At 44.9% G+C, this 57,671-nt stretch carries 38 protein-coding genes (1 of these 38 running past the window's edge); 20 read left to right on the forward strand and 18 right to left on the reverse strand.

Annotation, left to right across the window (positions count from 1 at the left end):
• Positions 1-171: 171 nt before the first annotated feature.
• Positions 172-2,286, reverse strand: coding sequence for a sugar phosphate nucleotidyltransferase (locus JGK14_RS13000; RefSeq protein WP_325315152.1), 2,115 nt, complete (start codon positions 2,284-2,286; stop codon positions 172-174).
• Positions 2,287-2,435: 149 nt separating this feature from the next.
• Between JGK14_RS13000 and JGK14_RS13005 the strand changes: the two genes are divergently transcribed.
• Positions 2,436-2,975 (forward strand): Dps family protein, encoded by a 540-nt coding sequence (locus JGK14_RS13005; RefSeq protein ID WP_293190838.1) that lies wholly within the window; start codon positions 2,436-2,438, stop codon positions 2,973-2,975.
• 302 nt (positions 2,976-3,277) lie between these two features.
• On the opposite strand, the gene JGK14_RS13010 is transcribed toward JGK14_RS13005, so the two are convergent.
• Positions 3,278-4,375 carry a glycosyltransferase family 2 protein gene (locus JGK14_RS13010; RefSeq protein ID WP_293324260.1) on the reverse strand — a complete coding sequence of 366 codons (1,098 nt, stop codon included), beginning with the start codon at positions 4,373-4,375 and terminating at the stop codon, positions 3,278-3,280.
• A gap of 606 nt (positions 4,376-4,981) precedes the next feature.
• Between JGK14_RS13010 and JGK14_RS13015 the strand changes: the two genes are divergently transcribed.
• The 7 genes from JGK14_RS13015 to JGK14_RS13045 all read left to right on the forward strand — a co-directional run bounded on the left by JGK14_RS13015 (position 4,982) and on the right by JGK14_RS13045 (position 11,315).
• Complete coding sequence (locus JGK14_RS13015) at positions 4,982-6,013, forward strand: glycosyltransferase family 2 protein (protein WP_293218812.1); 1,032 nt, start codon at positions 4,982-4,984, stop codon at positions 6,011-6,013.
• 127 nt (positions 6,014-6,140) lie between these two features.
• Entirely contained in the window at positions 6,141-7,592 is a 1,452-nt protein-coding gene (locus JGK14_RS13020; RefSeq protein ID WP_293224116.1) for an NAD(P)/FAD-dependent oxidoreductase, read from the forward strand.
• A 250-nt stretch (positions 7,593-7,842) separates the two neighbouring features.
• Positions 7,843-8,976 carry an AAA family ATPase gene (locus tag JGK14_RS13025; RefSeq protein ID WP_293181679.1) on the forward strand — a complete coding sequence of 378 codons (1,134 nt, stop codon included), beginning with the start codon at positions 7,843-7,845 and terminating at the stop codon, positions 8,974-8,976.
• Entirely contained in the window at positions 8,973-9,206 is a 234-nt protein-coding gene (locus JGK14_RS13030) for a hypothetical protein (protein ID WP_293181681.1), read from the forward strand. The genes JGK14_RS13025 and JGK14_RS13030 overlap by 4 nt, the downstream gene beginning before the upstream one ends.
• Complete coding sequence (locus tag JGK14_RS13035; protein ID WP_293181683.1) at positions 9,187-9,477, forward strand: hypothetical protein; 291 nt, start codon at positions 9,187-9,189, stop codon at positions 9,475-9,477. The genes JGK14_RS13030 and JGK14_RS13035 overlap by 20 nt, the downstream gene beginning before the upstream one ends.
• 102 nt (positions 9,478-9,579) lie before the next feature.
• A complete protein-coding gene (locus tag JGK14_RS13040) occupies positions 9,580-9,834 on the forward strand; it encodes a hypothetical protein (protein ID WP_293181685.1) in 255 nt (84 codons plus the stop codon).
• Positions 9,835-9,953: 119 nt separating this feature from the next.
• A complete protein-coding gene (locus tag JGK14_RS13045; protein WP_293181687.1) occupies positions 9,954-11,315 on the forward strand; it encodes a branched-chain amino acid ABC transporter substrate-binding protein in 1,362 nt (453 codons plus the stop codon).
• 4 nt (positions 11,316-11,319) lie between these two features.
• Here the strand turns inward: JGK14_RS13045 and JGK14_RS13050 are convergent, their stop codons facing one another.
• On the reverse strand, positions 11,320-11,571 hold the full coding sequence (locus JGK14_RS13050; protein WP_293181689.1) for a hypothetical protein: 252 nt from the start codon (positions 11,569-11,571) through the stop codon (positions 11,320-11,322).
• 18 nt (positions 11,572-11,589) lie between these two features.
• On the opposite strand from JGK14_RS13050, the gene JGK14_RS13055 reads away from it, so the two are divergent.
• From JGK14_RS13055 to JGK14_RS13065, 3 genes are read left to right on the forward strand one after another with little or no spacing between them, the layout of a single operon-like run.
• Complete coding sequence (locus tag JGK14_RS13055) at positions 11,590-12,666, forward strand: branched-chain amino acid ABC transporter permease (RefSeq protein WP_293181691.1); 1,077 nt, start codon at positions 11,590-11,592, stop codon at positions 12,664-12,666.
• A gap of 18 nt (positions 12,667-12,684) precedes the next feature.
• Entirely contained in the window at positions 12,685-13,098 is a 414-nt protein-coding gene (locus JGK14_RS13060) for an element excision factor XisH family protein (RefSeq protein WP_293181692.1), read from the forward strand.
• Positions 13,086-13,421 (forward strand): XisI protein, encoded by a 336-nt coding sequence (locus JGK14_RS13065; protein WP_293181693.1) that lies wholly within the window; start codon positions 13,086-13,088, stop codon positions 13,419-13,421. The genes JGK14_RS13060 and JGK14_RS13065 overlap by 13 nt, the downstream gene beginning before the upstream one ends.
• Positions 13,422-13,596: 175 nt before the next feature.
• Here JGK14_RS13065 and JGK14_RS13070 read toward each other — a convergent pair whose 3' ends face one another.
• Positions 13,597-18,219 (reverse strand): nitric oxide synthase oxygenase, encoded by a 4,623-nt coding sequence (locus JGK14_RS13070; RefSeq protein ID WP_293181694.1) that lies wholly within the window; start codon positions 18,217-18,219, stop codon positions 13,597-13,599.
• Between the two features lie 384 nt (positions 18,220-18,603).
• Here JGK14_RS13070 and JGK14_RS13075 point away from each other — a divergent pair, with 384 nt between their 5' ends.
• Both JGK14_RS13075 and JGK14_RS13080 read left to right on the forward strand, forming a co-directional pair.
• Positions 18,604-20,109, forward strand: a complete 1,506-nt coding sequence (locus JGK14_RS13075) for a branched-chain amino acid ABC transporter permease (protein WP_293204311.1) — start codon at positions 18,604-18,606, stop codon at positions 20,107-20,109.
• A 91-nt stretch (positions 20,110-20,200) separates the two neighbouring features.
• A complete protein-coding gene (locus tag JGK14_RS13080) occupies positions 20,201-21,019 on the forward strand; it encodes a class I SAM-dependent methyltransferase (protein ID WP_293218807.1) in 819 nt (272 codons plus the stop codon).
• Positions 21,020-21,038: 19 nt separating this feature from the next.
• On the opposite strand, the gene JGK14_RS13085 is transcribed toward JGK14_RS13080, so the two are convergent.
• From JGK14_RS13085 to dpdF, 4 genes are read right to left on the reverse strand one after another with little or no spacing between them, the layout of a single operon-like run.
• Positions 21,039-21,746 (reverse strand): hypothetical protein, encoded by a 708-nt coding sequence (locus JGK14_RS13085; protein ID WP_293224120.1) that lies wholly within the window; start codon positions 21,744-21,746, stop codon positions 21,039-21,041.
• Positions 21,747-21,751: 5 nt separating this feature from the next.
• The gene (dpdH, locus tag JGK14_RS13090) at positions 21,752-24,835 is read right to left on the reverse strand and encodes a protein DpdH (RefSeq protein WP_293224122.1); all 3,084 of its coding nucleotides are present in this window, start codon (positions 24,833-24,835) and stop codon (positions 21,752-21,754) included.
• Positions 24,832-25,716, reverse strand: a complete 885-nt coding sequence (gene dpdG, locus JGK14_RS13095; protein WP_293224124.1) for a protein DpdG — start codon at positions 25,714-25,716, stop codon at positions 24,832-24,834. Before dpdG ends, dpdH begins: the two co-directional genes overlap by 4 nt.
• Positions 25,713-28,079 (reverse strand): protein DpdF, encoded by a 2,367-nt coding sequence (gene dpdF / locus JGK14_RS13100; RefSeq protein ID WP_293224126.1) that lies wholly within the window; start codon positions 28,077-28,079, stop codon positions 25,713-25,715. Before dpdF ends, dpdG begins: the two co-directional genes overlap by 4 nt.
• 426 nt (positions 28,080-28,505) lie before the next feature.
• On the opposite strand from dpdF, the gene JGK14_RS13105 reads away from it, so the two are divergent.
• Positions 28,506-29,285: an ABC transporter ATP-binding protein gene (locus JGK14_RS13105; protein ID WP_293181701.1), complete on the forward strand. Its 780-nt coding sequence runs from the start codon at positions 28,506-28,508 to the stop codon at positions 29,283-29,285.
• A gap of 60 nt (positions 29,286-29,345) precedes the next feature.
• Entirely contained in the window at positions 29,346-30,053 is a 708-nt protein-coding gene (locus JGK14_RS13110; protein WP_293181702.1) for an ABC transporter ATP-binding protein, read from the forward strand.
• Between the two features lie 620 nt (positions 30,054-30,673).
• On the opposite strand, the gene JGK14_RS13115 is transcribed toward JGK14_RS13110, so the two are convergent.
• The 4 genes from JGK14_RS13115 to JGK14_RS13130 form a co-directional block, all read right to left on the reverse strand.
• Positions 30,674-36,178 (reverse strand): response regulator, encoded by a 5,505-nt coding sequence (locus tag JGK14_RS13115; RefSeq protein WP_325315153.1) that lies wholly within the window; start codon positions 36,176-36,178, stop codon positions 30,674-30,676.
• A gap of 524 nt (positions 36,179-36,702) precedes the next feature.
• Positions 36,703-38,166 carry a hypothetical protein gene (locus JGK14_RS13120; RefSeq protein WP_293230821.1) on the reverse strand — a complete coding sequence of 488 codons (1,464 nt, stop codon included), beginning with the start codon at positions 38,164-38,166 and terminating at the stop codon, positions 36,703-36,705.
• A gap of 33 nt (positions 38,167-38,199) precedes the next feature.
• A complete protein-coding gene (locus JGK14_RS13125) occupies positions 38,200-39,492 on the reverse strand; it encodes an ArnT family glycosyltransferase (RefSeq protein ID WP_293230824.1) in 1,293 nt (430 codons plus the stop codon).
• A 474-nt stretch (positions 39,493-39,966) separates the two neighbouring features.
• Positions 39,967-40,839, reverse strand: a complete 873-nt coding sequence (locus JGK14_RS13130) for an alpha/beta fold hydrolase (RefSeq protein ID WP_293181706.1) — start codon at positions 40,837-40,839, stop codon at positions 39,967-39,969.
• 105 nt (positions 40,840-40,944) lie between these two features.
• On the opposite strand from JGK14_RS13130, the gene JGK14_RS13135 reads away from it, so the two are divergent.
• Together JGK14_RS13135 and JGK14_RS13140 are read left to right on the forward strand one after the other, a co-directional pair.
• On the forward strand, positions 40,945-41,439 hold the full coding sequence (locus tag JGK14_RS13135) for a GAF domain-containing protein (protein ID WP_293181707.1): 495 nt from the start codon (positions 40,945-40,947) through the stop codon (positions 41,437-41,439).
• A gap of 73 nt (positions 41,440-41,512) precedes the next feature.
• The gene (locus tag JGK14_RS13140) at positions 41,513-42,055 is read left to right on the forward strand and encodes a hypothetical protein (RefSeq protein ID WP_293181708.1); all 543 of its coding nucleotides are present in this window, start codon (positions 41,513-41,515) and stop codon (positions 42,053-42,055) included.
• A gap of 558 nt (positions 42,056-42,613) precedes the next feature.
• Here the strand turns inward: JGK14_RS13140 and JGK14_RS13145 are convergent.
• Both JGK14_RS13145 and uvrA read right to left on the reverse strand, forming a co-directional pair.
• Positions 42,614-42,967 (reverse strand): hypothetical protein, encoded by a 354-nt coding sequence (locus tag JGK14_RS13145; RefSeq protein WP_293181709.1) that lies wholly within the window; start codon positions 42,965-42,967, stop codon positions 42,614-42,616.
• Positions 42,968-43,352: 385 nt separating this feature from the next.
• Positions 43,353-46,319 carry an excinuclease ABC subunit UvrA gene (gene uvrA / locus JGK14_RS13150; protein ID WP_293181710.1) on the reverse strand — a complete coding sequence of 989 codons (2,967 nt, stop codon included), beginning with the start codon at positions 46,317-46,319 and terminating at the stop codon, positions 43,353-43,355.
• 347 nt (positions 46,320-46,666) lie between these two features.
• Here uvrA and JGK14_RS13155 point away from each other — a divergent pair, with 347 nt between their 5' ends.
• Positions 46,667-48,448, forward strand: a complete 1,782-nt coding sequence (locus JGK14_RS13155; protein ID WP_325315154.1) for an SWIM zinc finger family protein — start codon at positions 46,667-46,669, stop codon at positions 48,446-48,448.
• Between the two features lie 244 nt (positions 48,449-48,692).
• On the opposite strand, the gene JGK14_RS13160 is transcribed toward JGK14_RS13155, so the two are convergent.
• The gene (locus JGK14_RS13160; protein WP_293230831.1) at positions 48,693-50,498 is read right to left on the reverse strand and encodes a serine hydrolase; all 1,806 of its coding nucleotides are present in this window, start codon (positions 50,496-50,498) and stop codon (positions 48,693-48,695) included.
• 197 nt (positions 50,499-50,695) lie between these two features.
• On the reverse strand, positions 50,696-51,430 hold the full coding sequence (locus tag JGK14_RS13165) for a calcium-binding protein (RefSeq protein WP_325315155.1): 735 nt from the start codon (positions 51,428-51,430) through the stop codon (positions 50,696-50,698).
• A gap of 283 nt (positions 51,431-51,713) precedes the next feature.
• Between JGK14_RS13165 and JGK14_RS13170 the strand changes: the two genes are divergently transcribed.
• On the forward strand, positions 51,714-53,069 hold the full coding sequence (locus JGK14_RS13170) for an AAA-like domain-containing protein (protein WP_293324287.1): 1,356 nt from the start codon (positions 51,714-51,716) through the stop codon (positions 53,067-53,069).
• Positions 53,070-53,119: 50 nt separating this feature from the next.
• Here JGK14_RS13170 and JGK14_RS13175 read toward each other — a convergent pair whose 3' ends face one another.
• Positions 53,120-53,620 (reverse strand): hypothetical protein, encoded by a 501-nt coding sequence (locus JGK14_RS13175; protein WP_325315156.1) that lies wholly within the window; start codon positions 53,618-53,620, stop codon positions 53,120-53,122.
• A 251-nt stretch (positions 53,621-53,871) separates the two neighbouring features.
• A complete protein-coding gene (locus tag JGK14_RS13180; protein WP_325315157.1) occupies positions 53,872-54,690 on the reverse strand; it encodes a calcium-binding protein in 819 nt (272 codons plus the stop codon).
• Between the two features lie 291 nt (positions 54,691-54,981).
• On the opposite strand from JGK14_RS13180, the gene JGK14_RS13185 reads away from it, so the two are divergent.
• A protein-coding gene (locus JGK14_RS13185; RefSeq protein WP_325315158.1) for an AAA-like domain-containing protein crosses the window boundary here: on the forward strand, positions 54,982-57,671 show its 5' portion. It continues 967 nt past the right edge of the window; only the first 2,690 of its 3,657 coding nucleotides appear in the window; the start codon lies at positions 54,982-54,984; its stop codon lies off the right edge, out of view.

Here is a 57,671-nt window from a genome sequence, read left to right on the forward strand (position 1 = left end):
TGATCTATATTACCTGTTTATCTTGCACTTTTTTCTCCCTCGCGCCATCTAAACCTATGCCACGCAATATGTGATTGATTTTTCAGCAAGCCCTATATATATATAAGAGCGCTGAAGCGCAACTACGTACCTAAAGGCGAATGCTGGGAAAAACTCTAATTTGAAAGCTGATTAGCCGATCGCCCCCCGAGATATGGGAAAATCAATCAGAGTCTGCCGGTAAACATCCGGCAATCCCGTGTCAAAACACCGCCCTCGCACCACATAACCAGCCATTCCCTCGAACTCCCGCAACTTATCCAAACACGACGTTAACTGAAATTCGCCTCTTTCTCGAAAATTGCTATTAATATGTTCTGCCAAACAATCAAAGATTTTAGGATCGAGGACATACATCCCAAACATTGATAAGAATAAATCCTCTGCCAAGCCTTCTACGCTTAAATGCTGCCGCGCATACTCGATATCCGGCTTTTCGTAAACTTGCGTCACCGACAAAATAGCATCTTGTTCCTGCCAAACTCCCGCCGCACAGCCGTAGTGATGAATTACATCAGATGGTGTTACCCTCAAACCAATGACGATGTGCTGCACTTGCGAGTAAATATCCAATAGTTGGCGCGCACAAGAAATTTCAGTTTGCGACGAGTAAATGTGATCGCCCAAAAGCAGGAGAAATGGCTCGTTGTTCACCCATTCCTTAGCACAAAATACCGCGTGGCCGAATCCTTCCTGGACATCCTGAGTGAGAATTGTAACGCGCTGTCCCAACTCTTGTAAATATTGGCTATAATCCTGATTTTGCTGAGACAGTTTTTGGAAAAGTTCGGGAGACGGCCCAGTTTTAAAGAAATCTTCAAAAAAAGTGCGATCGCCCTTTTGGACAACTATACCAACTTCCTCGATTCCCGCACTCAAAGCTTCTTCCACAATTGCCAAAATTATCGGTTTAGCGCGGCCAGTGCGATCGATAATTGGTAAGAATTCCTTCTTCACTGCCTTAGTAGCCGGAAACATCCGAGTGCCGAAACCAGCGGCTGGAATCACGGCTTTTCTGACTTGCAGTCGGGAAGCTTTTCCTGCATCTTTTCTTTCTTCTATCTGCGTGGAACAGGCGTCCCGCCTGTATATTTCTGGGGTTTCTGCATCTTTTCTTTCTTCTATCTGCGTGGAACAGGCGTCCCGCCTGTATATTTCTGGGGTTGTTGCTGCATTAAATTCTGTTTCAGGCTGCAAATGGGTCTGAGAACTAATAGTAAGTTTCACACATTCCATCTGAGGAAAATTCCGTGAAATAATCTCGATAACTTGCTGTTGACTTTCATAATCTTTCACGATAAATTGCGCCGTGCCGTCTCCCTGAGAACCAACTCCCTTACCGCCCAAAATATAAGGCTGAATCGGTTGACAATTCAGGAGTTCGTGCAAAACTGGAGCCGTCAATTCCCCTGGACAAGCGGGGATTAAATACCTATCAAATTCCCTCTGAGCAACTTTCATCAACTCGCCGAGTTTAACCGCATCTCCCTGCTGTAAAGCTGCGGCCGCATCTTGCGTAATTTTAGAACTAATCGCGCCGAGATGTTTCTGCACGTTTGCTTGAACTTCAGTCACAGCAAAGGGATAAGCCTGATTCAGACTTGCCAGAATTTGTTGAGTGTTTTTGCTAGCGCCCAAATCTACGATGACAAAAAACAAATCTTTGGCAACTTTTAGCTCAACAACATCCATTTGATCGCCGTCAAAAAACATCAAAATTGGTCGATTTCCATAGGCACAACCCTGATCCATGCGGCCGCAGCGCGAAGGTGTGGCAATTTCGCCTAAATAAGCCATTTCCATTTCGTCGCGGACGTTCATTTTTAAATCGTATAAGCGATTGAAAGCGCGGGCTACTAACACGCAAATTGCGGCACTTGAAGACAAGCCTTTCTGAATTGGCAAATCAGTTAAATAATTGTCAATTTCTACTCCTCCCGCGTAGCCGTGCGAGAGAAATTGAGCGGCAACACCGGCTGCATAACTGAAAAAAGTTCCTGTTTGGGCCTCAGCAAGCAGAGCATTTTTTGCCATCGGGAGTGCAGTTTCAATTTTTGTGCCATCATTTAAAGCTGCCCGCAAAATCAAGTGTGTCGGATGTTTTTTGACTTCGGCATAAATTCCTTGATTTGTACTGGCTATCAGAGTACAGCCTTTTTCTATAGCGGGATTGTGCGGGCGATAACTGGCGGCCCAATCGCTGTGTTCGCCAAACAAACAAAGGCGACCCGGAACAAAAAGTTTCATTGCATCTATCTAAGGGTATCTATATTGTGATTACTCTAACCTGAGATGGAGATATTTTACTAAAGTGCGATCGTCCTTTGGGTTGATGTACTTGACGGAGGAAATTTGTTGTAATAGATGAAAACTAAGAGTTGAAGGAAGCAGTTGCAATGCGTAAGTTAAACATAGGTCTATCTGAGGAGCAACGTGCAGGCGTTATCGAACTGTTGAATCACGACCTGTCAGATGCTTATCTGCTGTTAATCAAAACCAAAAAGTATCACTGGGATGTAGTGGGCCCGCAGTTTCGATCGCTCCACCAGTTGTGGGAAGAACACTACCAGGCGTTAACAGTAAATATCGATGCTATGGCCGAACGGGTGAGAACTTTAGGTGGCTACCCAATTGGTACTGCTGAGGGTTTTCTGAAGTATGGTTCGATTAAAGAACATATCGGCGACTTGCCTTTGGCTACGGAAATGGTATCACGTTTAGTTGATGACCATGAACTGATTATTCGCAATCTCCGCCAACACGTCGAACAGTGCGGTGAAGAGTTTAAGGATGATGGAACCGCAGATTTTTTGACTGGTTTGATGGAACAGCACGAGCAAATGGCTTGGATGTTGCGATCGTTTATTGAAGGTGAATCTATTTCGCCGGATGGTAAGCAGCCGAAAGCTAAAACTCCTACAGCTTCTCACGCTTAGATTATAGCTCGATCGAACAGATTTAACTGTTGTGAGTCAGAGAATTTCACCGCGATTCTCGCAGTACGACAGGGGTTTTCAACCCCTGTCTCATAGCGAAAGTCCTCTTTTAGAGGACTGGAGTTAACCTGATTTCGATCTGGTTTTTGAGTCGTTTTTTAACCGACTTTCGCCTTGAGGCAGGGGTTTAAACCCCGGCCGGACTCCGAGGAGAGCGTGCTTTTTGACAGATTTTGAGTAAGACATGATTACGGACAAATTTGATGTACAGTCTCTACGTATCTGTTCACAGAGTGATATTATTATACTGCTCGATTTCCCAAACTCTTCAACCGCATTCTTTCATACACCTGCGACGGCAACATTCTGTGAATATTCATTCGCTTTTCGATCGCAGCAATTGTCGTCCCGGCACTTGAATCCGATGTTTGCTTCAACTCCAATCCCGATTCACTTCTCGATCCTAATATCATTTTTACCAAACTTTCTATTGACAACAAATACAAATTATGACGCAGCAAAGTCATCACAAAATCTTCTTTTAAAGCTCGATATAGCCAAAACAATGTACTCCGGTAATTGCCGTTGCGGTTGCTTTTGACAGCTAGATAAATGTAAAAATTACTGCTAGACCAGCAGTAAACTTTCTCGGGAACTTTCGAGTGATACCGCCGGACATCTGCCAAAATCAAAGTATGGCCTTTTGCCATTGCGGCATAGTTGCAAGACATACTGCTGGCAATCTGTCGGTAGCCGACTAAATACTCAGGTACTACTTTAAATTGATAGTATTGGGCGATGCGGAGGTGCAATTCCCAGTCTTCGCAACCTTGAGCGTTTTCTAGTTTGAATTTGCAGTTGTAGCCTCCGACTTTTTCAAAGCAAGCGCGACGGATTAGAGATGAACTGGCATTGCCGATAAAATATTTATAAACTAAGGCATCGTGAACCGATCCTTCGATCGTTGAGTTGTAAAATCCACCTGTCAGCAAACCTTCTTCGTTAATATCCAATGACCAGGAATAAATAACTCCAACAAAAGATTCCGATTTTGTCAGGCATTCAACTTGTTTTTCCAGGTTTTGCGGGTACCAAATATCGTCAGCGTCGATCGGAGCAATATGTTCGCCTTTTGAGTGTAAATAGGCTAGGTTGCGAGCGGTGGCGACTCCGGCATTTGATTGCTGCAATAAGATGATTCGGCTATCTTTTTGAGCAAAAGATTTGATGATTTCAGCGGTTGTGTCTGTAGAGCCGTCGTCCACAACTAAAATCTCTATATTCTGATAAGTTTGAGATAGCACAGACTCGATTGTTTGGGCAATAAATTCCTCAGCATTGTAAGCCGGTATAATTACTGAAATTAATGGCTGATTTAAATTGTGTTTGGTGTTGTTCATGCGATATAAAAACTTTTTTATGTAAAATTTTTGACTCTCAGGCACCGATTTAATGGTATCTTAACAAAGTGGTAAGGTCGATCGCACACCGTCGAAAATTTGCAGGCGTATATTTGAAATATATTGCCAAAACTCATCAAATGTGCATTGACATAGCAGTCTGGATACAGACTTGGTGCAGGAGTGACTCGCCGATCGCATATATAAAATCAACTGTACTGGGCAACTCGCGATCGCCGGAGAGTCTCAGTATATCATATGTTGCTTTTTATACTTGTTACGGTCAAAAAAAATCAAATTCTTGTGCGGTGGAATACTCTGAAACACAATGGCTGGTGGGGCTTTTTAGAAGGTTTACAAAAACAATGATATATATAAAGATTTCGTAAAGCTGTTGTCTTCATCAGGTGAGTCTCAGCCAGATGTGGCTTAGAATACAGGCATGAATGGGGATCAATGCAGCCTACATTGCCAGCAAAAAAATTAGTTGAAGATAAACAGAAATCGGGTTATAAACAAAAATGTAGAGCTGATTTTACTTTTCGTAAAGTAGGAGCATTGAAATTCAATCATTGGTTTTCCATGCAATTCAAAACAAACTCGGTAATGATTTATACTAACGAACCGACTGTATCCGTAATTATCCCAGTCCACAATGGGGGAGCTTACTTCCGCACCTGTTTGTCAAAGCTGGCTCAAGCTAGACCGAAGCCGATCGAGATTATTGTAGTAGCAGATGGGGAAAGCGACGGTTCTTGGCGTCTGGCCAAGGAATTCGGCGCCAAAGTCATCAGAATTCCCGAATGCGGCGGCCCCGCCCGAGCGAGAAATTTGGGAGCGCAAGCTGCGAAGGGAGATATTCTGTTTTTTGTGGATGCTGATGTCGCTGTTTGTCCTGAGGCTGTGGGTTATGTCAAATCGGTGTTCAAAAATAATCCCTACTTAGCTGCTTTGATCGGTTCCTATGACGATGCTCCTGGAGATCCCGATTTTTTATCGCAGTACAGGAACTTGCTCCACCACTACGTGCACCAAACAGGTAATGAAGAAGCTTCGACTTTTTGGGGCGCTTGCGGAGTGATTCGCCGGGAAATTTTTTTGCAGATGGGTGGCTTTAATGAGAGTTACCGCCAAGCTTCGATCGAGGATATTGAGCTGGGCTACCGTTTGAAACAAGCCGGTTATAAAATTCGATTGTGCAAAACATTGCAAGTCAAGCATTTAAAGCGCTGGGAAGCGGTGGGGATGGTGAAGGCTGACTTTTTTTACCGAGCGCTGCCTTGGACTGAACTGATTTGGCGCGATCGCAAATTGAATAATGACCTCAACTTGCAAGTATCGAACCGAATTAGTGTAGTTTTAACTTATGCCATGCTGCTGGCAGTGGTGGGGACGTGCTGGTCGCTGAACTTTCTGCTATTGGCTGGGTTGCTGGCAATACCCTTAGTAGCAATTAATTCAGAGCTTTATCGATTTTTTCAGCAAAAACACGGTATCTTATTTGCGCTGAAAACCATTCCTTGGCACTGGCTTTTCTATTTTTACAGCGGACTGGCATTTGCGATCGGCACGGGTCGTCACTTATCCCAAAAAAAGCTGTTGACTGGCAAAGTTAGGTTGCCAGTATCCGCTCAATAAATCAAGGCAAATTGTCCTTCAACTTCCAGCCGATCGATATTTTATCAGGGTATTCACTGGTGCATATATTAATTTTAGAAGTTATAAATAATTGTATAGTGCAATAAAAAGGCTGGAGGTAGGCTGAGTGAAACATTATCCTGTGGCGATCGTCGGTGCTGGGCCTGCGGGTTTGACGGCTGCTTACGAGCTAGTCAAGCAAGGGATCGTCCCTGTTGTACTCGAAAAAGGGGATAAAGTTGGCGGGTTGGCCCGCACCGAAAGCTACAAAGGCTATCGTTTCGACATTGGCGGCCACCGATTTTATACTAAAGTTGCAGCGGTGCAGCAGTTGTGGCAAGAGGTACTGGGAAATGAGTTTATTAAAGTGCCGCGCTTGTCGCGAATTTTTTATAGAGGTAAATTTTTTAACTATCCGATCGGGGCCTTCAATACTCTGTTTAATTTGGGGATAATTGAGAGTGCGCTAATTATTTTGAGCTATCTGAGAGTTAGACTCTGGCCGCTTCCCAAAGAAGAAACTTTTGAACAGTGGGTAATCAATCGTTTTGGCGATCGCTTGTACAAAACATTTTTTAAGACTTATACAGAAAAAGTTTGGGGAATTCCCTGTTCGGAAATTCAAGCGGATTGGGCGGCGCAACGGATTAAAGGATTGTCGCTGACAACAGCGATAATTAATGCTTTGTTTGGCAGTAACGATACTAAAACTTTAATCAAAGAGTTTGACTATCCGGCTTTGGGGCCGGGGATGATGTGGGAAAAGTTCGCCGAAGCTGTGGAAGATAAAGACGGCAAAGTTTATCTCGATACTAAGGTGATTAGCTTTGAGCGTGAAGGTAATAAAATTAAAACTATTACTGCTGAACATAACGGAGAAATAGTTGAATATTCGGCGGATAATTTCATTACAAGTATGCCGATATCGGCGCTGGTAGCACGGATGAAACCGCAGCCGCCTGAGCCAGTGTTGCACGCGGCGCGATCGCTAAAATATCGAGATTTTTTGATTGTATCGCTGATTGTCGATCGCCCAAGTTTGTTTCCTGACAACTGGATTTACATTCATTCTCCCGAAGTGAAAGTCGGACGGATTCAGAATTTTAAGAATTGGAGTGCTGCATTGGTTCCCGATGCGAGCAAAACTTGTTTGGGAATGGAGTATTTTTGCAATGAAGGCGAGGAACTTTGGGTAATGTCGGATGCTGAACTTGTGGAGTTAGCAACTCGCGAGTTGGTTGAGTTGGGTTTGGCAAAAGCTGCGGATGTTGAGGATGGGGTGGTGCTGAGGCAGCCGAAGGCTTATCCTGTTTACGATGCCGAATATCGCGGACATTTGCGGGTTTTGGAAGGTTTTTTGACTGGGATTGAGAATTTGCAGACGATCGGGCGAAATGGTATGCACCGATACAACAACCAAGACCATTCTATGCTGACGGGGATGCTGGCGGTGAGAAATCTGCTTGGGGAAAAGCACGATTTGTGGGATGTGAATACTGAGCGATCGTACTATGAAGACTTTAGTGTCGATCGGTCTAAGGAAAAAAAGGATTCGGATTTGATGGCGCAGTCTAGTTGATATTTGGGGATTGTAGTTGTGACAATGTGAGTTAAATCACACCTGAAATGGCGATCGCCCGTTCATATTTTCCGCATAATCTTGTAGGGGCAATCCCCCGATCAGTTGCGTCGCTTCATCCGGCGTAGGTACGGGGTGACTCGCCTACATTTACCACAACCTATTTAGGTGTTGTGAAGTGGAAATATTGTATATTGGTTAAGTAAGCTGACCATTTTTTTAACTTTTCACTCCTCGGAGTCGTTTTTCTATGCTCCAAAGACTATACGTACATAACTTCAGATGCCTGGAGAACTTTGAACTGATTCTCAAAGAGATGCCATCCTCCCTTTTAATTGGGAAAAATGGTGCAGGTAAATCAACCATCCGCGTTGTATTGGAAATCCTTCAACACATCGGTCGAGGCATTAACAGAATGCGTGATTTTGATAAAAATCATCTTGGTCTTATCGACCCGAAAGATTTCAATCGAGGCAGGTCTGATGTTCCAATTCGATTTGAGATAGAAGTATTACTTGACAATAAATTATACAAATATATTCTGGCATTGGAATTACCAGAAAACTTTAGAGAGCTTCGAGTTTTTGAAGAGCAACTGTTAATTTCAGGAAATCCAATTTACTCTCGCAAGGAAGCCCAAGTCACTATTCATTACACCAGCCCGCGAAATCCTGAAGCTAAGTTTCTGGTGGATTGGCATCTCGTTGCTCTTCCAGTGATTCAAGAACAATCAGAAACCGATCCGCTTCGTATTTTCAAGACTTGGCTGGCGCGCACGATTATTTTAGCCCCGATCCCAAGCCTGATGACTGGAGACTCTAACGGGGAAACGTTGGAGCCAAAACGAGACGGTTCAAATTTTGGGGAGTGGTTCTCTGGGTTACTCAGTCGCTACCCTGCTGCCTACACACAGGCTTACAGATACCTCCAAGAAGTTATGCCTGACTTTCAGGATTTTCTGAATGAACAAATCGGGAAAGACTCTAAAAGTATGATTGTTCGGTTTGAAGAAAAGAATGCCAATCTGAGTGTTGACTTTAAAGACTTATCTGATGGGGAGAAATGCTTTTTTCTTTGTGCTGTTGTCTTAGCTGCTAACAAGTATTACGGCCCACTTTTTTGCTTTTGGGACGAACCTGATAACTATCTTTCTCTGTCAGAGGTTGGACATTTTCTTACATCACTACGACGCTCATTTAAGGATAGCGGTCAGATTATAGCGACCTCACATAATGAAGAAGCAATCAGAAAGTTTTCAAATGAAAATACCTTTGTACTCGATCGAAAAAGTCACTTAGAGCCAACCTTAGTTAGGTTGCTCAGTGATATACCTGTCAGTGGCGATCTTGTAGATACCTTGATTCGCGGCGACATAGAATTATGAAAGAGAAGCAAAATCCATACAAGTCTCATGTTGTTGTGTTGCCAGAAGACCGTGCTAATGAAGAGATCGTAAATGGATTTAATAATTTTCTAGACCTTTACTCCAGAGCTATTCAGATTGAGCGGCCTGCTGGTGGTTGGGAAAAAGTTGTGGAGAAATTCCTAAAAAATCATGCCTCTGAAATGAAGAAAAAATTTCCAGAAAGAAAGAATGATGGTCTTGCTGATTGATTTTGATGAAAATTATGAAGATAGGTTTAGTTATGTAAAGGAGCGGATTCCCGAGGATTTAGAAAATAGAGTATTTGTTCTTGGAGTATTATCTGAACCAGAGAAGTTAAGGAGCGATATTAGAAAGAATTTTGAAAATATCGGAGAAGCCCTTGCAAATGACTGTTCCAATAATAACACGAATGGATTATGGGGACACGATCTTCTCAAACACAACAAAACAGAGTTAGATCGTATGATTCTATCTGTTAAACCATTTCTGTTTAATTAAGTCAACGAGGAATGAATGCGTTTTGTCGATATCTGAGCATCTTGTGCTAACTCTTGACCACATACTGATAAAATAAGAAGAGCTAGATTGAGATATCATCTTATGTCGCTGATTAAACAACGCCTTCTAGAAGCGATCGAACGAACTCCTGAATCGCTTTTAGAGCAAACCCTGACATTCCTAGAATTTTTGACCAGTCGGACACAAACCGCGATCGCCCCAGACTTCGACTCAGATTTTGATTCAGACACCGACTCCAACGACCAAATCCTCGCTGATCTGAAAACCTCCCTCCACCAAGCCAAAACGGGACAAACATTCCCCATTGAGGAACTCTGGGATGGCATCAATGTCTGATACGCCAGTCCAACTAAAATTCACAGTTGAGACAAATTTTTTTAACTTGTGCTAAGTCTTGACTTACAGACTTAGAGAGTGAAAATATGCTAAGACGCAAGCAACAAACAAACCAACCTATGAACTTTTCAGAAAAATCAGGGGGCAAAAGTCCCACATCCACAAAAACCAACCCAACACAAAATCTCAACACCGGCGGGCTGCGGACATTACTCCTCGCCGCCGGCATAGCCTCTCTCTGCGCCAGTTGTCAGAGTCCCCAAACACCAAGCGCCACAACCCCCGGCAGCAGTCCTGGAAGCTCTCCCGCAGCCTCTCCCATCGTCGTTAGCACCCCCGGAGACCCAAATACCGTCAAAATAGTCTCCATGCTCCCCATGACAGGCAGCGCCTTGGGTCAAGCTCAAACAATGGTCAACGGTGTCAAACAAGCCCTTGCCGAAACCGACTCTAAAGCCTGCGATGGCAAAATCAAAATCGAATACGAGATTCTCGATGACGCGACTGCTGCGGCTGGCAAATGGGATCCCAGCCAAGTCACATCGAATGCTAACAAAGTAGCAGCGGATGGTTCGGTAGTTGGTGCGATCGGTCATTACAACTCCGGTGCCGCCAAACTTTCAATTCCCGTGCTCAACCAAGCCAATATAGCGATGGTGAGTCCCGCTACCACCTATCCGGGCTTGACAAAACCAGGAAAAGGTGAGCCGAAAGAACCCAACGTTTATTACCCTACAGGCACTCGCAATTTCGGTCGCGTTGTCCCCGCAGACGACCTCCAAGGCTCTGTAGCTGGCAACTGGGCGAAATCTTTAGGAGTTAAAAAAGTCTACATCCTCGACGACCAAGAACTGTATGGCAAAGGTATTGCTGACGTTTTTGAAGCAACTGCTAAAAAGTTGGAAATTCAAGTCCTCGGCCGGGAGGGAATTGATATCAAAGCCAGTGATTACAAAGCTTTAATGAATAAGATCAAAGCTTTAAATCCCGACATGATTTACTTTGGTGGCACTACTCAAAGTAATGCTGGACAAATCATTAAAGACATGAGAAATGTCGGGATGACTGCTGATGCAGTTAAATTCATGGGCCCGGATGGCATTAAAGAACAAGCTTTAATTGATGCCGGAGGCAAAGATGCTGAAGGAGTTTATGCTACTTTTGGTGGTTTGCCTCCTAAAGAATTGACTGGCGTTGGTGCGAAGTGGTATGAAAGCTACAAGGCAAAATATAATGCTGAACCAGAAGCTTATGCAGCTTATGCTTATGAATCTGCTAAGGTGATTATCGGCGCAATTAATAAGGTTTGCAAAAATGACCGCGCGGCTATCCGCGATGCTGTTTTGGCAACTAAAGATTTTAACGGCGTACTTGGCAATTGGAGTTTTGATGCTAATGGTGATACTAGCTTGACTACAATGTCAGGAAATGTTGTTAAAGCTGGTAAGTGGGAATTTGTGAGTGCACTTAAGACTGAATAATTAGTCAGTTGACTGTTGTCAGTTGACTGGTTAACTGGTTCCCCGGCTCTGCCTGGGAACCGATGTCTAGAGGCTCTGCCTCGCTCTTATACCAGGAAAATTGCCTCGCTTTTCTAGTAGGAAGATTGTCTCGCTTTTCTAGTATAAAAATTGGAGGCAGAGCCTCCGGATCTGCGTTACCAGGCAGAGCCTGGGAACGAGTAGAACTTCCCCATGCCCAATTCCCAATTCCCAATTCCCAATTCCCAATTCCCAATTCCCAATTCCAATAATTATGAAAAACTGGAAAAGTATTCTCTTATATATAGGTGTAGCGTATATAGTTTTGTTGTTAGGCCCGATCGCAGGATTTGACTTACCGAAAATTATTGGCGAAATAGTCCGCAGCCCAGAAGTGTTGATTCAACAGTTGTTAGTGGGTTTGGTCAACGGGGCGCTGATTGCAATTATTGCTTTGGGTTACACGATGGTTTACGGCATTATTGAGCTGATCAATTTTGCTCACGGCGATTTGTATATGTTGGGTGCTTTTGCTTCGCTGACTGTTTTCGGGGCTTTTGGGATTCAAGACGGCGCACCTTTAAGTGTTGCGATACCGGTGATGTTAGTCGCTTTGGTTGTATGTTCGGTGTTTTGTGCTGGACTAAATATTGTGGTCGAAAAGTATGCTTATCGTCCTTTGCGAAATGCTCCTCGTTTGGCTCCGTTAATTTCGGCGATCGGGGTTTCTTTTATTTTCCAAAATCTGGGATTATTTTGGGGAGGATTGAAAGCTTTTATTCCGGTGATGGGTTCTAATTCGGCGGCTCCGAAAAGCTTCCCCGATTTGTTGCCGCGAGTTGATATTCTCAAAGCTATGGGAATTCAAACAAGTATTGTATTTACTACAAAAGATTTAATTGTGTTGGTGGTGGCTCTGGTATTAATGGTTTTGCTTCATGTGTTTGTGCAGTACACTCGTCTGGGAAAGGCGATGCGGGCAACTGCTCAAAGCCGCGATGCTGCTAAAATTATGGGAATTAATGTCGATCAGATTATTGCTCTGACTTTTTTGATTGGTGGGGCTTTGGCTGGTTCGGCTGGGATTTTGGTCGGTTTGTACAATAATACGATCGTGTTTACGATGGGTTTTACGGCGGGGTTGAGGGCTTTTACGGCGGCTGTTTTGGGGGGGATTGGCAATATTGTCGGGGCGATGTTAGGAGGGGTTTTGATTGGGGTGTTGTCGTCTTTGAGCGATCAGTATTTGTCGAGTCGCTGGACTAATGCTTGGGTGTTTGGAGTTTTGGTGGTGATTTTGGCTTTCCGGCCGGGCGGTTTGTTGGGTGAGAATGTTCAGGAGAAGGTTTAAAGGTGCAGGGTTGAAAAAATGGCAAAAGACATTTATCATTATCAAATAAGGACTGCTTTAGAAAAGGATGGGTGGATAATTACAGACGATCCTCTGACTCTGCAATTTGGTTCGCGCAGTGTGTTTGTGGATTTGGGAGCTAAAAAGTTACTAGCAGCCGAACGCGAGGGACAAAAAATTGCAGTTGAAATCAAAAGTTTTGTCGGCAAGTCTCTAGTCAAAGATTGGGAAAATGCGATCGGACAATACAGTTTGTACTTAAAAATACTCTCTAAAAGAGAGCCATATCGCGCCCTATACCTAGCCATTACTGAAGAGATTTATACCAGCTTCTTTCAGGAGGATATCGTGCAAGTCGTACTTGAGGATAGAGCAATGAAAATTATCGTTATCGATCCTATTCAGGAGGTTGTTACCAGATGGATAAACTAGATGAATACCGTGAGTTGATTTATAAAATCCTGTCGTACTATGCCAGCCTACCCTACAATTACGCCGAGATTAATAACAAAGTCATTGTCAGCGAAGACCGAAATGATTTTTTATTGATGACTGAAGGCTGGGAGGGGCACAAGCGACTCCACTATTGCCTCATTCACGTTGAAATTCGCAACGGTAAACTCTGGATTCATTATGATGGTATGGAAGACGGCATTACTGATGAATTACTGGAGGGTGGTGTTCCTGAAAACTGCATTGTTTTGGCGTTTCATTCGCCTGAAGTACGCAAGCATACCGGATTTGCGATCGCCTGAAATATACGCTTGCAAATCCAGAAGCGATCGCAGCAGTCAACAGTCAACAGTCAACAGTCAACAATCATTCCGGTGCAACCGGAATTGATATCAATCAATTCAAACAAAATTAACAAAAGGAGCTGGAAGTCTTCTCGCTTCCAGCTCCTTTTGTTAATGCTAACAGTCCCAAATGTTAGACAGTTAGCGGTTGCGCCAATTCCTTGACTGGTGCTTCACTGTCACTTGACTGCTGCACCCGAATTAGCCACCCTTCGGCTTTAGAGTAGTTATCTTTTTGCACCTGTTTGATAGCTTGTTTGAAGTTCAACTGCACGCCCCAAACATCGCTCGTGAAACGCTTTTCTTGCTTCATATTGTCGAAGAACACGGCGGCTTCGATGTGAGATAAACCGCCTTCGGTTTTGGCAATAGAGAGCATCACTTCAAACACATCATCCGCCATCTTCGCATCCCCACAAACGTAGTAGTGACACTTAGGATGACTCAGCAGCTTCCAGACATCCTGGGAGTTTTGCTGCATGAGGTTCTGCACGTACAGCTTTTGGTCGCCAAGACGGGAAAATGCTACTTCCAGGCCCGAAAGTACACCTTGATTCTGCCACGTCTGCATCTGCTCCTGATAGAGGAAGTCACTGTGATTGCGACAGCCAAAGTATAAGGTAGCATCGCCCAAGGGTTGTCCTTGCTGCAACAAGGCATCTCGGTACTGAAGGAAAGCAATCAGCGGAGAGACTCCCGTACCAGGTCCCACCATTAGCATCGGTGCATCGAGTTCGCTAGGCGGACGGAAGCTAGAAGTACGGACACCAATGCGAACCTTCGCTCCGGGTTCCAGTCCAGCTAGGTAGTTGGAACAGAGTCCTTGACGGACTTTGCCTGCGTCGGTTTTGATTTGCAGCACGCCAACGGTGATTTGTAGGTGCTGGGGATGGAGCAAGGGAGAGGAGGAAATCGAGTATAGGCGTGGCTTTTGCTTCGGCAGCAACTCTAGTAGGGTGGCGAGGGTAATCTCTGCTGAGGGAAACTCATCAAATAGATCGAGAACACTCATGAAGTTGTCTGCGATCGTTTTCTTGAGCAAAACGCTGTCGGCATTGTCGTCTACCTGCCGGAGAATCTCCAGCCAGGTTTCTAGGCGATGTTTCTCCTGGGGATTTTGGGCTACGGAGTACAGGTAGGTAAGCAGTTCGTTGAAGGGTTCCCGCAAAGCTAGATCGAGTTCTTCGGAGAAAACCTGACCTACGGTTGTTGGGACGGCAATGGGGGGTTGGTCTTCTATTTGAGTGCCATCTGGTGTTACGTAACTAGCTGTGAAATAGGTATTAGGGGTGACTGAAAGGCGATCGCACAACCGCTGTACTAATTCTGGTGGATTGCAAGGATAAATAGCAACGTGATCGCCGGTTTCGTATTGCAAATTGCTATCGGAAATATCGAACATGATATAACGAGTAGAACGACTACCAGGAATCACCTCTTGGAGCAGTTCTTGATTTGCGACGACAGGAACTTCGATGGCTTTATCTCCACTCACGGCTAGAGGGGCAACGGTTGCCGCTTCTGCCTCATTTAAGAAGGTAACGTTGAGTTTTGGGGCGGATGCGGTTGTGGCATCTGCGGAGGTGACATCCTCACCTAAAACGCGGGAGATGAGTCCCAGCCACTGTTTGAAGGTGTCTGCCTGTCCCTTAATTTCATCCCCTTTATGCAACGGCACAATGCAGTTAGCCCCTGCCTTTGCGAGTGTTTTATCTACCGAAATTGCCGCAGCACAGAAGTGTTCGTAAACGGTGCTGCCAATGCCGAGGATGGAATAGCTCAACCCACTGAGGGAACCCGCAGGCTGTTTCTTCAACCACTGAAGGAATTTTTGGCCGTTTCCGGGTATTTCGCCATTACCGAAGGTGGAGGTGACGATCAGGAGGAGCTTTTCAGAGGCAAGGGTATCGGTATTGTATTCATCGAGGGCCATCACTTTCGCTTTGTAACGCTGGAGTTGACGGGAGGCTTTCCGCGCAAAGCCTTCGGCTGTACCTGTTTCAGAGGCGTAGAGAATCAGGATGCGGTCTTGCTTGTTGTCGTCCTCGTCGGTAGTAGTGATGAATTTTTCCAGGTCAATGCCGTCTTCCACTGTCCATCGATCGGCTCCATAGTGATAGGCAGGGTCTAGGTAAAAGTCGCGCATCTGGTGATGCCAGACTGGGCAGGTACTCCCTCCAGAGGGTGGTACGACCCAACCCCAATCTGCCGGACACTCGCGCCCTGCTTTCTTTTCGCGCAAGTCGTGGGCGATGAATTGTTTGGAGGCAGTCTGGTGATCCACCATCGAAACTTTAGCTTTTTGGAATGAGTATAGGATAGCGATGTTGAGTTCTAATGCTACGCGATCGCGCCACAACGTTTGCTCAGAACTGGTATCCAGCTTGAGAACTTTGGCGATGTCCTCCGTTTTGTCGTAGCGCCAATCTTCCAAGAAATCCCGCATAATCTCGGTACCCATGTACCAGCCATTGAAAGGAAGGCAGGCGTAGGTAATGCCGCCGATGTCCATGCGGAAGTTGCTGATGGCTGGGATGGCATACCACCGAAAGCCGAGGGACTTGAACTCTGGAATTGTGGGATGCTCAATTTCCACTTCCAGTACATCGTCTTGATGAAACTCATAGAATTTCGGTTCCATTCCTGGGACTTCAATCACTAGGGGGAGGATGTCGTAGGGTGTGCGTGGTTCCGGTGGTTGCCAGCCGAGTTTTAAGATTGCTGCGGTGAGCTCAAAGTTGGCGCCATCGCCCATAATACTCCCGTTCGGTTGCTCGTAAGCGGCATAGCGAATCAATTGGGAATTCCAGACGCGTGGGCCCCAGCGTTCCTTCGGCTGTTTGGGACGGAAGACGGTCATCGTAATTTGAATATTGCCCCCATTCGTGGCGTATCGCAGGTGTTCTTCTAACTCGCGAAACATCTCGTCGGGGTTGGTGACATAGCGGCGATCGCGCACCACCATATTATTCCACTGAATTCGAGCAATACACTTGGAAGCATTGCGCCACGACAACTGTGCCCCATAGGCTAATTCTTCGTAGGTGTGGGTGTAAGTGCCTGTGGCTTTCACTTCCTCTTGGATTTCTACCCAACGCCGCGCTTGATCCTCCGGTTCCCATTCTTGCTCGGTAGCAATCTGCTTCAAATACTGCTTGGCTTTTTTGAGAAATCGCTCCTCATTCAGCTTGGGCAACTTCATCACGTTAATAACGCGATCGAACAACGTCTGCCATGCGTGCCCTAACTCAGGGGTGAAGTCTGGCACATACTTCTCAAGTATGAGCACCAATACCTGTACCATACCAGCATAGGCGCAGGAGGGTATATCATCAATACTCACCTGGGTTCCTAACTGCTGGACTATCAACTCTTCAAATTCATCAAAGTCAATCTCGCCACTACCATCGACATCTACGCGAGCAAACAGATCGTTCAACTCGCTGATGGGGATGGATAGCCCGGACTTGCGCGAGTAATCGATGAGTTCCTCAATAGAGATTGTTCCAGTCCCGTCTGTGTCAATCTCATTAAAGATATACACGCGGAGATCTTGAATTAGTTCGTCTCTACTGCCGCCGTGGAAGCAGTTAACCAAAAATTCCAATACCTCAAACAGGTTCAAGGACAGATAATCCATGTTTGTCCGTCCAAAAATAGGCAGCATGAACGGGTATTTTTCAAATAGAGTTTGAAAAAATGCCTCTCCAATCTGCTGCGTATTCTGTCTGAGGATGGTTAAAGAATCCGCCATGCGTTGCTTGACATCTGGAAGCATTGCCTCTTCGTAGCGACGCATCGCCTCTACCATTGGGACAATCACATCGGTGTTGAAAAATCGGTAAACAGCGGAGTGGGTTCCTTTTGCTAGATTTTCGCGATCGTACTCTTCTAGGTACGGAATCGACGGCAACATCCACATCCACACCTGCCGGGCTTTCAACCAGTGATGAGGACGCATCCCCATATCGGCAAACAGCGCTCCGTAATCCTGAACATTATCGAAGCTATCACCTTTTTCTGCCGGCACCCCCATCAGAGGTTCCGAAATCACGTTCTGGGTATAAGGCTGAAGCTGATGTACGCAACAGTCAAGCAACTCAAAAAAGTAGTCGCTTACGGTGTCGAGGGCATCCCCAAAGATGTACTCTAGTTCTGGAGCCTCCAGCAAGAGGCGCTTCAAGAACTTTTCCATTTGCAATTCTTTCCACGCCCGCAGCTTGTTCCAAACGTCTTTGACAATTACTTCCTCTTGCGGTGTGAGGGGAACCGCTTCGGGCATCTCGAATTCATTTTGGCCGTTGCTCTGACTTGCTGGCGCGTGGAGGCGACGATTTCCCGAATGTCCCAACAGCGTCAGCGTGCTGCTACTTACGTCACTGGTACTTTGGGTAAGGCGAGTTTTCAACTTCAACTGAGGTGCTAGATTCCAGTTGGCGATCGGAAATTCTAACTCGGCGCTGGTTTCACCATTGAGGTAATCCTGCGTCGCCAATGTGACCGTTGCGGCATCCTGCCAGGGCAGAGTAATATCTCCTTCCCGGTAGCATAGGGTAATGGCGATCGTGCAGTCTCCGTTGTTTTTCAGATCCAATAACCAGCTTGGTTGCTTGCGGCTAAAGGAATCCTTTTGCAACAAAGGTTGTCCCTCATCGGAGAGCATCTGCACGCGGCACTTGTACCTGTAGTTGTCGGAAGTGGGGAAATCGGTCGCCGAAACCTCGGTTAAGTGGATAATTCGTGGATTATTGTGCATACTAGGCAGGAAAATTATGTAAGAAGAGCAAGCAGGCTAGGTGTCGTGCACCTGTGTAGCAAAAGCTTAAAGTATATTATCTTATATTCAAGATAAAAAATAGTCCGCGATCATGCTAAGTTATATTACTGAAAAAATACTTAATGTTGTGTCGATAGATACAATTAAAATTTATGTTTATTTGTACAGTAGCACTTCTCAATTGATTGCAATACAGTAGCCCCATTAAATATTCCCTGGTTTCAAACCGAGGGATAGCCGCTCCCAATTTGATATCACTCCCTCTTCCCTCTTCCTTCTTCCCTCTTCCTTCTTCCTTCTTCTATGTCAAACAAAATAATCCAAGCAATTAAATCTAGTGGTATTCTAGGAGCGATCGCCTCTTTGACAGTCATCCTATTCGGCGGTTGGAGCGGCACCGTCATCGGCTGGCTGATGGGCACAGCCGCAGGCTTTATGGCTGGTCAGGAACAGAAAGTTTACAACCCGAAAATGGGTGCGACAATTGGCAGTTTAGCCGGATTGGGATTGGGAGTTTGGCTGTTAGTTGCTAGCGTCCTCGAAGGAGTTGTGATTCGACCTTTTTCTGGTCAATCTGCGGTGGATTTGCCGACTACTTTACTGCACGGAATTTGCAGTTTGACGATCGCAATTTTGACAGCTACGTTAATGGGCGCTTTGCAGGGTTTGCAGGGAGAACGCCAGCGACAGGCTACTCTGGTAACATTAGCTTTTATCTTAATTCTGTTTCCGTTTATCGATCTTGAGGCTAAGACCGGCTGGATTGCTACGGTAGTACAGATTCAAATCTTTATTATGTTGGCGCTGGGTTTGAATATTACTGTGGGTTTTGCGGGCTTGTTGGATTTGGGATATGCGGCGTTTTTTGCGATCGGCGCTTACACCACGGCTTTGCTATCTTCGGGACAGGTAAATATTGCTTGGAATTTTTGGGTGGTTTTGCCGATCGCCGCTGGTGTAGCTGGCCTATCGGGCGTTATCCTCGGTATTCCGACACTGCGACTCAAGGGCGATTATTTGGCGATCGTCACCCTCGGCTTTGGTGAAATTATTCCGGTGGTATTTAGAAATTTAACCGCGATTCGCATCGACGAACCAATCTCGAAGATAGTCGCTGCTGTTTTGGGTAAGCCGGAATTGGTGCTTTGTCTCGTTGGGTGCGATCGACCTTTTAACCTCACCGGCGGCGAAGCAGGCATAAACCCGATCGGGCGTCCATCTCTCCCGATCGTCGGCACATTCAGCACCGGTAACTACTTTCCCTGGTACTACCTAATTTTGCTGCTAGTTGTCTTCGCATATTTCATGATTTCGCGGCTGCAAGATTCCCGTTTGGGAAGGGCATGGAATGCCATGCGCGAAGATGAATTAGCAGCGAGTGCCATGGGCATTAACCTCGTCAAAACCAAACTTTCGGCTTTTGCAATGGGAGCGACATTTTCGGGGTTTGCAGGCGCATTTTACGCAGCTTATATCAGCGCCATTTTTCCCAGCGTCTTCGATTTCTCAGTCTCCGTCATCATCCTGTGCATGGTGATTTTAGGCGGTTTGGGCAACATGACAGGCGTGATTTTGGGCGGTATCATTATCATGTCTGCCGATCGGCTTTATCTACCCCAACTCGCCCAAGTCCTCAAAGGTTTTATGAATACTTTTGTGTTGCCGAGAATAGCAATTCCGCAGTTAGCAGACTTTCTCGCCACCAGTTTAGACCCGATTCAAATGCGTTTATTTCTCTTCGGTTTAACTTTAGTTGTGATGATGATCGTGCGGCCGGAAGGGCTGATTCCCGATAAAATTCATCAAGCAGAATTGCATGATGATGCTGAGGCGAACAATCAGACTTTAGCAGATGCGAGAAATCAATAGATCCATCCAATAATTCTTGTGGAACAGGCATCTTGCCTGTTCAAGAAAGGACTTTCTGGAAATATCTAAGAGTTAAGGGGGAAAATGAGTAATGAGTAAGAATGTAACAGGAACTGCTTTTGTTGTCGCAGAATTTAGAGCAGAAGAAAATGCAGAAACTGCTCCTCTTTACACCGACAATGTAGTCAAAATTTGGCTGAATGAGGAAACAAAAAGAATTGCGGGCGAAATAGCTCAAAACTCTCCGGCGGCTAAAGAAATGATTAAGTTGCGTACTAAATATTTTGACGATGTGTTGTCAAATCAAATTTTAGCAGGCTGCAAGCAAGTCGTGATTTTAGGATCGGGTTTGGATACTCGCGCTGCGAGAATGAATGGAGAATCAGTGGCTTATTGGGAAATAGACGATCGCGCGACACTTGAATTAAAAGCCTCAACTCTCAAAGCTAACAAAGTTACAGCCAATGTCCGCTACATTCCCGGCGATTACGTGCAAGATGATTTAATCGCTTTGCTGAAACAGAACGATTTTGATTTTGAGCAAGCTACATACTTTTTATGGGAAGGTAACACTACCTTACTTGCCAAGAAAGATGTCATATTTGTATTAGAACAAATTCGCGACAATGTTAAATCTTTCAAGTTGTCCTTTGATTATATGTCGGAAAAGGTGATTGCAAGAACCACGGGCTACCAAGATATCAATGATTACATCGATAAATACGAAAGTATGTATGCGCCGTGGATTACTGGATTTGAAAATATTGAAACTTTGACTGAAGAACTCCAACTCAAAATTATTGACAACTTCTCAACTGCGGAGTTGCACCAACAATACCGCCCTCACCGTTCCCTAGAATCTAATCTATTAAAATTCTACTTTGTTTGTACGTTAGAAAATGCAGTCTAAAATATCGAACATAACATAATTAAGTCAAGCGAATTCGTAAAGAATCAATCAGACGGTTTTTAGCCAACCAATCTTTTACCTCTGGCGTTAAAAGACTCAGGGTAGCACCCTCATTAGCAGCAACTCTCAGAAAACGAAGCACTGCTTCAGGAACCTCATCAGCATTTAAGCCATCCCAGCACTGCTTTAATTGCTCAATTAGCCGATCGACTTTCTCAAAATCCTCAATGCTTTGGGGAATTGAGTTAGATTCCTGAATGTGCCAATCTAAACTTCTAATCCGTTGGACAGTTGGCTTAAATGCCGAAACTTTATCCAATAAATTCAGGATTTCATTATTAGTGCTGGGCTTATTTTGATTTCGATAGCACTGCCAAGATTGATTCAATTGCTCTCTCAGAGAATTTTGTAATTGCTCTATCCTAGTAGTGAAATTCTTTTTGTTAAAATTTTCATTGTCTATAATCCACTCAGGATCTGCTTTAAATTCTGCCTCAACATCCGTAATAAATATCAGTAGGGTATCTGCTTTTTGAGCTAAAGCAAAATTGGCAAGTCCTCTTTGATGAAAAGCTCTCAAACATTGAACGAGAGGTATAGTTCCAGCGACAGCTTGCTCGATTTGTTGTTGTCGAGATTGAAAGCCTTGAAGATTAGTTGCATACCTTTGAAGATTAATTTTTTTTTGAGATAACTCAATCAGTTGAGTGGATTTTTCGACAAGCATATTATCTATCCTTTAATTTCAGTAATTAGATTTCGCAGTCTAGCCAATCCATCTTGAATAGCTCTATGGCAAGATTCTACTGTCGCGCCACCTGACCTTTCTAGTAGTTCAATCTGGTTATTGACATCGCTTATAGAAGCATCAAGAAAATTGTTAGTGTTTCCGAGAAATTCCGAAGCTTCTGTCATTGCTTTTTGATGATTTTCGCTGAGATATTTAAGCAGCTTGCTCGGTTTGCTATCTGAATTATCTTTCTCAGCTTGCACGCGCTTCATTGTTTCTAAATAGCTAGAAAGCCCAACTCGTTTAAACTGTTCCACTACAGATGTTAGGTCATCGCCACTCTTTCTCCCTCGAAATACACCAGCTTCTTTTGAACTATCGATCGCCTTTTTGACTAAATCGATAACATTTTTTTTCTTGATGTCTTCTCCTAATTCAGATATGAGAGAATTGTAAACAGCAAGTTGCCGATCGCACTCTTCTTGAATCGCTGTTTCTAGCATTTCATCCGCAGCTTGACGCGCTTTATTGATTTCGGGAAACTTTTCTCGAACATCGACCGGAATTTCACATTGAAGTTGCCAAGATTTGCTAACCTGTTGCAATGGATCGAGGATTTGTACAACATCAATAATCTGAAATTGTTTAGAACTTCCTTTTGTGCAAGCCGTGCGGCTGGTAACAATTTCTAGTAAAGCCTCGCGCTGGTTTTTCAAGCTATTAAATAGCTTTTTCCAGTTAGCTGAACGATTTTCTAAATCTTTTGCTTCTAAGTCGAGAAACAAACTATTAATCAAATCTTCCATCGAATTTGCAGGATTTCCGGCCATTGTTGCTGCGATCGCCAGTAGCTCAACTGCCGCAGGTACAGGACTCCAGGGTTCCCCAGACTCGCGGGGATACAGGCGAATCTGGCCAACAACATACTGACTCCATCTTTCCAGTTGTTTGGCGTAGGTGCGGAAGTAGCGATCGCCCTCGGGGAACTTCCAATGCTTGTAATGATTGTACTGCAAAATGGCTTGAAAGGCGATCGCGCTTTCTCGAAACTCATCTGCATCATCAGGATTAAGGGGAAGAGATAATTTAACTCCAGAAATCGTCTCCCTTGTCACTTTTGGACTGAAAAAAGTAATATTTCTGCTTTTAAAGTATGTTGTCCCACTACTAGCAAAACTCCCCTTAAGCAGCATTTCTGTGTCCCATTCTATCCGCTCGCCGATCGCTGAGTAAATCAACGGTCGCAGTTCTCCACCGATATCTTGCGGGAGAATATCTTGGTTGTTCCAGCGATCGAGATTTTGGAGTTGTTTTGTCAGTTTTTCGGGAAATTTTTCAGTTTGAGATTGCGGCTCAACTTGATAATTATTAACCGAAGTTCTAGACTCTTTAGCCCGCGAAACAGATGGTGAAACTTTAGTCGAATGTACCTTCAGGCCCAGTGCAGGAAGATCGAATGCAGAGTGAATTTCCGGGTGCAAATCGCAAAGCTCGTTACTATCAGTCCACAAATCGAGGAGAATTTGGCGGCGATCGTAATTTTGTTGGTCTTTGGCTTTAATATCTGCCTGAACCATTGCACTCAGCCGCATCTTACCAAAATGTTCTCGCAGAGAAATAGCAGGAAAGTCTCCATGCTTAAGATCGGAAATAGAATTTTCTAGAGTCCACTTGAGAACATCTCTAATCAAAAATCGAGGTTTAAAAGTTTCGGGGTTTACCCTGGCAAGCATCTGCTCTAATGCTTCAGGCGTGAAGGGATACAAACCAAAACCGTCCGCTTCTCCAAAACCTGCATGACAAGCTAGTTTGTGTTCGCATTCACTGCAAGCACTACTTAAAGTTGCTTTATCTGAATCTTCATCATTGCGAGACTTAGCCCAATCTTGAATTATTTTATCCTCCAAACGCACCGCGTTGAGATATCGCGCCACAAATTGTTTGATATCTGAATAATTCACTAAAGATTGTTGTTTTCCAACTGTACCGACATCGAGATTAACGCTAAAAGTAATCCGTTGTTTTACAGTATCTAACCTCAAACCGTCAAAATAGCCCGTAGTACAAGCTAGCGCCGTTCGGATCGCGCACAAAGATTTGCTTCCCGCTTGTTGCGGCCTCGCTAAAACTGCTTCTAAAACTTCGCGATCGATTCCTTGAAATTTCGCAAAATCTTCAATTAGCAAAACTAATTCTACTCCTTCTTCGGCTAAAGTTTCGCGAACTTCTCGCATTAATCTTTGCAAGTCTTCCCGCCCGAGGCTCAAAACCTGAGCGATCGCTTCATCTAAATGTCGGTTCAACCAATCTACAGTTTCCTTTTGGATATCATCATCGCCGATTAACAAGCTATAAAATTCCCGCGATCGCTCCCCAGCTTTTTGCAAGTCTAAAACATTTAGAGGCAAGTCCTCAAGCGAAAATTGCCGCCGTTCTTCCACAATTTCTACCGTATCTCGATGTCCGAGAATGTGGATAACTAATTGATGAATAATACCTTCATCCTTTAGCCAGTGTTCTCGGAAAAATGGATCGTATAAAAAAGAGTCAATTACATCAACTAGGTAATCTTGTGCATCAGAAAGATTAGTGCGATCGCCCCGACCATTTGGGCCAACCGCAGCAGCAAGCTGATTCAGAGTTTGTTCCCGCGCTTGTGCTTCAGTCAAGGTGCTAGTCGCTCGATTTAAACGCTGCCGGTATTCATCGAAGGTGGCTCCTGCCATCCCTTCTAATATTAAACTGATAATATCTTTGAGATTCGTTCCTATTTTGGGAATCAGCAAAACTCGACGCTTTTGTGTCGATTCAATATTGGCGGCTAGCCACCGAATCAGGTGAGATTTTCCTGTGCCAGAACTTCCTAAAACTGGTACGAAAGCGAAATCTTGTTCTGCCAGAAAATCCTTCAGAAATTGTTCCTCACTGTAGCGAACTTGCGACGGTATTTCGATAAGTTCCTGGCGGTACATGGCGATCGGATGGTGAGTTGCCAGAAATATACTATCTGCCGTTTGGGTAGCTTCCACACCCATCACGCGGCGAACGCGATCGACATCCCAGCAAACAAATTTTGTAAAAGTCATAGTTCTATTCCCGTCCAAATAATATGAGAAAATCCTGCTTCTTTGTCACCAATTGGAAGGATGAATAAATCGGCATCCGACTCTTTTATAAGCTGGATGCAGCCATCATCCTGAAGGCGGAATAAAGCAAAAGCCGTGCTAGTTGATAAATGATTTGGCAAGCGAGAACCGATTTTATCCTCAACTTGTTCTCGAAATTTGCCAGTTTCAAACAGAGGACATTTTTCGGCTAAACGATCGACAAACTCTGCGATCGAAAGTTTAGCTTGCACTTCTCCTTGAAATAACTCTTTTAAATTGCGTTTGAGGTAAGCAGTTGGCTCGGCAACTATTCTTTTGTTTCCTCCTAAAGCATGACTCCAAGCAAACCCTAAATAACACATCCAATCCTCGACTTGACCGGACAAAGTATTACTGGATATTTTCAAATCCAAAGACTCATCAACTCCCTGCTCTGCGACAAGCTGTTCTACTTCTTTCCAAGTACCGGGAGCATCATAAATATCTTGGGCTAAATACCATGCTATTAACCGGCCTAAATCTGCTTCATCTTCATTATCAGAAGCGAAAAATAGCTGTACCAGCGTATCCGGTAACAACTTATCGCCAGTTTGAGGATGTCTGGATGCTTCGGGAAGATGACAATTTATAGCAATCTCGTCGTTTTCTTCGATTAATAAACCGCACTTGATACTTTCTCGCAGTGCAGCATCAAACATCGGATGTTCCGCACCTTTGTTTCTCCCTTCTGATAATTTATCGGGAGAAAGCAACCCAGTGAGTTTTTCCCTGTTTTCTCGCTGTTTGGGTGCTTGAAGTAAATATCTAAATATGCCTCGCATTCGGCTAGGAGCAGCCAAAGCAGTTTTTAATACGCTCATAAATTCACCTCCGTACAAAAGTGGTTAAACATAAAATATTTACCTGGAAAAATATCAATTAGCTTGCGGTCATTGCGACTGGGATCTGCTGTATCTACCGGAAGCACGATAATCAGCGGCGCGTCAGAAGTTCTGTTTGGTGACAGATATTTCTCAGGAATAGCCTTTCCTGGTGGATGAAAGATCAGGGTAGGAATGCGCGGCATCAGAATGGGTTGGTATTTTTCAAACAAAAATATAAAAGCATCTGAAATTAGATTTGGTTCTTTAATTAATGTACTATAAAATTCGCGAGTAACAACTAAATTCTTAATTCCTTGCTCCGTCAACCATTGAAAAACTTGAGGGCTTTTGCGTTTCCAACTTTTCTCCTCCATAGATTCATAGAAAATCAGCATTAATTTATCTCCTGCTAGCAATCGTTCTAGTTCTTTACCTACAAAAAGTTTAGGGTTTTGCCATACAGATATCGGCGCGGGCATAATTCCCGAAAATATTGATTCCCGGTTTTTTCGGCAAACAGGACATCCGCCGCAAGCACGAGAAACTATCACCTGCTTTCTCTGTTCTGGTATTGTACGATCGCCTATTGTGTAAGCTTCAGCTAAGATTTCCGAAATACAGCGTTCGGGTCGCAAAGCCTCGCGCATCAATTCCAAGTTTTTATAGCTCCTGTTTTGGCTTTGCTGGCGAATTGGTTCTACTTTCTGTTCCCAGGTTTGTTTTTTCAGATGCGATTCATCTAGAATCCGAATAAAGCGGGATTCTCGGTGCAGTTCCCAAGCTTTTTGATAAGCGTCTTTCGATTCAAAATTTTTGATAAGCGGCGGTCGATCGGCATCCATTTCGATTAAACTTGCCCGACTCATCAGCGTTAAAGTGCGGATGTTCCAAGCCTGATTCTGTTCGCTGTTCATGTCAATATCTGCTAGTTGTAAAGATGGAGGAATATTGACAAGAACGCGAAACCGACCATCGATCGAGGGTTCTTTTTTGAGAAACATACTTTCCCACCGCTGCAAACCCCGTTCGATCGTAATTGCAGATTTTTCGTTAAGATACTTGGCAATTTTTAGGTCTTCATCGGTATGCAGTGCGAGGGAAATTGCAGCCTTGCCGTCTCGACCTCCGCGACCGACTTCTTGATAGAATCGATCGATAGTTTCGGGGATGCAGGCATGAATTACGGCTCGAACATCTGACTGATCGACGCCCAATCCGAAAGCCGAAGTAGCAACTACTATATCAACTCGTCTCTCGCGCAAGTCTTGAATCAGTTGAGAGCGTTCTTGTGCGCTAGATTCTCCGGTCATGGCGGCACACCGATTGAATCCAGCACGCAACAAATCCTGTTGCCACCGCCTGACATCTTCGCGTTTGGTGGCGTAAACAATCAGAGGGCGAGGGAGATGATAAACAGCTTCAATTAGTCGCTGTTTTCTGATTTCTGCACTTTGACACCAAGCAAACCAGTAAGAGGGTTCTGGTCGCAATTGCACGGCAGATATCACTTGAAACGGGCCGGGTTTTCCGAATAAAGTTTCCAGGGTATCTAAAATCAGGAAGCCCAAAGCGGCATTCGGGCTGACTCGATCGACATCCTCTACAGCAAGTACCTGGACGCGATCGGCAAATTCAGAGAGAAAGTCAGAGAGATAGAATTTATTTTCTAATTCTTGAAGCCACTGTTCCCGCAGGTATTGCGGTACAATTACCACTGCACGTCCCTGGGGTTCATCGAGGAGATACTGGCGCAGAATAGCACCTGCTTCGATTGTCTTTCCCAGTCCAACTTCATCAGCTAAAAGATAGCGTTGAATCGGGTCTTCGAGCACGCGGCGGACAACTTCAACTTGATGGGGATAAAGGTCAATATTGGCAGAAATCAGCCCTGTCATCCCGCGACTGACGGCGCCCTGTTGGATCAGACACCGGACAAAAGCTAAACGCCGATCGTGAAAGTAAGGCGTTTCCTGACCTTTCATCGCTAGAATTTCGATGGGATCATCGATGGGTAGGTTGCAGCGAACGTAAATTTCCTGTTCGGCAACTAATGCTATCTTTTTATCGGGTAGATCGATGCGATACAGACTTTTATCTTCGTCCCAGTCAAAAATTCGACCAATTATCCATGTATCCTGGTTTTCTGGCTGGATGTAACATCGTGTCTGAGGCGGGAGTCGAACTCTAGAAAGCGAAGTTAAGGGTAAGATTTTTTCTAGGCGTTGCCCGATCGAGCAGAAGTATTCAACCGTTGCTGTAGAGTAGGATAGCTCGGTAACTTTTCCGATTCCTAAGTCGTTGTTTGGAGATTTTTCTGCGGAGAGGTTTTGCGATCGCACCAGCAAACCAAGCTTCATCATAATTCCGACCTCAACAATACCCCCTACTATAGTAGCCGATCGCCCGCGACCAAATATCAGTGTAATTTAATTTTCCACCCTTTTTGTCGTCGTTAAGCTGAAACCCAGTTATAAAGCTTAGCCTAAGACTTTATGTAACGCATTCCGAGGCCCTAATTTTTCCTTGTCGTAACGAGCATCCCACCACAGCCAAGCTGACGCACTTTAACAGATCAGATTTGGTATTATATAGAATCCGAACTCTCTTACCAATTTAATGTGAAGTTGCACATATCCCGATCCCCCTCGCATCCCCCGAATAGTCGGGGGACTTTGAGTAACTCTTGGCCCCCCCGACTATTCGGGGGGTTAGGGGGGATCAGATTCTATGCACCCTCATAAAAAATTGGTATCACAGCTTAACTAATATTAGGAAACACAACCAAAATGTCACTATTAGAAGCACAGCAACTGACAATGCGATTCGGCGGCTTGACTGCGGTAAATCAAGTCAGCTTAACCTTAGAAAAAGGATCGATCGCCAGTTTGATTGGCCCCAACGGTGCGGGTAAAACCACATTCTTTAATATGCTGACCGGCATCTACAAACCGAGTGCGGGCCAGTTGGTACTGGAAAATAAAAATATCACAGGTTTACCGCCCGATCGCCTGACAACTTTCGGGATTGCTAGAACTTTTCAAAATATCCGATTGTTCAACAACATGACTGTGTTGGATAATATTTTAGTAGGCAGACATTGCCGTTTAAAAGCTGGTTTGTTGGGTGCAATCCTCCGCCCTCCGACTGTGAATTCGGAGGAACGGGAAGCTAAAATAAAAGCGCTGACTATGCTAGATTTTGTCGGTTTAGGCGTGAAGAAAGCGCCGGAGTTGGCAAAAAACCTTTCCTACGGCGACCAGCGCAGATTGGAAATTGCGAGGGCTTTGGCATCTGACCCAAAAGTTTTGCTGTTGGACGAACCGACTGCGGGGATGAACCCGAATGAAACGGCCGATCTAACTCGGTTTATTTACCGGATTCGGGATGAGTTGGATTTGAGTATTTTGCTGATCGAACACGATATGAAAGTGGTGATGGGAATTAGCGATCGCGTGAGTGTAATGGAGTACGGTACTAAAATTGCTGAGGGAACTCCCGATGAAGTTCGCGCAGATCCTCGCGTGATTGAGGCTTATTTGGGAAAAGAAGAAGATGCCAACGGGTAATGGTAAATATGTCCGTGTTTTGATTAAAATCTATATAAAGATAGCCGACAAAGAGTAATTATGCTAGAAATTCAAGATATTCATACCTATTACGGAAATATTCACGCCCTCAAAGGAGTCTCATTAACGGTTAAGGAGGGAGAAGTTGTGACTTTAATTGGTAGCAACGGGGCGGGGAAAACTACCACTCTCCGCACGATTCAAGGATTGCTGCGCCCGCGCAGCGGCACTGTATTATTTGAGGGTAAGCCTTTGGAATCGCTGTCTACAGAGGCGATCGTCCGTTTGGGCATTTCTCAAAGCCCGGAAGGAAGGTTGATTTTTCCGCGGATGACGGTGCAAGAAAACCTGGAAATGGGTGCTTATCTACGCAACGATACTCTGGGTATCAAGTCGGATATGGAAAAAGCTTTAAATTTATTTCCCCGTTTGCGAGAAAGAATTAGTCAAAAAGGGGGCACTCTCAGCGGCGGGGAACAGCAAATGCTGGCGATCGCCCGCGCTTTGATGTCCCGCCCCCGTTTGCTATTGTTGGACGAACCGAGTATGGGTTTGGCGCCGATGTTAGTCAGTCAAATTTTTGCGATCGTCCGCGATATTAATGCTGAAGGTACAACTATTTTACTCGTGGAACAAAACGCTCGCATGGCTTTAAGTGTAGCCCACCGCGGCTATGTGATCCAAACTGGTGAGGTTGTAGTGGCTGGTAGTGCTAGCGATTTGCAGTCAAATGAAACTGTTCGCAAAGCCTATTTAGGTGAAAGTTAAATATGGGAATTGGGCATTGGGAATTGGGAATTGGGCATTGGTGATTGGTTATTGGTTAGGTGCATCTCAATTTTGTAAGGGCGAAGCATTCCGGCAGACAATTTATTAGCGATCGCCAGAGATTTATACCAATTTCATAAAGTAGCGCTAGATATTACCCCCCCCGCGATTTCGGGGGGGCTAAGACTTCATCCATAGCACATATGAAAGAAAAATGGTATTACTGCCGGAATGCTTCGCCCCTACGAATATATTTCAATACAGTTCACTTAAGACAGTACACCGGGAAAAACGATGTGACAAACAGACCCTGCGATTGCTCTCTCTGGGATCGCAATGACAAAAAACGTTAAGTGAACCGTATTGGAATATATTTGCAAAAAAAGAGATGCACCCTATTGGTTATTGAAACTGGGAGCATCTCAGTTTTGCAAGAAGCATTGTTTATGGTAGTGCGAGCTCTTAAGCTCGCACTGTAAATGCAAAACGGAGATGCTCCCATTGAAACTAACAACTAACAAATAACAACTAACAACTAACAAATAACAACTAACAAATAACAACCAACAAATAACAACCAACAAATAACAACTAACAAATAACAACCAACAAATAACAAATTACCCCATTTGCGATCGCAAATTCCCCGTTTTCAATTCCGTCTCAAAAGCCGATCGCACCTTTTCCCACTCAGCTTCGGCTTCCAATAGGCGATCGCGCGCCGCCCTCGCATCAAAAACCTGTTCCCCTCCAGACTCAACCGCCACGCGGCCCATCAACTCCAACTCCTTGCATACTTCCGAAAAAGACACCGCTCCTAAATTGGCGCTGCTCGACTTCAGCGTGTGAGAAGCTAGCTTCAAACTGTCAGCGTCACCTAGAAAAATAGCTTCCTTAATTGTTTCTAAATGCTGCTGTGCGTCTAACAAATATATCTTAATCAACTCCCCCAAAAAATCCGGATCGTCCTCATCGTCTAGCTCGCGGAGATTGTGCAAAACCTCAAAATTAATCGGCGAATTTGCTGGCGGTTGAACGCTCGAATGTCTAGTAACATGACTGCCATTTTGATCGGAAATATCTGGATTTTTTGGTTCAGTAACGGCATTCAATTCATCCCGACGCAGAGGTTGGCACTTGCTGAGGGCGAGGGCCAACTCTTCCCGGCGCACGGGCTTAGTAATATAATCGTCCATACCCGCTTCCAGACACTTTTCGCGATCGCCCTGCATGGCATTAGCCGTCATCGCAATAATTCTCGGCTTCTTGTTAGCTGGCCATTCCGCACATATGCGGCGCGTCGTTTCCAAACCGTCCATCTCCGGCATCTGCACGTCCATCAGCACAACATCGTAAGATTGCCGCTTGCACGCCTCCAAAACCTCCAAGCCATTAGCCGCAATATCGGCCCGATATCCTATCCTGTCGAGCAAATGCGTAGCGACTTTTTGATTCACCACATTGTCCTCTGCCAGCAAAATCCGAATCTGATTAGCATTACTTGGATCGTGTGGGGCTGAATTGCTCGGAACCTGCCTCAAAACCGCAGGCGTCCGCTGCGCGCGGTGCTGTTCTTGAGAATTTTCAAAATACTTCAATCCCGAAGTCAAAGTCGCCACATTTGAAAGTTCTCCCTTGCTGCTTCTACCAGCAACATACCCAAAAACTTGCAGCAATACATTATAAAACTGGGACTGTTTTAGAGGCTTAGTTAAAAACGCCGAAAAATGTACTTCTGTAGTTTCAAGTTTTTTCCAAACTTCCGCCTTGCTCAAATAAGTAAACAGCACCAAAGGTAGCGTAACTTTGCGAGGGCTTTTAACTTTGATGACATTCGGATTTAGCGCGTCGCCATTAGATAAATTGCTCAGCTCAAATTTCCGAATCTCCACAGCCAAAGCCACACCGTCCATATCTGGTAGATTCATCGCCAAAATAGCCAAATCGATCGCCGAGTTTCCTTTGATGATTTCCAAAGCCTCAGCGCCTGAAGTTACAGCCACGGGTATCATGCCCCAAGCCTCAGCTTGCCGGATCAAAACTTGGCGGTTAATGGCATGATTCTCGGCAATTAACAAACGCTTCCCAACAGTAAATTCCGGTTTTTTTTCTTCAGCCGCGTTTTGATTAGCTTCAGCAATCACCGTGAAATAAAAAATCGAACCGGAACCCGATATCGACGGTGCAGAAAATCCCGCAGGTGGGATTCCTGCCGTACTTTGTCCGATCGCAGAAACAGCAGGTTGAGACTTGGAACTGCCCGGAGCTACCTGACTGACAACCCACATTTTACCGCCCATCATATCGCTCAAACGTTGGCTGATAGCCAATCCCAGCCCAGTCCCGCCGTAATGTCGCGTTGTCGAGGCGTCTACCTGCGAAAAAGCTTTAAACAGGCGATCGATCCGGTCTGGCGGAATGCCAATGCCCGTATCTTGGACACCAAATTGAATCTCGTACAGTCTCCTACCTGCCAACTTTCCCTGGTTAATTGCTAGCGGTTGCGGCTCTAGAATATTGCTAATTTCCGGCGAACTCTTAGCAGGTAATTGTTCAACTTTCCGAGCCGTACAGCAGACAACAATTTCTCCAGACTCTGTAAATTTAACTGCATTGCCCAGCAGATTTACTAAGATTTGGCGCAGCCTTGTGACATCTCCTAAAATGTTTTTCGGAACAGAATCATCAATAAAATAAGCCAACTCTAAACCTTTTTCCGACGCTCTAGGAGCTAGCAATTCCAGAGATTCTTCTATACAGTTTTGCAGATCGAAGGGGCTGCGTTCCAAATCCATTTTACCCGATTCAATCTTGGAAAAGTCGAGGATATCGTTAATAATAGTTAGCAAAGCATCGCCACTGGTGCGAATTGTCTCAACAAAATCCCGCTGTTCTGGAGTTAGTTGCATATCCAGCAGCAAACCCGTCATCCCGATTACCGCATTCATCGGAGTGCGGATTTCGTGACTCATAGTTGCTAAAAATTCGCTCTTAGCTCTGTTAGCTACTTCGGCCGCTTCTCGCGCTTGCTCCAAAGCTTCATTTTGCTCTGCTAACTGTCGCTGGCGCTGAACTTCCGTTTCTAAGAGTAGTGCTTGAGCTAAGGTAATTCCGACTTGAGCGGCAACATCTTCTAAGAGTTCAATTTCGTCGGGAGTCCACTGGCGAGTTGCATCGCACTGGTGCAAAGTAATAATGCCATTCGGTTCTCCTTGATAGGAAGTGCGAACCGCCAACATAGATTTTAATCCGATGCGGCGGCACATTGGTACGGAAGATTCGAGCAAAGGATCGGCAAACACGTCGGGAGATGCCAGGGCGATATCTTCTGCGAGTAGTTTTTCGGTGTAGGGGTTGTAAGTGACAGAAAGTTCTAAATCTAAAGCCGATTCGTGACCTGGTTCTAGGTATTCTGCGACGCAAGGAAGGTGGGGATAAGGTTGGGAAAGATAGGTGTGAATTGTGCAGCGATTGACGCCGAATACGCGGCCGATTTGGGTGGCGGTAGTCTGAAAAATTTCTTGAGTGTCTAAGGTCGATCGCACTTTTTGAGTAATTTGTTTGAGCAGCAAGACGCGCTGGTACTGTCGCTGCAAAGTTCGCTCTCGCTCTTCCCTGGCAATTTCCGCGCCGATGTAATTGCCCATCAGCTTTAAAATTTCAAGATTCAGCGGTTTTAAAGGAGGTTTAGCGGTGCGGGAAGTAAAGCTTAAGGTGCCAAAAACTCGCCCTTGGACGATTACCCTGGTGCCGACAAAAGCCTCCAACCTCCGCACGGCGTAAGCGGGATGCTGCTTCCACTGAGTAGTGCCGGCTGATTCGATCGAAATAGGTTCGATCGATCGCAAAACCTCTCGCTCGAAGGTTCTGCTTAAAGAAAAACCGTCTCCTTTAGCAAATCCGAAGGGAAAATCTTGCGGTACATAAGCCGCGAGCACTTCGTAGCGATCGCCCAAAACCCTGCCCAACAGCCCGATATCCATCCCAAACTGACTGCAACCCATTGCCAGCAACCGGGCCGTTCGCTCGTCAAAAGAGCCGGACGAGCCTACCATTACCTCGTAGAGCGATCGAATTGCCCGCTCGCTTTCCCGCAGTTCCTCAACTCCTTCAACGCGGTTGCAGACATCGTGCAAAGTCCCTAAAATTCCCAGTATTTCACCTTGGGAATTCAGCCGGACTTGGGCAAATATTTCAACTGAAACAAAGCCTGAATCAATCTGAATTCCCAATTCGTTTTTGCCAGATTCCAACTTGTATTTAAATCGCAGTTCTCGCCGATAAAATGGTGAATTACCAGACAGCAAAGACTCCAATAAATTTTCACAATGCGAGCGCTCATCTGGATGCACCCAATCTAAAAAATTAGTTGTCAAACTTTCAGCCACCGAAAAACCCGTTATTTCAGTCCAAGCACGGTTGAGAAATGTCCAAATCCCCGCCGCATCCATCTGGAAAATTACTGTTGCTTTCAAAGCATCAAATACTTGGAATTCCTCGACGCCATCGGAGTTTTTGAGTTCTAACTGCTGGTTTGGAGTAATATCTGTATGAGTTCCGACTACCCGCAGCGGTTTGCCCGTAGCGCTACGCAAAACTTGACCTCGGTTCAGCACCCAGACAGTGCTGCCGTCTTTGCAGTACATTCGATATTCGGCTGCAAAATCCGCTGTTTTTTGTGCGAAGTGATCTTCTAAAGCTGCCTTTACTCCGTCAATGTCGTCTCGGTGGATGCGACTCCACCATTCCGATCGCCGATTCGAGATTTCCCCTTCTTTGTAGCCGAGCATTTCTTGCCATCGCGCCGAATAAAAAAACTCATCTGTTTCGAGATTCCAATCCCAAATCCCCTGATTGTTGACGGTAGCGGGGAGATTTGGGGGCTGCGCGACGCTACTGTTTTGAGCAATTTCTGCATCTGGGTAGGGATTGGCTGCCGGAATTTGTATTTGGGCCAAGAGTTTTTTGTACTGCGCGTTGCTAGATTCTAGCTGGCGCTGCAAAGCGAGCAAGCCTGAATGCAGAGATTTTGAGTCCAGTGCTTGTAACAGGATAGTTTGAGGATTGACAATCCCGATCGGGTGATTGCTGTCGTTGATGACTAATAGAGGTAACTGGCAGTAGTGTTTTCGCAGCAGGGCGATGGCTGCTTCGAGGGTAGAGTGCGATCGTACCAGGGCTGGCGAACTGCTGCAAATCGCTCCTGCTTTAATTCTGCTAGAGTCTCTCCCCGTGGCTTGCAACTGCACGATGTCCCGCGAACTTACCACCCCAACCAGTTTGTGGAGGTTGGGATTTGTAAATTTGGCATTTTGAGCTGCACCATTCGAGTTTGGTTCCGGGGTTTCAGTGATTAATACATAGCTAACATTGTGTCGGAACATCAGTTGCGCCAAATAGCGAACTGAAGCAGTAGCCGGAGCGTGAATAATTCGCGACGCTGCGATTTGAGGGATTTGATCGAGTTTAATTAAATTTGCGGGGATCTCTAATTTCGGATGTAAAATTGGCAGTGGCGGAGGAAATGGCAAGGGCGAAGCAGGTGGCGAATGGCTGCTAATGGGTTGTGGCGATTCCCCAATTTCCTGCAACAGTTGTACCAAGCTTTGAGAGCTAATTAAACCGACAAGTTCTTCAGCGTCGTTGACGACTGGTAAATGCCCGATCAGATGTTTGTCCAGCAGATTGGCTAAGGCAAAAAAGTCGGGAATTTCCGATTCTCGGGCTACAGTTACGGTTCTGATCATGATTTGCTCGATCGCAAATCCCCTCAAAGCAGCGCCGATCGAATTTAGCTGTACGACATCTCGCGCTGTAAAAATCCCCAGCACCATCTGGCCACCGGTATCGTCGGCTTTTGAGCCGTTGAGGCCGTTGAGACTGAGCCTGTTAGCACCTGCGTGTAGCGCACGCGGTAGGCCTTTGTAGAAACCTAACTGTTCCCGCGACTGCGGGGAAGTCCCGTTGGTGGGATTTCCCAGTTGAAAATTTCCGCGCGGTTCTACCACAAGGACGTAACTGGCTCCTGTGCTGCTCATCAGCTCGATCGCCTCTTCTACGGGCGTCCCAGGGGTGACGGTGAGGGGATGGCGGTTAATGACCTGACTGAGAGAGGGAATAAACATCAGCGGGCATAAGAGTGATATTTGTTGGAAAAACCCGATCGTCGCAAGCAGCAGGTTGATTGAGAGGCTTTGCGCGCGAGGTTACCTGTGCGCGATCAAAGTTTCTGTAAGATTAAAATCACCCCTACTATCAGCATCTTGGCATTAAAAATTAATTCCGTGCCAAATCCTGACAATTGACGGGCGCTGAAAGTCAGAACCAATGCTATCTAGCAGAGGGCGGACATGAAGACTGGCCGGCAATTCCTCGCCTAACCTAACTACTGCGGGTTTACGAGCAAGAATTTCTGCGATGTCTAGACTTCGGCTACCTTCTCGCGCTCAAGGGAATTCTCGATCGGATTCTGTTGGAGGCAAGATACTTACACGCTACCAATTTACCAGCGACAGGAGGGGAATCACAACACGATTTAGATATTTCAACTGTCTAATTAAGGGTTCGAGGGTTCGAGGGCACAAAATAAATAATTGCGATCGTAACTAATTCTATCTTATCCCAATTCTGAACTCCGAGAATTTGACATTCAATTCGGGCGATCCTCTTCGAGGGCTGCGCTAACGAACTTGATGAGAATAGCACTGTTCCCCGGCACCAAAAAAGTCGCCTTACCACCCTTCAGGGTCAAGCTGCTAACAACCTCATCCATTGACTTCAAACTAAACTCCCGCACCGTCCCATTACCAGCTTCGATTAAAGCTGAAATATCGGCACGAACAGTATAAGATTTTGCTCGATCGTTGACAGCCAGCAAGTAAACATTCTTACTAGAATCGAGAGTTGCAACTGCCATTAAATCGGAACTATTAGCGATCGGAAAAAAGCTAGCCCTACCCCCTTGCAAAGCCCGAATTCCCATCCGCAAAGCATAGTAGCTCGCGCGCCGTTTTCCCCCGTCCCCCAGCAAACCTTCCGCCAGTGCCGGCTTTCCCCAGTCGTACAAACAGAATATGTGACTCCCGTAAATATAATTATCCCCCGGTTGGGAACCTCGGATCAAATTTTTAATCAAACTTAAAGCTAAAGGGAAATCGTTATAGCTAATTTGATAACTTCCCCATTCTCCCACCCAAACCTCCGAGTTAGCACGGACTGTCCCCTTCATCCAGCCGCGCACTTTGCGGGTGTAGTTAGAAATATCTGCATCGTAATTGTGGAAGTTGACAGTATCGAAATAATTAGGAATTTCTCGCAAAGCCTCAGCAGGCCAAATGCTGCCACCTACGCTTGTCGGGCTGTGGATGCGGTAAGCGCGCCCAGGCAAATAACTTTTGTAAACAAAGTCGATCGCATCTTTGGTCACTTTCACCAACTCAAAATAGTCAGCCATAGTTCCACCCCAACCCTGTATGCGGTAGTCCGGTTCGTTGTGAATTTCCCAATCATCAACGCGGTAATCGTTGCGTACATTCAACCAATAAACCGTAGCAAACACGTGTTCCCACCACTCGTTCCAATCTTCTTTAGTTCGGGGCGGATTTAATTGCAGCGCCCAAGACGGATTCCAGCTACTGTCCACATTACGAATACTCACAACCGGGCGAATCTTAGCCTGTTTGAGAGCATTAAAAATAGTCCTAGCATTGCCTTCCCAAACTTTACCACGTTCTCCCGACCACGAATAATCGCTACCCCGGGGCGGATCGGTCATAATTTTATCCCAATGCGCCCAATTAATAATATTTGGATTTGCCTTAATTTGGGAGATTTCCGGCCAGCCGTATTTACCGTCATCGTCTTCCGGTTCCCATCGAGACATCCCGCCGTAAATGCGGTATGTATTAATTCCCAAATCTTGCAAATCTTTGAGATCAAAGTTAATGTTGCCCTCGACTGCACCGATGTAGCGAGTGCTGACACCCGCAGCAGTACCGGAGAATTTAATTGTTGCGATGTTTTGAGCAAAAGTTGTCGTTGGGCCAAACAACTCTAGGCCGATGGCAATTAAAAAGGCGAGGGTGAAATTCCGAATTAGAGTTTTTGATAACACTGGGTTAATAACTAATGGCTAACCGCCTAAGACCTACTGACTAATTAACTTTAACCTACGCTGAAGTTCCCCCGCCGCCGTGGCGATTACGATCGCCAAAATCGGGTGCAGTGGCTCGCTGTGGCGAACTTCTGCATAAGTGAGCGCATGGATCAAAGTAAAATAGCCGCAGACTGCCAGCAGTGGCAAAAACTCCCGCCAGCGATGCCGCAAAACTATCATGCCCAAAGCCGCAAATACAGGCAAAATTCGCGACGCTAAAATGCCGACAATCCGTTGCGGCGAAAAGAATTTCCGCATTGCCTGCACATTAAACATAGCGTGATGAGGCCAGTCACTTATAGGGTTTCCCAACCACAAATAAACTGCCTTTTGCAAACAATACCAGAGATAGACAGCCGGCTCGCAGAGTATTGAAGCGATCGCCCGTTTGGTAAAATAGCGATCGCCCTCAATGGTAAAAACATCGTGTCCGCCATTCCGAGCCGGATTGAGTTCTTCCTGCCAAATTTTAGTGATATGGCGTTTTGGCAGTTGTTCGTAGGCAAAATGATAAAACTCTGGACTTCCTTGCCACAGCAGCCCCGTAGAAACACTGTAAATCAAAAAAGTCTTGTGAGTTCGATAATTGTGGTAAGTCCAAGGTGTGGTAATGATGATAATTGCGCCCAAATAAGCAAGAAACAAAGCAATCTTGCGCTTAAAAGACCATTGGCGCGGCATCAATAGTGGGACAATTACCGGAAACAACATCGCTGTCGGCCGACAAAGATTCGTAATTGCCAACAACCCACCTGCTAATGAAAAATTTTGCCACTCCGGCTGTTCCAATGCTCGCAGCAAGCCCAGTATTGTTAAAATCATTAAAGGCGCGTATAAAATCTCTGTTTGCAGCAGCCTGACATGAAGAATCAGGGAGGGATGTAGCGCAATTAATCCAGCGGCGACTAAGGAACTTTGAGGGCCAGTAAAACGCCGTGCCAGGATAAAAGTTAGGGGTATGATTGTCGCCCCCAAAAAAGCTTGTACGTAGACTACAGATGCGGGAGAACGACCGAAAATTACATAACATCCAGCTACAAAAAAGGGATACACTGGTGTCCTGCCCGGCCAATCAAAAAATTTACCCTCTAGCAAAGAGTGTCCCAAATACTCGTAACCTGGTTCATCGCCTGTGAGACGGGCGGGGGTATCGGGGAGAGTTTGGTTGGTGCGCCACGCCAAATAGAGCCGGAATGCTAGTCCCAGCAGCGTCAGAAAAATCAGCGCCAAGACAATTATGCGGTCATTTCTTTGCTGCTGCGTTGCCAAGATATCTCGTGTCATCAAAGCTGACTGCGAAAATTTGATTGGTTTCCTCTCAATTTTTTAGGTTGGGAATGTCAAAAATTATATCGTTTTAGATACATTTTTTTCGAGAATTGATATTTTTCACGCCATGTCCGATTATTCCAGCGGACGATCGCATTTTGAGAATCTTGGGTGCAAGTAGATCTTTGGGCCAATCCATGCTGCAAGCTTTCCGTGTCGCAAAAGCTAACGCGCTCCGGGCGATTGTTCCCCACTCCTATCAGACGCCACAGAGTTGAGTAGAGAGTTGACAGCGGCTCTTGAGAGTCAATCGATTTTAGATTTTAGATTTTAGATTTTAGAGGCGACCCCACGGATAAATTCGGGGGAAGAGAGGATTTTCGATTTTCGATTTGGGATTGACGAAATTCGCTTGTCAAGAGTTGACACAAAGTTATTGATAATATTTCCCTATAATTGATATTCAAATGCGATCGCCCGCAACACCAATTAAATGAACTTACTCGCCAAAAAATCTCTGATGTACCGATTGACTAACTGCGGCTGTTCCTGATGCACCCAGTGGCTGCAATTGGGAACGTAATGAATCTGAAAATCCCGCACGTAATCTGCGGTTCCGTAGGTTAACTCTTTGCCGAGGGCCCGATCATTTTCGCCCCAAATCATCAACGTCGGAACTTCGAGGATCTCTCTATGCGGGCGATCGACAAATCCGCGAGCAATATTGCGGTAATAATTGATAGTAGCAGTCAGAGCCCCCGGTTTAGCTGCCGCATCTTTGTAAGCTTGGATATCGGAGGGGGTAAAGCTGCTTTTGTCAACTGCCATGCCTTGCAAAGCGCGATCGATCGCCCGATAGTCGCCCAACTTAATTAAAAATTCCGGCAAAAATGGCAACTGAAACAAAAAGATGTACCAACTTTTCAGCAATTGTTGGCGAGTTCGCAACCCTTCAGCAAACTTTGCCGGATGCGGTATATTCATCACAATTAATTTATCCACCATCTCAGGATAAGCATAAGCAAAACTCCAGGCGATCGCGCCTCCCCAGTCGTGGGCAACTAAGACGCAGCTTTTGTATCCAAAGCCTTGAATAATTCCCTTGATATCTTGTACAAATTCTGCCATCATATAAGCAGATTTATCCTTAGGTTTGTCGCTGTCATTGTAACCCCTGAGATCCACAGCAACAACTTTACGATCTGATGCAAATTCCGGGATTTGATGGCGCCAAGAATACCAAAACTCAGGAAATCCGTGCAGCATCAGCATCAGCGGCCCAGAACCTTGAGTGACACAGTGCAGTTTGATGCCGTTTGTAGCGATAAATTCGTGTTTCCAAGCAGCTTCTAGCACAGACATAAATTTTCACTCTAGATGTAAACTTATACTAGCAGTTGCTATCTTCAATAGAGGTAAACTGAAGACAGAGCTCAGCCAAAACTAGGAAGTTAAGGAGTCATTACCATGTCTGGCGATCGCCTGCAAACAATTGTCAACCGCTTGACAGAACGTCTCAAGCGCGACGTATTAATTGAAAAATCCCTATACGACATTCGAGAAGTGGTGCAGAGCGATCGCGCGGTACTGTATTATTTTTACAGGCAGTGGCAAGGTCGAGTGACTTGTGAGATGCTAAGTGCGATCGAACTGTCAATCTTGGGTTCTACTGGCCCAGACGAGTGTTTTAACGACGAATACGCTGCTTTGTACGAAGCGGGCCGAGTCAGAGCAATTACAGATATTGAAACAGAGCCAATCCACCAATGTCACCGACTGTTTCTGCGTAGCCTGAAGGTTCGCGCCAATTTAGTCGTGCCAATTTTAACCAAAAAAGGACTGTGGGGGCTGTTAATTGCTCATCAGTGCAGCGGGCCGCGCACTTGGTTGCGATCGGACATTGAATTCATGCAAAAACAAGCAGAAAATATGACAATGTCTCCCACGATTCAAGATAGTTAACTAATTAAAATTGACATGAGATGCTGTAGATGCTAGCGTAGAATCATCAATTCATAGGTTATATTTATTTATCATGTCACTTTTGAACGTTCAAGCTTTAAACAAAGCATTGCCTACCGTTATCTTAGGCTTATTCCTTAGCAGTTATACCACCAACATTGACCGCGGCCAAGTGCCTAACATTGACTCGAAATTAAGCAACAATCAATTAACTACACCTATACTCATAAACTCAACAGAGATTATAGCTGATAACACCAGCGATCAAGCAGCAATCAAATTATTAATCGATCGGCAGTTCAAAGCTTTGAATGAAAGAAATCCTGAATCCTATATGGCGACAGTAGATCCAAACTCTCCTGGTTTTCAACCAACAATAATTACAATTGCAGAAGTCTTCAAAAGAAATTTAAAGTACGAACCAACAAAAATTGAAATTGTGGGAATTTCAGGAAACGAAGCCAAAGTAAGAATCGAACAAACAACCACAAAGATTGACGGGTCATCTTCAACTTTCAGAGATAATAAGATGATAATATTACATACGTTACGCAAATCAAATGGAGAATGGAAATTTTTTAGTTCGGTACCGGAAAATATTCAGTATTTGAATTAGGCTAACTTATACCATGAGAGCAAAAGTCGCCCTAGGGCGCCGGTACAGTAGAATATTTTGACAAAAATAACGAAATATGTATTATGTAGGGCGAAGGATGAGGGTGACAGTAGATCGCGATCGCCAACCATTTTTTTGTCCTCATGCGAGAGCCCTGCCAAGGTCTAACCGACGCCCTAGACAATAGACCTTTTGCAAAAGCCCTTTTAATCAAATTGTGGGACGCTGCTGGGAGAAACGTCCCACAATAAAAAAGATTTTTGTGGGACGTTGCTCCCAGCAACTTCCTAACTATTTTTGCAAGAAGTCTATTCCCCCTCTGACAATTAATCCACCCTGGGTTAACTGGGTTTAAAGGGGGTTGCTCTCAGTTTATTGTGCTGTTGTCGGAATGGTTTTTTGTAGGATGAGTTGAAAGGTTTTTTCAATGCTTTGTACTGTCATAACTCAGAAACGAAACGAGATAACTGTTTGCTTAATCTGCTGCAAACTACCTCGTAATGTATCAGAATTTCTCGCCAGTACGGTACACCACAATTGTTAGACTACAACAGCATATTAGATAGAGCTTGGATCGACTCCCATGAATCCGACTTTTATGCCAGCAGATTTCATTGCTTTCATTGCTTTATCGTGTACCAGTAGACTCAGAATTGGCACAAGTGAACCAACAATAAGCCAAATTATCCATGCAGAAAGCTTGAGGGATCTTACCAGCTTGTATAGCGCAAATATCCGAAATCCTGTTGCTGCAAAATGTGCGAGTAAACGTATAGGTTGTAGATTTATAGCTTGATTTTGTAAAGAAACATGAAATAGGTTAATAACTATCAAGGCGAGGATAGACCATAAAAACAATCTGTGATCCTCGGCAATTTTCTGAAGTTCTAGACGCGAAAAAGTTGTAGTCATTTACGACTCCTTAAAGATGATTTAATGGTGGATATTTCAATTTATTGATTGATGAACTATATCGAAAATTGCGATTGCCAGATCAAATATAGGTTCTTCCTTTGTGATTTGAGCGATCGCTCTCTGCTTTATAGTATTCCTTTTAATATTATTTTATTGTAAGGCTCTAAAATATAAAGATTTATGACCTACATTCCGCACTTCTTAACATAGCCAGAAGTGTATCCGCTCAATAATCCGGGGTAAATCGCTCAACGATGCACCTCAAATGACGCAAAATCGTTCCTGAGTGGGTAGCAGTAGGGTGCGTCAGCCACTTCTGCCTCTCCACCTGAAAATTAGGCTAATCGCTGACGCACCCTACAATATCTATCCTGACCGAGTATTAGCTAACAGCTACAGCACTCCCTAAAGGATGCTGCTCTAAAACAGCTTTCAAATATTTCCCAGTATAAGAACGAGGATTTGCCGCCACATCCTCCGGCGTCCCCGCCACAATAATTTCCCCTCCCTTATCTCCCCCTTCTGGCCCCAAATCGATCGCCCAATCGCAGCACCGAATCACGTCCAAATTGTGTTCGATGACCAAAATTGAATTACCCTTATCCACCAATCTTTGCAGCACATTGAGTAAGTGGTGAACGTCATAAAACGACAAGCCAGTCGTGGGTTCATCAATCAAATAAAGCGTCTTCCCAGTAGCGCGACGCGACAGTTCCGTAGCCAACTTCACCCGCTGCGCTTCCCCGCCAGAAAGCGTCGGCGCAGGCTGTCCCAACTGAATGTAACCCAAGCCAACATCCACTAACGTTTCCAGTCTGGCGCCCGCCCTCGGAATATTTTTAAACATTTCCGAAGCTTCCTCCACAGTCATGTTCAAAACATCAGAAATTGACTTGCCTTTATACTTCACTTGCAGCGTTTCCCGGTTGTACCGCGCACCTTTACAAACCTCGCACTGTACGTAAACATCCGGCAGAAAATTCATCGAAATCACGTTCACGCCTTGGCCGCCACAAGCTTCGCACCTTCCCCCTTTCACGTTAAAAGAAAACTGCCCGGCTTTGTAACCTCTTGCCTTCGCTTCAATGCTTTCGGAAAACAAATCCCGAATCACATCAAAGACTCCCGTGTAGGTAGCGGGATTGGAACGCGGAGTGCGGCCGATGGGAGATTGATCGATGACAATGACCTTATCAACCACATCATCTAGAGAGCGTTCGCCCTTGGTTTTTAGGGCGTCCATATCGGGTGGTAAAGGAACTTTTTTGGTCAGATAGTGTTGCAGTGACGGATAGAGCAATTCATTGATTAAAGTTGATTTTCCAGAACCGGAAACACCTGTCACGCAGACAAGTTTTCCCAGGGGAATTTCCACATCGACGTTTTTTAAATTGTTGCGACTCGCATTTTTGAGCGAGAGAGCTTTGCCGTTGCCTTTTCTCCTTTCATTGGGAGTTTCAATTACTCGTTTTCCCGACAGATAAGCACCAGTCAAAGATTCTTCGGCCGCTAGCAAGTTTTCTAAACTTCCTTGCGAGATGATTTTGCCGCCGTGAACGCCTGCGCCGGGGCCGATATCGACAATGTGATCGGCGGCGCGCATGGTTTCTTCATCGTGTTCTACGACAATCAAAGTATTGCCTAAATCGCGCAATTTTGTTAAGGTTTGCAGCAGGCGAAAGTTGTCTCTTTGGTGCAGTCCGATGCTGGGTTCATCTAAAACGTAGAGGACGCCGGTCAAACCGGAACCGATTTGAGTTGCGAGGCGAATTCGCTGGGCTTCTCCGCCGGAAAGTGTCATGGCTGCACGGTCTAATGTCAGGTAATCTAATCCGACATCGAGCAAAAATTGCAATCTTGCTTTGATTTCTCTGAGGGCTAAATCGGATATTTGAAATTGCCGATCGCTCAATCCCAAATTATTGACTCGTTCCCGACATTCGCGAATCGAAATCCCCGTCAAATCCACAATTCCATAGTTTCCTAACCGTACAGACAGCGCCTCTGGTTTCAAGCGTTTGCCGTGACAACAATCGCAAGAGCGATCGACTCGATACTGTTCCAGCTTCTGTTTGATCAAATCAGAACCTGTATCGTCGTACTGGCGCTGCAACATGGAAATTACGCCCTTAAAATCTCTCCTCAAATCGCTGGCGTTGCTGTCTCGCTTCTTGCTTTCTGCGGTTTGTTTTGACTCATTACCGTACAAAATCACTCGCTGGTGTTCGGGCCTCAAGCGGAACCAAGGAGTGTCGATATCAAACCCGCAACTATCGGCAACGCTGCACAGCAAAGAGAGATAATAGGAGTTGTCTTTGTCTGACCAAGGGGCGATCGCACAATAAAGAGGTGCTTTCTCATCAGGAATGACTAACTCCGGTGCAAAAGTCCGCAAACTCCCCAAACCGTGACAGTTGGGACAAGCGCCGTAGGGCGAATTAAACGAAAACAACCGGGGCGAAAGTTCTTCCATCACCGCGCCGTGTTCGGGACAAGCAAAGTTCTCCGAAAATACGATCGGCCCATTGGCTGGTTCAGAATTTTCGTCAGGCGGTAACTCTTCTACGATCGCAATTCCCTCAGAATGTCGCAAACAAGTTGCCAGAGAATCCACTAAACGCTCTTCTAAACCCGGTTTTTTAACTAACCGATCGACAACTATCTCGATATTGTGGATATGATTTTTATCTAATTCGATATTTTCCGAAAGTTCTAAAATTTCTCCGTTAACTTTGACGCGAATAAATCCTTCGGAAGCTAAACTCGACAATAATTTGCGGTGAGTGCCTTTTTTTCCGCGCACAACTGGGGCCAGAAGGTGAAAGCGAGTACCGTCTGGAAGTGCCATAACTCGATCGCACATTTCATCAATTGTCTGCGGCGCAATGCAGCGATCGCAAATCGGACAGTGCGGTTCGCCAGCTCTGCCGTAGAGCAATCTAAGATAATCGTAAATTTCTGTAACAGTGCCGACAGTCGATCGCGGGTTGTGCGAAGTTGACTTTTGGTCGATCGAAATAGCAGGGCTCAACCCCTCTATCGCATCGACATCCGGCTTATCCAACTGTCCCAAAAACTGGCGGGCGTAGGCGCTGAGAGACTCCACGTAGCGGCGCTGTCCCTCGGCAAAAATTGTATCGAAAGCCAGGGAAGACTTACCGGAACCGGAGACACCGGTAAAAACTATCAGTCGATCGCGCGGCAGTTCCAGATCGATATTCTTAAGGTTGTGCTGTCTCGCACCGCGAATCCGAATCGTATTTTGGCTGTTGGAGTTAGAAGTCATCACATGATGCCCGTTGTCGGATGCACTTGGCTGGCTGTGTGAGGTTTTGGCGCGTTGGGACATGAGAGTAGTGCAAAACAGTGCTTAACCATCTTAGCGCTGCCTTTGGACTAGCTGGCATCCAAACTCAAGAATATCGAATAATTTTAAACAGTTGACAGTTGAGAGTTGAGGGTTGAGGGTTCAGTTTTATTTTCCGCTGCTGTTTGCACAGTAGACTGGATAATGTTTACTTCCCCTGCTTTGAAATTCATATTAAAGAATCTTAAAAAATTGACAGTTAACAGTTGACACTTGAGGGTTCAGTTTTAATGCCCGCTGCTGTTTGTAGAGCAGACTGCATATCGTAGACCAAGTGCATTTCTGAAGTAAAATCGAGTCTAATCCTTTAATTGCTGAGGTCTGGTGTGATGCCAATTCCCAAACTTAGTGAAACGATTATCAAGAATAACAGTTCTGAGCGATCGCTCAACCGAGCCGAAGATTACTATCTCGGTGGCAATGTTGCTAGCGCAGTTCTCCGCGGCAATATGGTGCAAGCAAAAGTATACGGTTCTCAAGTTGAACCTTACGATGTTACCTTGCCCTTTACTCATGCCGGATTAACATCTGGAGTATTCTGCACTTGTCCTTACGATGGCGATGGATGGTGCAAACACATTATCGCTACGCTGTTTTTGTGCCTGCGAGAACCAGAAAAAATTGAACGGGGCGAAACGCTGGAAGAGTTGCTCTCTCGCCTCAATGACGCCCAAATCTATGAGTTAGTAGAGCATTTAGTGGACAACGAACCCTCGCTGATAAGTGCGATCGAACTATACGTCAACTCAAACGCTGTGTCTGGGCCGACAAACCAACTGGCGACAACACATCGGCGAAGTGCGATCGATCCTGCTCCTTTTCGGCGACAAGTGCGAGAAATTTTCCGACAAGCTCAGAATCATTGGGAGGATGAATATGCTTATGATGAAGAAGACCCGATTACAGAAGAAATTTTAGAACTGATTCAGCAAGCCCAGGAATTCAGCGAACATGGAGACGGCAAAAATGCTTTAGTAATTTTAGAAGCCATTACCTCAGGTTGTGTTGATGATTGGGATGACGTAGCAGAATATGGTTGTGAAAGTTATGAAATCACTAATGCTTTGGATGAAGCTTGGACAGAAGCCATTTTGACGGCTGAGCTAACTGCTGAAGAAGAAATAGATTTCGAGGTGATGTTAGAAGGTTGGAAAGATGAATGGGATTGTGATTTCAGTATGAGCTTGGAAGCTTTACGGCAAGGTTGGGACTACCCGCCACTCCAGCAGATACTAGAAGGAAACCTTACTGGACAAGGAATTTGGGATGTTGACGCACCAGATTATGCTCATGACTTAACCTTGACTAGATTGCAAATTCTCGATCGGCAGAATCGCGACAAAGAATACTTATACTTAGCCAAAGCAGAAGGCTGCATTCAACAATATCTGACAATGTTAGCTCGTTTGGGGAGAATAGAAGAAGCTGTGAAAGCTGCCGCAACCGACATGACATCAGTGGAAGAAGCTTTTGCTCTAGTTCAAACCTTACAAGAAGACGGCAACTCAGAAGAAGCTCTAAAAGTTTGTCAACTTGGGTTAAATTTACCCGGAAATTCTACCTACAAACTGGCAGTTTGTATGAGTGAATTAGCCGATGAATTGGGAGAAAAAGAAGCTGCGTTTAAGGCTAAAATGAAAATTTTTGAGATTCAACCTTCCTTGAATGATTATCTTTCATTGCAGGAGTTATCAGGAGATAATTTGTCAACTTTGAAAGCAGATTTATTGGCAATTTTAAGAGCCAGTCAAAGCTACAATTCTACCGAAGCGAAGGTGGATATTTTTCTGCATGAGAAACTGATTGAAGAGGCGATCGCCCTTGTTGACACATCCTACGGTTCACAACTGGTTCATCGAGTGATGATGGCGGCAATTCCCCATCGCCCCGATTGGGTAATCGTCAATGCTAGTCGCCGCGCTGAATCGATTCTAAATCAAATGAAATCAGCCGAGTACGATAGTGCGATCGAGTGGCTAGAAAAAGCCCGTGCTGCCTATATACAAACTGGGCGAAATGTTGAATGGTCTGCTTATCGCGCTCAACTCATGGAAGTACACAGTAGGAAGCGGAAATTCATGGGCTTGTTCAAAAACTCATATTTAAACTGAGTCTTAACTTTACCTTCATTCAGTTCACAGTTGACAGTATTTGTAGGGTGCGTCGCCACCAACAATCTTTGCATCAAGACCGACAATTTGATAGCGATGCACCTGACACAATTCCCATGTATGAGGTGCATCGCTTGCTAGATAATTGATTGAATTATGGGATTAAAGAAGGGAGAGGCACCCTACGAACAATCTGCGTTTATCTGTGTTTATCTGCCTCGCATCTGCCGTTGACTTATCAATATTATTTGACAACAGCAGTCGGTGCAACCATATTCCAATTTACCCGTGAAGCACCGTACAAAATAAAATTATTCAAAAGCCCGTAAGCATCCCCGCAATTGTAACCTTTAGCCTCAACACACTTCTTATCAGCCCTCTGATTCACAGCCACAAAAATATCAACTCCATCCGGCAACAAACCCGCATACATCTGCAAATTAGCAAAATCATCAAGGATGCGACCTTTATCGTCCACAGGCGGCAATTTCCACTCTTTCGGATTGTTACTTCCCCCTAACTGAATTGCCCAAGCCTCAGTACCATCGAGCGCTCCGTTATGAGCAGTATATCGATTCCAAACATTATTTCGCCTTTCCCCAATGCGCGGATTGTTTTCATAACCGCCCACCCAATATTGTGACATGAATTTGAGAAAAACTCCAGCTTCCGCAGCAAGCGAACCAGTTCCTGGACTCAAATCTGTACTTCTTCGGGAAAAAGGAACCTGGCTTAAATTCCAAGACCAGTTAATCTTCCCTGGCTGCGGATTTATCCAGCTAGAAAAGTCGCAAAAATTACCATTCCAAATACAGTGCGGTCGCTTCAAATCCCATCCCTTACCGTAGTAATTTTTGCCGTTCCAGTGGCGTTTTTCCGGCTCGCGATCGCCAAAATTTTCTACTCCTTGGCTCATGAAAATTCCCTTGGTAGCCGTAGTAGGAATTCCCAACTCGGTTTTGAAGAAAACCTCCAAAGCAGAGCCTTGATGAGTTTCTAGTTTACCCGTTTTAGCAGCAAATCTGCCGGAAGCTACCAACTGCTGCAAAATAATCGTAGGAAATGCCGGACTGGTATTGGAATAATGATATTGACCGAGAGGATACTGAAGGCATCGCCCAGCCAAAACCATCATAGTTTCTTCTAAATTAGGACTAGGCAAAAAATAGCCTGCATTAGCAGAGATGCCGAGTTGATTTTTAGCAGAACTGACAGATTTGTTCCCCCATTCATTGACAAGTAGCTGTTCTTGGGATTTAAAATCTGCTGGGGTTTTAAGATTTCGCAGCACTGGCAAATTTGCCGTCATATCTTCACCGTATCTGGGCGCGCTCCGCTGAAGTCCCGAGCGATGGGATAATAAATTTCCGAGGGTGACGTTTTGCCACTGTTTGTCTGCAAATCCTGAGTTAAGATTGCCACAATTACTGTCTTTAATAGCAACTGGAAATTTGACTTTTCCCGAAAATGCCGCGTGCAATTTTTCCGGGATAATCGCTATTGGATATTGCTTGTTCAAACCGGGAATTAGCGGCGGATAATGTTGGGGGTCGAACAATTTCATCCCTTCAATTTGGTCGTCAGTCAGTTCTAAATTTGCCCGATCGCGCGCCGTCTGTTTTAGCGCCCAGCGCACCATGGCAAAGGTAACAGGCTTGCTGATACTGCCGATCCGCATGGGGGTATCTGCGGGTACGATCGCACTTAGAGGGGTCTGCATATCGTCACCGCAAGCCGGATTTGAGTTATTGGTCGATCGGTCTTTCATGCGCCCCAAACCCCAAACACCCACGGGCTTACCTTTGACAGAAACACCGAGTACGGCGGCACCGACGCAGCGGTGGCGCATAAATTCTGTCAGCGATTGTACAATTGGCTGGAGTTGTGCGTCGCCGCTACCGCTAACGGGGATGCTTTCTTGGGCCAAAGCTATGTTGTTGTTGGACTCGAAAACCTTTCCCAATCCTCCTAAAAGGATAGCTGAAATTAATATCAAAGTTGTGTAGAAAAGTCGGTGGTATTTCGGTCGATCGTCCGCAATTTTCATCATAAAAACTCCTATTTTAAAATAGTGAGAAATCCTCAATTTTCGCCCTGAGGTAGCGAAGCTTAAGCGTGCATTTCAGAGTGGCAAATGTGTCTGGTAGGGGCGAAGCATGACCGCAGTAAATATCAGATCATAACTAATAACTTATATGCGGTCATGCTTCTTCAGGCTTCAAAAACCAGATGCACCCAAGCTTAAGACTATTGAGGGATTGGAGGCGCGGACAAGAATACTTGATTCGGGTTAACATTAGTTAAGTTTGTCTCTAAAACAACACCAATCAAATTGTCCTTGTAGAAGATACCAGTATCTTGAACCTTGTTATTGCTCCAATCGCCAGCTTTCAGCGAATAGCCGTCTGCTAGATTGCCTTTAATTTGGATTTTATCAGTACCTAACGTAAAATCCGTAATCGTAGCGTAGCCAGTGCCGAGATAGTAAACATTATTAACATTACCGAGTACAAATGTGTCCGCACCCGCGCCGCCGGCGAGAGAATCGGATTCACTACCTGCGCCGATACCGTTACCAGCACCCGAAAAATTAGCACCGTCAAGGTAATCGTTACCGTCGCCGCCGATTAGATAATCTTTGCCGCTTCCTCCGAATAGATAATCGTTGTGAAGGCCGCCAGACAGTGTATCTTTGCCACTACCTCCATACAGGAAATCCTCGCCAGCTTCGCCGTATAATTTATCATTACCCGCGCCGCCATCTAGCTTATCCCCCCCGAAGCCACCGTAGAGGATGTCATCTCCCCCGCGACCTGACAAGATATCATCGCCTTTATAGCCGTAGATTGTATCATTTGAAATCTGAATTTGACCTTGACCGTTGATTGTCCAATCATCTCCCACTAAGGATTTGTGGAGTTTACCGTCGCCGTTGATAGTGTTATTGTCGTCGTAGTCAGTGCCTTTAATAACTGAGGACATTTTTGTTGCTCCTTGTGGTTTTCCAATTAGTGCAAGAATGAGAAAGACTCAACTAACTGGCTTGATGTATTTAGTTTCTCCTCTCGTCAAAGAACCGACAATGGGAATAAAATCAGGTGTTTAAATAAACACAAATATGGCCGGCACCACTGATTTACAGTAAAAACCAAAGTTAATCAGTTAAAATAGGGAAAAGTCAGGGTGATTTCCCGATAGAGGAACAACTCCTCTCTTGCCATAGTCTGCATACTTACGTGTATATTTAATTACCCGTGTCCAGCCCATGAAATCAGAATTAGAATTCTCTTGGAACAAAACCAAAGAATCTGCCGATCGCATTTTTGCCCAAAACACCGGCAAATATCTCAGCGACATCGAAATGAAAGTCCTGCAAGGTTCTTGGGAAGGCAAAAGTTACGATGAAATCGCCACAACTTACGGCTACAGTGCTGAATACCTCAACAAAGATGTCGGCAATAAATTGTGGCATAAGCTTTCCGAAGCTTTGGGAGAAAAAATTACCAAGAAAAATTTCAAAGAAGCTCTAAGAAGAGCTTCTGAATCAGAATGTAGTCAATCTGTTCAGACAAATCCACCTTTACAAACATTACCGGCGGTGGCAAATTTGCAGTTCCCCGAAGGTTCAGTAGCCTTAGATTCACCTTTTTATATAAAACGTTCTAATATCGAATCACTCTGCAACGAAACAGTTCTCAAACCCGGTTCGCTGATTCGGATTAAAGCACCGGAAATGATGGGCAAAACTTCACTAATGAACCGCATCTTAGCTCATGCAAAACTGGAAAAATATCACGCAGTTTATTTAGATTTGAGCGCAGCAGACCGAGGAATATTAACAAATCTTGATAAGTTTCTGCGCTGGTTGTGTTTGATGGTCAGCCGACAGTTAAAATTAGAAAACAAATTAAACGAATATTGGGATACGGATATCTTAGGTAGCAACGATAACTGCACAGTTTACTTTGAAGAGTATTTGCTAGCAGAAATAGAAACTCCCCTAGTGTTGGGATTGGATGAAGTCGATCGCCTATTTGGCTACACTGAAGTAGTGGAAGACTTTCTGGGGATGCTGCGAAGTTGGCACGAAAAAGCCAAGATTTCGGATATCTGGCAAAAACTGCGGTTGGTAATGGCGCATTCTACCGAAGTTTATATTCCTTTGGACATGAATCAATCTCCGTTTAATGCGGGGGTTCCCGTGGAGTTGCAGGAGTTTGACAGCCAGAAAATTCACGATTTAGCGCGGTTGCACGGCTTGGATTGGGATGAAGGGCAGTTGGGAGAGTTGATTTGTGCGATCGGCGGACATCCTTATTTAGTCAGATTGGCAATGTATGAGATTAGCTGTGGCAACATTACCTTAACCCAGCTATTAAAAAATGCTGCTTCAGAATCAGGAATCTACAGCAATCATTTACGCAAGCATTTGGAAATCCTGCAACACAATCCCGAATTAGCTTTAGCTTTGAAAAAAGTTGTGAATTCTGCCGAACCAGTTGAATTAGATTCCATGCAAATTTACAAATTGCACAGTATGGGAATTGTGCGGCGGCAAAACAATTATGTCCTGCCGCGTTGCAATTTGTACCGCGAGTATTTCTGCCGTGTTTTAGGTTAAAGAAAACACGCTCACCTTTCGGTGAGACGTAGGGCTTCTCGCGAGTTAAGCTAAATCTTTTTCAAAGTGAGCTTCGTCAATGTATTACCAACCTTTTCGCAAGAAAGCTTGGTATTGTTTGGAAGTTTGCATTTGAAAAACCAACTAGGTTTTTTGTTTGTTTGCTTGAATTCCAGATTTACATTATTAGCACCTACGGAGGCAACTACTGCACCACTTTCAAAAGGAGTATTATTTTCTCCTATAAATTTCCATGTTCCTTGCTGGTTTGCTCCCTGTTTGATAACCATTTCAACAGAAGTTACTACATCATCACCTTGAGAATAAAGACTCCCTTTCCAGTTACCGACAATCGAAGATGGGGAAGTAATTACTTCATTGATTTGAAGGTGATTAACCTGTTGTGATTTTAAGGGGTTAGCCAAAACTTGAGAAGTCTTACCTAAAATTGCCATTGTGGAACAAAAAGATACTGCCATCAAGGTGGCAAGGACGATGGATGTTACAGGCCGTACAACTGAGAGGCTTTGGTTTTGAATGTTGTTATCCATGATGATTCTCCAAGTAATGTTGTTGGGTAATAAAATTAGGTATTAGAGCGTATTAGATGCGGAGATAAACACCTGATTTAGGTTAAGTTTGGTAATATTTTGGTCTTGCATAACACCAATCAAATCACCCTTGTAGAAGATTGCCGTGTCTTGGGAATTGCCACCTTATTTTCCCGATCGCTCTTCGAGGCAGAGACTCTGGATATCGGTTCCCAGACAGAACCTGCGAACCAGTTACCCTAGAGATAAAATTAGACGAAGGAGAGGGTTAAATCCGCAGCCATGTTATCTGAAACCACGGCAATCATGTCACCTTGATAAAATATTCTTGTATCATCGATTGACTGATTTCCATAACCGTATTGGCCAGACACAAATTCGTAATCTTGCTTTTTACCCAGCATCAAAATTGCATCTCCATCTGCTTTCTTAAAGTCCCAAATAATCGCATAAGCAGTCTCGCCCAGACCATCTAAGTAAGGAAGTTTAGGGTCTGGCCCCCCGTTCATAACTAGCGAGAATTGATCGGCTCCCGAACCACCAATTAAGGTATCGACTTCATAAGAATCATATTTTCCTTGATCGTTGGTGTGACCAACGAGAATGTCATTCCCACTATTGCCTTCCAACCAATCGGAACCGCGACCGCCATAAAGCTGATCTTTACCACTACCGCCAAACAGGAAGTCGTCACCATCAAGACCTTTGAGTGTATCTGCACCGCGACCACCAAAGATGGCATCACTAACCTGATTGTCATCATTTCCTACTAGGTAATCATTTCCTGGTGTTCCATTTATGTTGTCATTGGGTAAGCCACCTATTTTATCGATGCTACCAAACAAGCTGTTAGTAAAGTGACGGTCAGAGGCGATTACTTGACGTGTTTCTACCATTAAGTTATCATCGGGGTCTGTCCGAGGAACATCGGTCAAGTCTTCAATAAAACGGGGTTTGTTAGGCTTAGGTTCGCCATCGGGGTCTGTCCAGGGAACATCGGTCAAGTCTTCAATTAAACCGAATGTAGCGGTAGAAATGTTAGCATCGGCGATCGTTCTAAGTGCTGTCATGGGAGTAGTTCCTATTTTTGACTATTGTTTAAGTTTGCGGAAGCAATCGGCGTTTGTATTTTGTTTGCTGCACCTTTTGCTTCTTGTTATCAGTTTGTTGCTAAAAATCATGAACCGCAATGGTGATATAATCAGGTGTTATAGGAACTGATAAATAGCTTTCGGCTCTGAATTTATAGGAAAAAATCAGGTACAGCCCGATCGCAAATCAGTAAAAGTCAGGTTTTTTGCTAAATCTCTACATAGTCAAGTTTGCGATCGTACAATCAAAGCTAGATTTGGGTGTAAGCAATGACCAGAGAATTTCCAGTTAGCGATGAATATCAGATTGGCGGTAGTCTCCCAGCAGATGCGTCGTGTTACGTCACGCGCCAAGCAGACTTGGACTTTTACGAATGCTTGAAAGTTGGTGAGTTTTGTTATGTTTTGAACTCGCGCCAAATGGGTAAATCTAGTTTGCGGGTGCGGGCGATGCGAAGGCTGCAAGCGGTCGGTACTGTTTGTGCTTTTATCGATTTAACTGGGATTGGTAAGGAAGATGTAACTCCCGAAAAATGGTATGCGGGAATGATCAATTCTTTGGTCAGTAGCTGTCAGTTAGGTGATAAAATTAATTGGCGAAATTGGTGGCGAGAACGCCGGGATTTGTTATCGCCACTCCAGCGGTTTAGTTTGTTTATTGAAGAAGTGGTTTTAGTTGAAATTCCCCAAAATCTAGTTATTTTCATTGACGAGATCGATCGAGTGTTGAGCATGAATTTTTCGGCGGATGAGTTTTTTGCTCTAATTCGCTGGTTTTACAATCAAAGAGTTGACAATCCTCTATACAGTAGGTTGACTTTTGCGCTGTTGGGAGTGGCGACTCCTTCGGATTTGATTGCGGATAAAACTCAAACTCCTTTTAATATTGGTAAGGCGATAAATTTGGGCGGTTTTAAAATTGATGAAGTGCAGCCTTTGATTGATGGTTGGCGGGGGCGGGTTGTAAATTCTGAAAGCGTTATTGCTGAGATATTAAATTGGACGGGCGGACAACCTTTTCTGACGCAAAAGCTGTGTAAGTTGGTGTTGGAGGAATCAGCATTGGGTAATTCGCGATCGGTTGAACAGGTGGTGCAGTTGCGGATTGTGGATAATTGGGAATCCCAGGATGAACCCGAACATTTGAAGACAATTCGCGATCGCATTCTGAGAAATCAGCAAAAAGCCGGACAGTTATTGGGGCTTTACCAGCAAGTTTTGGAATCGGCTAACCCCCCCCAACCCCCCCTTGCTAAGGGGGGGCTAAATACCGCTATATCTCCCCTAGGAATGGGTGAGCTAAATTCTGTTCTTGCTCCCCCCCTTACCAAGGGGGGGCTGGGGGGGGTTATTACTGATGGTAGCCCCGAACAAACCGAATTGCGGCTATCAGGTTTAGTCGTGCAACATCAAGGCAAATTAAAAGTTTACAACCAAATTTATGCCGAAGTTTTCAATCTGGAATGGGTGGAAAAACAGTTAGGCAAGCTGCGGCCTTATGCGGAAAGTTTTAATGCTTGGGCTGCTGCTAATTTTGAGGATAATTCGCGGCTGCTGCGGGGAAATGCGCTGCAAGAGGCTCTGGAATGGTCGATCGATAAAAATTTGAGCTATCTCGATTACCGCTTTTTAGCAACATCTCAAGATTTGGAAAAACGAGAATTTAAATTAGCTTTAGCCATTCAAGAAGAAGAAGGTCAGATATTAGCAAAGGCGAATGATACTTTAGTTTCAGCTCAACAACAAGCAAAAGTAAAATTAACTCAAGCCCAGCGGAGGGCTACCCGGATTATGGCTATCGGTTCTATAGTTCTGGCAGTTTCTATCATCACAGCAATCTCGATCCAATTACAAGTAAAAAAAGCCCAACAGGAACTAGCAGAACAACAAGTAGTGCTACAAACTTCATTCTCTAAAGTAGCTTTAGTTTCCGATCCTTTTGCAGCACTGCTGACAGCATTACAAGCAGCACAAAAGATGAAAAAATTAGAACCATCAGCTACCAAAGATACACAGATGCAGGTAATGAGAACCCTGCAACAAGCAATATATCATGTCAGAGAACGCGATCGCGCGATCGGTCATCGTGGCGCTATCAGAAGCGTAACTTTCAGTCCCGATAGCAAAATTTTTGCTTCTGCTAGCGAGGATGGTACGGTAAAACTGTGGAATGCCAAACCAGCGACATTGATATCAACCCTGACAGGACATACTGGTAGAGTTACGAGTGTGAGTTTTCATCCTAATGGCAAGATTTTGGCTTCTGGCAGTGAAGATGGTACGGTAAAGTTGTGGGATGTAACGCGCAGCACTTTAATTAAAACTATTAAGGCTCATCATAGCTGGGTAAGAACTGTTAGCTTTAGTCCTGATGGTCAAATTCTCGCTTCCTGTAGTTCCGCTGGTTTTATTAATTTGTGGAAAACAGCCGACGCTACATTATTAAAAACTCTGAAAGGACATACCAATATCGTTACTCATATTAGTTTTAGTCCTGATGGTAAAACTCTCGCTTCTGCAAGTTTCGATACAACCGTGAGGCTGTGGAATATTGGCGATGGAACTATCATAAATACTCTGAAAGATCATAAAAGTAATACCAGAAGTGTCAGTTTTAGTCCCGATGGTAAAACCTTAGCTTCTACCGATCAAGAAGGCCTAGTCAAACTGTGGAATGTATCCGATGGAACTTTGCTACAAAACCTCCCAACTCATCGCAGGGCTGTCTGGAGTGCGATTTTTAGTCCTGATGGCAAAACTCTAGCTACTATTAGTTCCGATAGTACCGTAAAGTTGTGGAATTTAGATGATATAAACGACAATAGAATTGAACCGCAACTTCTCAAAGGACATCGCGGGAGAATTGAGAGTATCGGTTTTAGTCCAGATGGCAAAACTCTGGTTTCTGGAAGTTTTGATAGTGCAATCAAGCTGTGGAATTTAGAGGTTAGGGAACCGCA

Origin of the sequence: Microcoleus sp. PH2017_28_MFU_U_A (assembly GCF_020738035.1) — a bacterium.
Lineage (GTDB): Bacteria > Cyanobacteriota > Cyanobacteriia > Cyanobacteriales > Microcoleaceae > Microcoleus.

Bases quoted from the DNA above. Each gene is read 5' to 3' on its own strand.
- JGK14_RS13000 (WP_325315152.1), bottom strand. From the start codon at position 2,286: ATGAAACTTTTTGTTCCGGGTCGCCTTTGTTTGTTTGGCGAACACAGC.
- JGK14_RS13005 (WP_293190838.1), top strand. From the start codon at position 2,436: ATGCGTAAGTTAAACATAGGTCTATCTGAGGAGCAACGTGCAGGCGTT.
- JGK14_RS13010 (WP_293324260.1), bottom strand. From the start codon at position 4,375: ATGAACAACACCAAACACAATTTAAATCAGCCATTAATTTCAGTAATT.
- JGK14_RS13015 (WP_293218812.1), top strand. From the start codon at position 4,982: ATGATTTATACTAACGAACCGACTGTATCCGTAATTATCCCAGTCCAC.
- JGK14_RS13025 (WP_293181679.1), top strand. From the start codon at position 7,843: ATGCTCCAAAGACTATACGTACATAACTTCAGATGCCTGGAGAACTTT.
- JGK14_RS13030 (WP_293181681.1), top strand. From the start codon at position 8,973: ATGAAAGAGAAGCAAAATCCATACAAGTCTCATGTTGTTGTGTTGCCA.
- JGK14_RS13035 (WP_293181683.1), top strand. From the start codon at position 9,187: ATGATGGTCTTGCTGATTGATTTTGATGAAAATTATGAAGATAGGTTT.
- JGK14_RS13040 (WP_293181685.1), top strand. From the start codon at position 9,580: ATGTCGCTGATTAAACAACGCCTTCTAGAAGCGATCGAACGAACTCCT.
- JGK14_RS13045 (WP_293181687.1), top strand. From the start codon at position 9,954: ATGAACTTTTCAGAAAAATCAGGGGGCAAAAGTCCCACATCCACAAAA.
- JGK14_RS13055 (WP_293181691.1), top strand. From the start codon at position 11,590: ATGAAAAACTGGAAAAGTATTCTCTTATATATAGGTGTAGCGTATATA.
- JGK14_RS13060 (WP_293181692.1), top strand. From the start codon at position 12,685: ATGGCAAAAGACATTTATCATTATCAAATAAGGACTGCTTTAGAAAAG.
- JGK14_RS13065 (WP_293181693.1), top strand. From the start codon at position 13,086: ATGGATAAACTAGATGAATACCGTGAGTTGATTTATAAAATCCTGTCG.
- JGK14_RS13070 (WP_293181694.1), bottom strand. From the start codon at position 18,219: ATGCACAATAATCCACGAATTATCCACTTAACCGAGGTTTCGGCGACC.
- JGK14_RS13080 (WP_293218807.1), top strand. From the start codon at position 20,201: ATGAGTAAGAATGTAACAGGAACTGCTTTTGTTGTCGCAGAATTTAGA.
- JGK14_RS13085 (WP_293224120.1), bottom strand. From the start codon at position 21,746: ATGCTTGTCGAAAAATCCACTCAACTGATTGAGTTATCTCAAAAAAAA.
- dpdH (WP_293224122.1), bottom strand. From the start codon at position 24,835: ATGACTTTTACAAAATTTGTTTGCTGGGATGTCGATCGCGTTCGCCGC.
- dpdG (WP_293224124.1), bottom strand. From the start codon at position 25,716: ATGAGCGTATTAAAAACTGCTTTGGCTGCTCCTAGCCGAATGCGAGGC.
- dpdF (WP_293224126.1), bottom strand. From the start codon at position 28,079: ATGATGAAGCTTGGTTTGCTGGTGCGATCGCAAAACCTCTCCGCAGAA.
- JGK14_RS13105 (WP_293181701.1), top strand. From the start codon at position 28,506: ATGTCACTATTAGAAGCACAGCAACTGACAATGCGATTCGGCGGCTTG.
- JGK14_RS13110 (WP_293181702.1), top strand. From the start codon at position 29,346: ATGCTAGAAATTCAAGATATTCATACCTATTACGGAAATATTCACGCC.
- JGK14_RS13115 (WP_325315153.1), bottom strand. From the start codon at position 36,178: ATGTTTATTCCCTCTCTCAGTCAGGTCATTAACCGCCATCCCCTCACC.
- JGK14_RS13125 (WP_293230824.1), bottom strand. From the start codon at position 39,492: ATGACACGAGATATCTTGGCAACGCAGCAGCAAAGAAATGACCGCATA.
- JGK14_RS13130 (WP_293181706.1), bottom strand. From the start codon at position 40,839: ATGTCTGTGCTAGAAGCTGCTTGGAAACACGAATTTATCGCTACAAAC.
- JGK14_RS13135 (WP_293181707.1), top strand. From the start codon at position 40,945: ATGTCTGGCGATCGCCTGCAAACAATTGTCAACCGCTTGACAGAACGT.
- JGK14_RS13140 (WP_293181708.1), top strand. From the start codon at position 41,513: ATGTCACTTTTGAACGTTCAAGCTTTAAACAAAGCATTGCCTACCGTT.
- JGK14_RS13145 (WP_293181709.1), bottom strand. From the start codon at position 42,967: ATGACTACAACTTTTTCGCGTCTAGAACTTCAGAAAATTGCCGAGGAT.
- uvrA (WP_293181710.1), bottom strand. From the start codon at position 46,319: ATGTCCCAACGCGCCAAAACCTCACACAGCCAGCCAAGTGCATCCGAC.
- JGK14_RS13155 (WP_325315154.1), top strand. From the start codon at position 46,667: ATGCCAATTCCCAAACTTAGTGAAACGATTATCAAGAATAACAGTTCT.
- JGK14_RS13160 (WP_293230831.1), bottom strand. From the start codon at position 50,498: ATGATGAAAATTGCGGACGATCGACCGAAATACCACCGACTTTTCTAC.
- JGK14_RS13165 (WP_325315155.1), bottom strand. From the start codon at position 51,430: ATGTCCTCAGTTATTAAAGGCACTGACTACGACGACAATAACACTATC.
- JGK14_RS13170 (WP_293324287.1), top strand. From the start codon at position 51,714: ATGAAATCAGAATTAGAATTCTCTTGGAACAAAACCAAAGAATCTGCC.
- JGK14_RS13175 (WP_325315156.1), bottom strand. From the start codon at position 53,620: ATGGATAACAACATTCAAAACCAAAGCCTCTCAGTTGTACGGCCTGTA.
- JGK14_RS13180 (WP_325315157.1), bottom strand. From the start codon at position 54,690: ATGACAGCACTTAGAACGATCGCCGATGCTAACATTTCTACCGCTACA.